This is a genomic window from Kitasatospora aureofaciens (genome assembly GCF_001188955.3).
Taxonomy (GTDB): Bacteria; Actinomycetota; Actinomycetes; order Streptomycetales; family Streptomycetaceae; genus Kitasatospora; species Kitasatospora aureofaciens.
In genome coordinates this window covers 224671-280584 of the sequence record NZ_JPRF03000054.1, presented here as the reverse complement: position 1 = coordinate 280584, position 55914 = coordinate 224671, and the positions used below count along the sequence as shown (strand labels likewise).

At 73.8% G+C, this 55914-nt stretch carries 52 protein-coding genes and 1 pseudogene (1 of these 53 only partly in view); 26 read left to right on the top strand and 27 right to left on the bottom strand.

The annotated features are described in order from the left end of the window. The 5 genes from HS99_RS43655 to HS99_RS31275 all read left to right on the top strand — a co-directional run. Positions 1-40, top strand: partial view of a hypothetical protein gene (locus HS99_RS43655; protein WP_050366483.1) — the 3' portion only. The gene continues 1949 nt to the left of window position 1, outside the view; 40 of the gene's 1989 nt are visible here — the last part of the coding sequence; the start codon falls outside the window, past its left edge; the stop codon is at positions 38-40. A gap of 57 nt (positions 41-97) precedes the next feature. After that, positions 98-1414, top strand: coding sequence for a sensor histidine kinase (locus HS99_RS31290; protein WP_232543096.1), 1317 nt, complete (start codon positions 98-100; stop codon positions 1412-1414). Further along, positions 1378-2034, top strand: coding sequence for a LuxR C-terminal-related transcriptional regulator (locus HS99_RS31285; protein ID WP_030289971.1), 657 nt, complete (start codon positions 1378-1380; stop codon positions 2032-2034). Before HS99_RS31290 ends, HS99_RS31285 begins: the two co-directional genes overlap by 37 nt. Positions 2035-2508: 474 nt before the next feature. Then, positions 2509-2943, top strand: coding sequence for an ArsR/SmtB family transcription factor (locus HS99_RS31280; protein WP_030551882.1), 435 nt, complete (start codon positions 2509-2511; stop codon positions 2941-2943). Between the two features lie 111 nt (positions 2944-3054). After that, entirely contained in the window at positions 3055-5262 is a 2208-nt protein-coding gene (locus HS99_RS31275; RefSeq protein WP_030289968.1) for a tetratricopeptide repeat protein, read from the top strand. A gap of 56 nt (positions 5263-5318) precedes the next feature. Here HS99_RS31275 and HS99_RS48230 read toward each other — a convergent pair whose 3' ends face one another. Then, entirely contained in the window at positions 5319-5771 is a 453-nt protein-coding gene (locus tag HS99_RS48230; protein WP_305953131.1) for a hypothetical protein, read from the bottom strand. 89 nt (positions 5772-5860) lie between these two features. Further along, entirely contained in the window at positions 5861-7039 is a 1179-nt protein-coding gene (locus HS99_RS48225) for a hypothetical protein (protein WP_305953130.1), read from the bottom strand. 614 nt (positions 7040-7653) lie between these two features. Here HS99_RS48225 and HS99_RS31265 point away from each other — a divergent pair. After that, positions 7654-8952, top strand: a complete 1299-nt coding sequence (locus HS99_RS31265) for a YhgE/Pip domain-containing protein (protein ID WP_030551874.1) — start codon at positions 7654-7656, stop codon at positions 8950-8952. Between the two features lie 83 nt (positions 8953-9035). Here HS99_RS31265 and fdhD read toward each other — a convergent pair whose 3' ends face one another. The 3 genes from fdhD to HS99_RS41805 form a co-directional block, all read right to left on the bottom strand. Continuing rightward, positions 9036-9890, bottom strand: coding sequence for a formate dehydrogenase accessory sulfurtransferase FdhD (gene fdhD / locus HS99_RS31260; RefSeq protein WP_030289964.1), 855 nt, complete (start codon positions 9888-9890; stop codon positions 9036-9038). 258 nt (positions 9891-10148) lie between these two features. Then, positions 10149-10616, bottom strand: coding sequence for a GreA/GreB family elongation factor (locus HS99_RS31255; protein ID WP_030289963.1), 468 nt, complete (start codon positions 10614-10616; stop codon positions 10149-10151). A gap of 431 nt (positions 10617-11047) precedes the next feature. Further along, the gene (locus tag HS99_RS41805) at positions 11048-11242 is read right to left on the bottom strand and encodes a DUF397 domain-containing protein (protein ID WP_030597462.1); all 195 of its coding nucleotides are present in this window, start codon (positions 11240-11242) and stop codon (positions 11048-11050) included. Positions 11243-11274: 32 nt separating this feature from the next. Between HS99_RS41805 and HS99_RS31245 the strand changes: the two genes are divergently transcribed. From HS99_RS31245 to HS99_RS45400, 3 genes are read left to right on the top strand one after another with little or no spacing between them, the layout of a single operon-like run. After that, entirely contained in the window at positions 11275-11556 is a 282-nt protein-coding gene (locus HS99_RS31245) for an ATP-binding protein (RefSeq protein WP_050366482.1), read from the top strand. Then, positions 11553-11792, top strand: a complete 240-nt coding sequence (locus HS99_RS31240; RefSeq protein ID WP_030551868.1) for a hypothetical protein — start codon at positions 11553-11555, stop codon at positions 11790-11792. Before HS99_RS31245 ends, HS99_RS31240 begins: the two co-directional genes overlap by 4 nt. Continuing rightward, positions 11789-11965 carry a hypothetical protein gene (locus tag HS99_RS45400; RefSeq protein ID WP_157846540.1) on the top strand — a complete coding sequence of 59 codons (177 nt, stop codon included), beginning with the start codon at positions 11789-11791 and terminating at the stop codon, positions 11963-11965. The genes HS99_RS31240 and HS99_RS45400 overlap by 4 nt, the downstream gene beginning before the upstream one ends. 29 nt (positions 11966-11994) lie before the next feature. On the opposite strand, the gene HS99_RS31235 is transcribed toward HS99_RS45400, so the two are convergent. After that, the gene (locus tag HS99_RS31235) at positions 11995-12390 is read right to left on the bottom strand and encodes a hypothetical protein (RefSeq protein WP_030551866.1); all 396 of its coding nucleotides are present in this window, start codon (positions 12388-12390) and stop codon (positions 11995-11997) included. Between the two features lie 448 nt (positions 12391-12838). Here HS99_RS31235 and HS99_RS31230 point away from each other — a divergent pair, with 448 nt between their 5' ends. Further along, entirely contained in the window at positions 12839-14281 is a 1443-nt protein-coding gene (locus HS99_RS31230; protein ID WP_030289960.1) for a glyceraldehyde-3-phosphate dehydrogenase, read from the top strand. A 420-nt stretch (positions 14282-14701) separates the two neighbouring features. After that, positions 14702-15244, top strand: coding sequence for a hypothetical protein (locus HS99_RS31225; protein ID WP_141763852.1), 543 nt, complete (start codon positions 14702-14704; stop codon positions 15242-15244). A gap of 9 nt (positions 15245-15253) precedes the next feature. On the opposite strand, the gene HS99_RS44285 is transcribed toward HS99_RS31225, so the two are convergent. The 5 genes from HS99_RS44285 to HS99_RS31200 all read right to left on the bottom strand — a co-directional run bounded on the left by HS99_RS44285 (position 15254) and on the right by HS99_RS31200 (position 20862). Continuing rightward, positions 15254-15580: a hypothetical protein gene (locus HS99_RS44285; RefSeq protein ID WP_030280034.1), complete on the bottom strand. Its 327-nt coding sequence runs from the start codon at positions 15578-15580 to the stop codon at positions 15254-15256. Between the two features lie 321 nt (positions 15581-15901). Next, the gene (locus HS99_RS31215; protein ID WP_078958638.1) at positions 15902-17215 is read right to left on the bottom strand and encodes a carbohydrate-binding protein; all 1314 of its coding nucleotides are present in this window, start codon (positions 17213-17215) and stop codon (positions 15902-15904) included. A gap of 193 nt (positions 17216-17408) precedes the next feature. Next, positions 17409-18455 carry an Lrp/AsnC family transcriptional regulator gene (locus HS99_RS31210; protein WP_030551859.1) on the bottom strand — a complete coding sequence of 349 codons (1047 nt, stop codon included), beginning with the start codon at positions 18453-18455 and terminating at the stop codon, positions 17409-17411. Next, entirely contained in the window at positions 18445-19851 is a 1407-nt protein-coding gene (locus HS99_RS31205) for an MFS transporter (RefSeq protein ID WP_046387245.1), read from the bottom strand. Before HS99_RS31205 ends, HS99_RS31210 begins: the two co-directional genes overlap by 11 nt. A 132-nt stretch (positions 19852-19983) precedes the next feature. Further along, positions 19984-20862, bottom strand: coding sequence for a LysR family transcriptional regulator (locus HS99_RS31200; protein ID WP_030280038.1), 879 nt, complete (start codon positions 20860-20862; stop codon positions 19984-19986). An 81-nt stretch (positions 20863-20943) separates the two neighbouring features. Here HS99_RS31200 and HS99_RS31195 point away from each other — a divergent pair, with 81 nt between their 5' ends. From HS99_RS31195 to HS99_RS31180, 5 genes and pseudogenes are all read left to right on the top strand, one after another. Continuing rightward, positions 20944-21879, top strand: coding sequence for a DMT family transporter (locus HS99_RS31195; protein WP_030551855.1), 936 nt, complete (start codon positions 20944-20946; stop codon positions 21877-21879). Between the two features lie 101 nt (positions 21880-21980). Next, entirely contained in the window at positions 21981-22940 is a 960-nt protein-coding gene (locus tag HS99_RS31190; protein ID WP_094742891.1) for a GNAT family N-acetyltransferase, read from the top strand. After that, positions 22933-23721, top strand: coding sequence for an aminotransferase class IV (locus HS99_RS31185; RefSeq protein ID WP_030280041.1), 789 nt, complete (start codon positions 22933-22935; stop codon positions 23719-23721). Before HS99_RS31190 ends, HS99_RS31185 begins: the two co-directional genes overlap by 8 nt. Positions 23722-23788: 67 nt before the next feature. Further along, a pseudogene (locus HS99_RS41800) lies at positions 23789-23965 on the top strand (multicopper oxidase domain-containing protein); the annotation flags it as partial. Positions 23966-24116: 151 nt separating this feature from the next. Continuing rightward, positions 24117-25475, top strand: coding sequence for a DUF2252 domain-containing protein (locus HS99_RS31180; protein ID WP_030280042.1), 1359 nt, complete (start codon positions 24117-24119; stop codon positions 25473-25475). On the opposite strand, the gene HS99_RS31175 is transcribed toward HS99_RS31180, so the two are convergent. Continuing rightward, complete coding sequence (locus HS99_RS31175) at positions 25453-26394, bottom strand: LLM class flavin-dependent oxidoreductase (RefSeq protein WP_030551851.1); 942 nt, start codon at positions 26392-26394, stop codon at positions 25453-25455. The two genes, HS99_RS31180 and HS99_RS31175, sit on opposite strands and share 23 nt — an antisense overlap. 86 nt (positions 26395-26480) lie before the next feature. Between HS99_RS31175 and HS99_RS31170 the strand changes: the two genes are divergently transcribed. Then, entirely contained in the window at positions 26481-27233 is a 753-nt protein-coding gene (locus tag HS99_RS31170) for a helix-turn-helix domain-containing protein (RefSeq protein ID WP_030280045.1), read from the top strand. Here the strand turns inward: HS99_RS31170 and HS99_RS31165 are convergent. From HS99_RS31165 to HS99_RS31150, 4 genes are all read right to left on the bottom strand, one after another. Beyond that, complete coding sequence (locus HS99_RS31165) at positions 27202-27621, bottom strand: hypothetical protein (RefSeq protein ID WP_030280046.1); 420 nt, start codon at positions 27619-27621, stop codon at positions 27202-27204. The genes HS99_RS31170 and HS99_RS31165 overlap by 32 nt on opposite strands. Positions 27622-27804: 183 nt before the next feature. Then, the gene (locus tag HS99_RS31160) at positions 27805-28161 is read right to left on the bottom strand and encodes a hypothetical protein (protein ID WP_050366481.1); all 357 of its coding nucleotides are present in this window, start codon (positions 28159-28161) and stop codon (positions 27805-27807) included. 14 nt (positions 28162-28175) lie between these two features. Continuing rightward, the gene (locus HS99_RS31155; RefSeq protein WP_030280050.1) at positions 28176-29084 is read right to left on the bottom strand and encodes a diacylglycerol kinase; all 909 of its coding nucleotides are present in this window, start codon (positions 29082-29084) and stop codon (positions 28176-28178) included. A gap of 150 nt (positions 29085-29234) precedes the next feature. Next, on the bottom strand, positions 29235-30860 hold the full coding sequence (locus HS99_RS31150; RefSeq protein WP_370863319.1) for an FAD-binding oxidoreductase: 1626 nt from the start codon (positions 30858-30860) through the stop codon (positions 29235-29237). A gap of 20 nt (positions 30861-30880) precedes the next feature. Here HS99_RS31150 and HS99_RS31145 point away from each other — a divergent pair, with 20 nt between their 5' ends. Further along, positions 30881-31471, top strand: a complete 591-nt coding sequence (locus HS99_RS31145) for a TetR/AcrR family transcriptional regulator (RefSeq protein WP_030280053.1) — start codon at positions 30881-30883, stop codon at positions 31469-31471. Beyond that, complete coding sequence (locus tag HS99_RS31140; RefSeq protein ID WP_030551845.1) at positions 31468-33024, top strand: glycerol-3-phosphate dehydrogenase/oxidase; 1557 nt, start codon at positions 31468-31470, stop codon at positions 33022-33024. The genes HS99_RS31145 and HS99_RS31140 overlap by 4 nt, the downstream gene beginning before the upstream one ends. 3 nt (positions 33025-33027) lie before the next feature. On the opposite strand, the gene HS99_RS31135 is transcribed toward HS99_RS31140, so the two are convergent. From HS99_RS31135 to HS99_RS31120, 4 genes are all read right to left on the bottom strand, one after another. After that, positions 33028-34521: an MFS transporter gene (locus tag HS99_RS31135; protein ID WP_050366480.1), complete on the bottom strand. Its 1494-nt coding sequence runs from the start codon at positions 34519-34521 to the stop codon at positions 33028-33030. Further along, a complete protein-coding gene (locus HS99_RS31130) occupies positions 34511-34888 on the bottom strand; it encodes a VOC family protein (RefSeq protein WP_030551843.1) in 378 nt (125 codons plus the stop codon). The genes HS99_RS31135 and HS99_RS31130 overlap by 11 nt, the downstream gene beginning before the upstream one ends. Before the next feature lies 1 nt (position 34889). Further along, complete coding sequence (locus HS99_RS31125; protein ID WP_030551842.1) at positions 34890-35081, bottom strand: ribbon-helix-helix protein, CopG family; 192 nt, start codon at positions 35079-35081, stop codon at positions 34890-34892. 72 nt (positions 35082-35153) lie between these two features. After that, positions 35154-35447 (bottom strand): hypothetical protein, encoded by a 294-nt coding sequence (locus HS99_RS31120; protein WP_046386596.1) that lies wholly within the window; start codon positions 35445-35447, stop codon positions 35154-35156. Positions 35448-35698: 251 nt separating this feature from the next. On the opposite strand from HS99_RS31120, the gene HS99_RS31115 reads away from it, so the two are divergent. Further along, complete coding sequence (locus tag HS99_RS31115; protein ID WP_030280061.1) at positions 35699-36274, top strand: TerD family protein; 576 nt, start codon at positions 35699-35701, stop codon at positions 36272-36274. 71 nt (positions 36275-36345) lie between these two features. Here the strand turns inward: HS99_RS31115 and HS99_RS31110 are convergent, their stop codons facing one another. Then, the gene (locus tag HS99_RS31110) at positions 36346-37641 is read right to left on the bottom strand and encodes an FAD binding domain-containing protein (RefSeq protein ID WP_141763851.1); all 1296 of its coding nucleotides are present in this window, start codon (positions 37639-37641) and stop codon (positions 36346-36348) included. A 225-nt stretch (positions 37642-37866) separates the two neighbouring features. Here HS99_RS31110 and HS99_RS31105 point away from each other — a divergent pair, with 225 nt between their 5' ends. Together HS99_RS31105 and HS99_RS31100 are read left to right on the top strand one after the other, a co-directional pair. Beyond that, positions 37867-39909 (top strand): oxidoreductase, encoded by a 2043-nt coding sequence (locus tag HS99_RS31105; RefSeq protein ID WP_030551839.1) that lies wholly within the window; start codon positions 37867-37869, stop codon positions 39907-39909. A 214-nt stretch (positions 39910-40123) separates the two neighbouring features. Further along, complete coding sequence (locus HS99_RS31100) at positions 40124-40876, top strand: hypothetical protein (RefSeq protein WP_030551838.1); 753 nt, start codon at positions 40124-40126, stop codon at positions 40874-40876. A gap of 72 nt (positions 40877-40948) precedes the next feature. On the opposite strand, the gene HS99_RS31095 is transcribed toward HS99_RS31100, so the two are convergent. Next, on the bottom strand, positions 40949-42187 hold the full coding sequence (locus tag HS99_RS31095; protein ID WP_030551836.1) for an alpha/beta hydrolase: 1239 nt from the start codon (positions 42185-42187) through the stop codon (positions 40949-40951). A gap of 322 nt (positions 42188-42509) precedes the next feature. Continuing rightward, positions 42510-42872, bottom strand: coding sequence for a hypothetical protein (locus tag HS99_RS31090; RefSeq protein ID WP_037828516.1), 363 nt, complete (start codon positions 42870-42872; stop codon positions 42510-42512). Between the two features lie 191 nt (positions 42873-43063). Here HS99_RS31090 and HS99_RS31085 point away from each other — a divergent pair, with 191 nt between their 5' ends. Then, on the top strand, positions 43064-44056 hold the full coding sequence (locus HS99_RS31085; protein ID WP_030551834.1) for a DUF4331 family protein: 993 nt from the start codon (positions 43064-43066) through the stop codon (positions 44054-44056). Between the two features lie 83 nt (positions 44057-44139). Here HS99_RS31085 and HS99_RS45970 read toward each other — a convergent pair whose 3' ends face one another. The 3 genes from HS99_RS45970 to HS99_RS47215 form a co-directional block, all read right to left on the bottom strand. Then, a complete protein-coding gene (locus HS99_RS45970; protein ID WP_050366479.1) occupies positions 44140-44811 on the bottom strand; it encodes an MFS transporter in 672 nt (223 codons plus the stop codon). A gap of 181 nt (positions 44812-44992) precedes the next feature. Further along, the gene (locus HS99_RS45395) at positions 44993-45151 is read right to left on the bottom strand and encodes a hypothetical protein (protein ID WP_157846542.1); all 159 of its coding nucleotides are present in this window, start codon (positions 45149-45151) and stop codon (positions 44993-44995) included. 204 nt (positions 45152-45355) lie between these two features. Continuing rightward, positions 45356-48568 (bottom strand): putative bifunctional diguanylate cyclase/phosphodiesterase, encoded by a 3213-nt coding sequence (locus tag HS99_RS47215; protein ID WP_141763850.1) that lies wholly within the window; start codon positions 48566-48568, stop codon positions 45356-45358. A 138-nt stretch (positions 48569-48706) separates the two neighbouring features. On the opposite strand from HS99_RS47215, the gene HS99_RS31070 reads away from it, so the two are divergent. The 3 genes from HS99_RS31070 (at position 48707) to HS99_RS31060 (ending at position 54588) form a co-directional block, all read left to right on the top strand. Further along, positions 48707-52096, top strand: coding sequence for an amino acid adenylation domain-containing protein (locus HS99_RS31070; protein WP_078938891.1), 3390 nt, complete (start codon positions 48707-48709; stop codon positions 52094-52096). After that, complete coding sequence (locus HS99_RS31065; protein WP_050366478.1) at positions 52093-52908, top strand: leucyl/phenylalanyl-tRNA--protein transferase; 816 nt, start codon at positions 52093-52095, stop codon at positions 52906-52908. Before HS99_RS31070 ends, HS99_RS31065 begins: the two co-directional genes overlap by 4 nt. Positions 52909-52986: 78 nt before the next feature. Then, positions 52987-54588 (top strand): hypothetical protein, encoded by a 1602-nt coding sequence (locus HS99_RS31060; RefSeq protein ID WP_050366477.1) that lies wholly within the window; start codon positions 52987-52989, stop codon positions 54586-54588. Between the two features lie 75 nt (positions 54589-54663). On the opposite strand, the gene HS99_RS31055 is transcribed toward HS99_RS31060, so the two are convergent. Continuing rightward, entirely contained in the window at positions 54664-55893 is a 1230-nt protein-coding gene (locus HS99_RS31055; RefSeq protein ID WP_030551824.1) for a serine hydrolase domain-containing protein, read from the bottom strand. Between the last annotated feature and the right edge of the window lie 21 nt (positions 55894-55914).

Below are 55914 nucleotides of genomic sequence, written 5' to 3'. Positions count from 1 at the left end.
CCGGCTGATCCGGGCCAAGCACGCCACCGCCCGTGAGTAGGCGCACGGGGCCCGCTGCCATCATGATCGTCCAGCATCTGACCCGTCCGGAGGCCCCGTGAGCACCCCGCAGTCCCGAGGCGCCGAGGCGCTGCGCACCGCCGTACGGGCGCTCGGGCGTCTCGCCGTCCTCACGCTCCTCGTCCCGGTCGGGGCGGTGCTGGCCGTGCTCTACCTGGTCTCGTTCCTGCTCTGGGGCTGCCTCGGGATGGTCCCGCTGTTCCCGGTGGCCACCAGGGTGGTCCGCTCCCTCACCGGCGCCGCCCGGTGGGCCTCCGGCCACTGGTCGCAGGTGCCCGTACCGGTGCCGTACGTGCCGCTCCCGCCGCTGGAACGCACCCTGCACGGCTGGTTCTGGACCGGCCACGACTACCACAAGAACCGCCGGTTCGCGTCCTTCGCCCGCACCCTGCGCTGGCTCTGGAACGACCCGGCGACCTGGCGCGACGCCGGCTGGCTGCTCGCCGACCCACTGGTCGGCGGCGCCGTCGCGGCCACGCCCCCGCTGCTGGCGGGCTACGGCCTGTACGGGCTGGCGCAGCCCGTCCTGCCCCAACCCGGCCTCGGCTACGGTCTGTTGCCGATGCCCGGCCTCCTCGGGCCGCTCCTCGGACTCGTTCTCGTTCCCGCCGGACTCGCCCTCGCCCGGCCCGCCCTGCACCTGCACGGCCGGTGGACCCGCAGCCTACTCGGCCCCACCGAACGCTCCCGGCTCGCCCAGCGGGTCGAGCAGCTCACCGAGATCCGGCTGGACGCCACCGAGGCCCAGGCCGCCGAACTGCGCCGGATCGAACGGGACCTGCACGACGGCGCACAGGCCCGGCTGGTCGCGGTCAGCCTGCGGCTCGGCGCGGTCGTGCCGCTGATCGACCGCGACCCGGAGAAGGCGAAGCAGGTGGTGACGGACGCCCAGGAGAACGTCACCCAGGCCCTGCAGGAACTGCGCGACCTGGTGCGCGGCATCCACCCGCCGGTGCTCGCCGAACGCGGCCTCGCCGAGGGGGTACGGGCGCTCGCACTGGACGTGCCGCTGAAGGTCGACGTCCGGGCCGAACTGCCCGGCCGGGCCGAGGCCCCGGTGGAGTCGGCGGTGTACTTCGCCGTCAGCGAGGCGCTCACCAACGCGGTCAAGCACGGCGATGCCAGGCACGCCACGGTGGAACTCAGCCACGCGGCCGGACTGCTGCGCGCCGAGGTCACCGACGACGGCCGGGGCGGCGCCGACCCCGCCGGCGGCAGCGGCCTGCGGGGCATCCAGCGCAGACTTTCGGTGTTCGACGGTACGCTCACGCTGACCAGCCCCCCGGGGGGCCCGACCAGGCTGATCATGGAGCTGCCGTGCGCGTTGTCCTCGCCGAGGACCTCGTCCTGCTGAGGGACGGACTGGAACTGCTGCTGAGCGCCCACGGCCACGACATCGTCGCCGCCGTGGAGAGCGGGCCCCAACTGGCCGCCGCCCTCGCCGAACACCGCCCCGACATCGCCGTGGTCGACGTCCGCCTGCCCCCCACCTACTCCGACGAGGGCCTCCAGGTCGCACTCGCCGCCCGCCGCGAACAGCCCGGCCTGCCCGTCCTGGTCCTCTCCCAGCACGTCGAGCAGCTCTACGCCCGCGAACTGATCGCCGACGGCGCCGGCGGCGTCGGCTACCTGCTCAAGGACCGGGTCTCCAAGGCCGACCAGTTCGTGGACGCCGTCCACACCGTCGCCGCCGGCGGCACCGTCATGGACCCCCAGGTCATCACCCGCCTCCTCGCCCGCAACGCCTACGACGAGCCCCTCGCCATGCTCACCCCGCGCGAACGCGACGTCCTCGCGATGATGGCCGAGGGCCGCTCCAACGCGGCCATCGCCCAACGCCTCCACTTCAGCGAGGGCGCGGTCAGCAAACACACCTCCAACATCTTCGCCAAACTCGGCCTCGGCGCCTCCGACGACGACAACCGCCGCGTCCTCGCCGTCCTCGCGTACCTCGACGGAACGCGCCAGCCGTAGACCCCTCCGGCCCAGGGCCGCCCTACCGCCACCCCGCCGCACAAAGCTGCCCGGCCCGCGCCCCCGCGCCGGGCTTTCCGGAGGCCCCTACCGCCGGCCCCCGGCCTTCCCGGGCGGGTGTTGGCCGGCGCAGGAAGTGGCCGGGCCGACTTCCTGCGCGGAGGTTCCGATGGCCAGCCCCCGCCGCCGGTTCTCCTGTCCTGCCTCGACGGCGCTCGTTTGCGCAGGAAGTCGGCCGGTCCGACTTTCTGCGCAGCGGTTTCCGGAGGTCCGCTCCTACCGCCTGTCCCTGGTCTGCCGGGGCGAGGTTGGCGTAGGAAGTCGGCCGGTTCGACTTCCTACGTCAGGGGGGGGTGGGGCTCGCTTGTCGGTCACGGGTGGGGCGCGGCGCGGGGCTGGTTGCGCGAGAAGTCGGCGGGGTCGGCTTCCTGTGCGGGGGCGGGGGCTTCCCGGGGGCGTCGGTACGATCGGGGTATGGGTGGTGCGGAGGATGAGGCCTGGGACGCCGAGGCGGCGGAGCGGGCGGTGGCGGTGCTGAAGGCGGTGGCGGATCCGTCGCGGTACCGGTTGCTGTGGGCGCTGAGCCGGCGGGAGCTGCCGGTCAGCGAGCTGGCCGAGCTGCTGGGTGCCCATGTGGCCGCGACCTCGCAGCACCTGGCGAAGCTACGCGCGGCGGGCCTGGTGGTGGCGCGCCGGGAGGGGACGCGGATCTTCTACCGGGCCGCCGAGGTGCGCGGCCTGTTGACCGAGGCCGCCGTGATCGCGAACGACCTGCCGGCGCGGGGCGCCGACCGCGGTGGGGACGGCGGCGCGGCCCCGGCCGCCGCGACGGTGGAGCAGCCGTTCGCCCGGGCCGCCCGGGCCGTCCGCGGAGTGCGGCGCCGACCGGTGACCGATCGACCCGCCTGACGAACCGTCATCCGGCCGGAGGCGGGCGGGCGAGACGCTACCGTTGGGCGGGTCAGGAGACGTAGGCGGAGGGCGGAGCCTGCCGCGCGTGGTGCTGGGGGTGGTGGGGGCATGGTCGATCCGCTGTCGATCTCGGCGGTCTCGGGTGTGTTGGGGGCGGTCAGTTCGTCGATGGCCGGGGAGGCCGGCAAGTGGGCGTGGGAGGCGTTCGGCGGCCTGGTGCAGCGGGCGACCGGGCGCCAGGTCCTGGCGCCCGCCGGGGCCACCGAGCGGGAGGCCGTCGCCCGGCTGCTGGTCGAGGGGGCCCGCAACGACCCGGCGCAGGCCCGTGCGCTGGCCGCCTGGATGAGCGGCGTATCTTCCGGCGTGCACTCCGGCATTCCGGGCGGCGTCCCGCCCGGCGGGGCGGGCGGCGCGAGCGGCCCGGGCGCGGTGCCGCGCCTGCTGCCCGCCTCCACCCGCTACTTCACCGACCGCAAGGGGCCGCTCGCCGCCCTCGACAAGGAGGGCGGCCGCAAGCCGGACGGCCGACCCCGGCAGGCCCTGCTGCACGGGCCGGACGGCATCGGCACCAGCGCCGTCGCGATCCACTGGGGCAGCCGCGAGGCCGCCCGCTTCCCGGACGGCCAGCTCTACGCCGACCTGCGCGCCGCCGGGCCGCAGGGCGCCGCCGACCCGGCGACCGTACTGCGCCGCTTCCTGCACCGCCTGGGCGTGCCCGCCGAGCACCTGCCGGCCACGGTGGAGGACCGCGCCGACCTGTTCGGGGCGCTGCTGGCCACCCGCCGGCTGCTGGTCGTGCTCGACCACGCCCACTCCGCCGCCCAGCTCCGGCCGCTGCTCACCTCCGCCGCCGGGGTGTTCACGGTGATCACCGCCCGCCGCCCGCTGGCCGGGCTGGACGCGGTCAACATCCCGGTGGGTCCGCTCGCCGACAAGGACGCCCGCCGACTGCTCACCGAGGTCGCGGGCAAGCACGCCGTCACCGCCGCTCGGGCCGCGCTGCCCGGCGTGCTGGAACGCTGCGCCGGCTACCCGTTCGCCCTGCGCGCCGCCGCCCCGGGCCTGGCCGAGGCCGCGCTCGCCGGACCGGCGTCCGCCGGGCGATCGGCCGCCACGACCGACCCGGCCGAGGCCGCCGCCGAGGACCGCTACCGGCAGCTCTCGCCGGACGCCGCCCTCGCCTACCGCCGCTGCGCCCTGCGCCCCTGGCCGGGACTGACCGCCCGGGTCGCCGCGGCGGCCACCGGCCTCGCCGAGCCGAGCGCGGCCACCGCGCTGGCCGAACTCGCCGAGGCGGGCCTGCTGGAGACCGCCGTCGACGGCCGCCACCACTTCCGCCCGCTGGTCCGCCGGCACGCCGAGGCCCTGGCCGTCCGCGAGGACGGCCTGGCCTCGTGTGCCGCCGCCGTCACCCGCACCGTGGACACGCTGCTACGCCTCGCCGTCGCCGCCGACTGCGCCGCGCTGCCGCAGCGTTGGCACCTCGGCCCGCTGTACGCCGTCCTCTGCCGGAACGGCTACCCGGAGGGCTCCCCGGACAGCTACCCGGACGAGGCGCAGGCGCTCGCCGCGCTCGGTGCCGAACTGCCCAACCTGGTCGAAGCCGTCCGTGCCGCCGAGGAGTTCGCGGCCCCCGAGCTGGTCTGCCAGCTCGTCGAGGCACTGTGGGCCGTCCAGCTCAAGGCGGGCCGGCACGACGAACTGCTGCCCGCCCTGCGCGCCGGTGCCCGGGCCGCCGCCGCGCCCGGGACGGCCCCGCGCTTCGCCGGCCGTATGCACGGCCAACTCGCCCTCGCCCTAGTTGAGTTGCAGGAGTACCCAGAGGCCGAACGGCAGCTGCTGCTGGCGGCGGAGGCCGAGGAGAGGGACGGGCACCTGCGCGGCCAGGCCACCGCCGTCGAATCGCTGGGACTGCTGCGGCTGCGGCAGTGGCGCTACACCGAGGCCCTGGACTGCTTCGACCGGGCCGTCGGCCTGCTCGACGGCATCGGTCCGGACGGCGACGGCAGTGCCGATCTGCCGCGCGCCCGGGCCTTGTTGAGCCGGCACCGGGGCCGGGCGCTGCGTGGCCTCGGGCGCTTCGACCGGGCGCGGGCCGCACTGGAGGAGGCGGTGGCGTTCTTCCGTGGCACCGGCGAGGGCTACAACACCGCCCGGGCGCTCACCGACCTCGCCCAGGCGCTGATCGAGCAGGGCCACGGCGCACAGGCGCTGCCGCTGCTGGACGAGGCCGGCACCCTGCTGGAGCGGCAGGGCGCGCGGTTCCACCTCGCGCCGCTGGGGGTGCTGCGCTCGCTGTGCGTCAACGGGACGTAACGGGACGGGCAGCGGGACAGGCAACGGGACGGGCGCCGGGCCGAGCGCCGGGACGGTCAACGGGACGGAGTGACCGCCACCCGGTGGACGGTGCCCCCACTTCGTACCGCCAACTCGGCGGGTTCCACTCCTCCGGAGTGTGCTGCCCGCCAGGCCAGCAGGGCGGAGGCGGCCGCGGCGGGATCGAGGCCGTGGCCGGTCAACTCCCAGGCGCGGCCGGTGCGGTCGACCGCCGTACAGCTGTCGGGGCCGGTGACCAGGGCGGCCAGGGCGCAGGAGCGGTGACGGTCCAGCACCTCGGCCGCCCACTGGCGGGGCGGTCCGAGCCGAGGGTCGTCGGGTCGGCCCGGCGGGGTGTGCTGGAGGATCAGGTCGGCCAGGTCCAGCGCGCCGGGGTCGAGGGTGTCCTCGTGCACGGCCAGGTGCCCGTCGCCGGGGCCGTCCGGCTCGTACCGGGCCGCGGCGAACCGGCGCAGCGACACCTCCCGGTGGCCCACCTCGGTGAGCACCCGCAGCGGCGCCGTGGCCCGGGCCGGCCGGTGGGCGGGCAGCGGAAGCGGATCCAGCAGCGCGGGCGCGGCCGGCTCCGGGATGCCGATCAGCCGGTAGAACAGCTCCCGCAGCGCCCGGCGGACTCGCCGGGGCAGGACGTGGTGAGGGCCGCCGGTCCGGGCGGGACGCGGCCGTCCGTGAGGACGGCGTCGAGCTGGGGGCGCAGCGGGGCGTACGGGTCCAGCCGGGGTGCCTCGCGGACGAACTCGGCGATCTGTGAGGCCTGTTCGATGACCGTGACGCCGGGCGCGGCGACCAGCACCGGGGTGCCGATCGCGGCGGCGTAGTAGCTGACCGAGCCGAAGTCGCCGACGACGGCGTCGGCGGCGATCAGCGCCTGCCGCCAGTCCGTCACCGGATCGACCAGGGTCAGGCCGGCCCGGGCGGCGCCGTCCAGCCACAACCTGATCTGCCCGGGGCCGTGGCCGTGCCAGACGTTGGGGTGCAGGACGGCGGCGATCCGGTACTCGTCCACGGGCAGCTCGGGCAGGTGTGACAGGAGGAGCGGCAGTACGTCCGACGGCGCGCCTTTCGACGCGTCCCGCACGCGCGCGTCATCGTCGCCGTCGTCGCCGCCGTCGCCGAACAGGGAGGTGGGGTTCCAGGTCGAGTTCAGCAGGACGAGGCGCTGGCCCGGGCGGACGCCCAACGCCCGGCGGAACGCCCTCCGGCGGGGGCGGGCGGCCAGGATCCGGTCGAAGCACGGGTCACCGCAGAGCACCGCCGTATCGGCCGCCTCCGGGCAGGACTCGCGCAGCCGGTCGAGCTGGGTGGGGTGGGAGAGCACCATGGCGTCGGCGACGGGTGCGCCGTCCTCGGCGAGCACCCACTCGGGCGACAGCCCGAAGACGGGGTCGGCGCCGGTGTCGGCACCGAGGGCAGAGGGCGCCCGGTGTCCGGTGTCCGGTGTCCGGTGTCCGGTGTCCGGTGTCCGGTGTCCGGTGTCCGGTGTGGCGAGCCTCTTATTGTAGCCAACGCCGTGCGAGAGCACTGCCAAACTCCCCTTGACCATGTGGAGTTGACCACCGAAGCTGGCCGAGACGGCCAGGTCCGCCCCGACGTCCAGCGCCTGCTCCCAGGGCAGCACGGGAACGCCGAGCGCCGCCAGCAGTTCGGACGTTCCGGAGCGGAAGGGCGACGTCCCCGGGCAGGTGGCCAGCAGTTGCACGCGCAGGTCGTCCCGGAACAGGCCGACCACGTCGAGCAGCCGGGTTGCCGAGGTCACGTTGTGCACGATCAGCAGCACCCGCCGGCACCCGCTCCGCGTCGCCCACCGGTCGGCGTCGGCGCCGACCGGCACCCTGATCCACCCGTCCCGCAAGCCGCCGCCCTCCCAGGTCGTCGCCCGTCGTTCCCCGCCCCGCCCGGGGAAGCTTAGCGATCAAGCGATCGCGGGCGTGCGCCGTACCGCCCGGAGGCCTCCTCGTCGCCGCCGTCGCGCAGGAGTTGAGAGTGGTGCCGGTGGTCATGGCGTTCCTCCCGTGGGCCCCGGGCGCGCGGGGCGGTTGGGGGTGTACGGCAGCAGCCCCTCCCTGCGTACGAGCACGGCGCATCGGCGCGCGGTGGTGCGCGCCCGTGCGGGCACGGCGGAGCCGCGTGCGTCGATGATGCGTGCGCCGTGCGGCGCTGACGCATCGTCAGTTGTGCGAGTGGGGAGAGTGGCATGGACCGGCCGGAGCGCGATACTTGCGCACTTGGTAGAATATTTACCTTTGGTGGGGGTGTGGAGGTGCCACCGCCCGGGTGACGCGGGTTTGACCGCCACGCGCCCACGGAACGACTTCCCGCCGTACCCGCAGCGGCACGGCACCCGCCCGTTGCCCGAAACCGAGGGGTGGCATGGCGACCACGGGTTCCCCGGGGGCTCCCCGGCAGGCGAGGGCGCTGGCACTCGCCCGGCGACCGAAACTGTGGCTCTTCCCGAGCGTCCTTTGCGCCCTGGTGGCCGTGCTGCTCTCGCTGCTCTACATGGGCGGCATCGTCAACCCGAACGGGAACCTGCACCGGCTGCCGATCGCCCTGGTGAACGCCGACCGGGGCGCCCCGCCGCCCGGCCGGGCGGTGAACTCCGGCACCGAGCTGACCCGGGCGGTGGTGGCCGGCACACCCGGCGAGACCGTCGACTGGAAGCAGACCGACGAGGCCGGCGCCCACGACCTGATCTCCTCCGGCAAGGTCTACGCCGCACTGCTCGTCCCCGCGGACTTCACCGCCGCCGTCACCGGGCTGGCCACCGGCGGGGCCACCGCGCGGCCCACCCTCACCGTCCTCACCAACCCGGCCCTGGGCAGCCTGGGTGCCTCGATGGCCTCGCAGATCGCCCAGGGCGCCGCCCACCAGGCCTCGCTCGCCACCGGCAGGCAGCTGCTCGCCGCCGTACCCGCCACCAAGTCCTCCGGACCGGACGGCGGCGCCACCGCCCGACTGCTGCTCGCCGACCCGTTCGCCGTCACCACCAAGGCCGGCCCGATCGGCAGCCACAGCGGGCTCGGCCTGAGCGCCTTCTACTACACCCTGCTGTCCGTCCTGAGCGGCTTCATCGGCGGCAACATCATCCACAACGGCGTCGACGGCGCGCTCGGCTACAGCGACAGCGAGATCGGCCCCTGGCACACCCGCCGCCCGACCGTACCGATCAGCCGCACCCAGACCCTGCTGCTCAAGATGGTGATGACCGCCGGGATCATGCTGCTCACCACCTCGCTGGTGCTGCTCTGCACCGTAGGCATCCTCGGCATGGACGCCCCGCACATGGCGATGCTCTGGCTCTTCGCCTACTGCGCCAGCCTGGCCGTCGGCCTCGGGGTGCAGGCGATCAACGCCGCGTTCGGCGGGATCGGGCAGCTGGTATCCATGTTCGTCTTCATCGCCCTGGCCCTGCCGTCCTCCGGGGCGACCGTCCCGCTGCAGGCGGTGCCCGCCTTCTACCGCTTCCTCGGCGCCTTCGAGCCGATGCGACAGCTGAGCGACGGCATCCGGGCGATCCTCTTCTTCGACGCGCGCTCCGACGCCGGACTGGCCCGCGGCTGGATCATGATCGCCGTCGGTGTGGTGCTGGCCCTGGCCTTCGGCTTCGGGATGACCCGCTACTACGACCGCAAGGGCCTGCACCGCTGGACGCCCCAGCCCTCCGACTGACCCGGGCCGGCCCGCTACGGCTACGGCCGGCCCGACCGGCTACGGCCACGGCCGGGCCGGCCCGCTACGGGCGGCCCGACCGGCTACTCGCCGTCCCGGGAGGCGTCTTCCGGGCCGGTGTCGATCCGGTCCGTGCGGGTGTAGACGTTCATCGAGTCGCCGCGCAGGAAGCCGACCAGCGTCAGCCCGCTCTCCTCGGCGAGGTCCGCCGCCAGCGAGGAGGGCGCGGAGACGGCGGCGAGCATCGGGATGCCGGCCATCACGGCCTTCTGGACCAGCTCGAAGGAGGCCCGGCCGCTGACCATCAGCACCGTGCCGCGCGCCGGGAGCAGGCCCTCGCGCAGCGCGTGGCCGACCACCTTGTCCACCGCGTTGTGCCGGCCCACGTCCTCGCGCAGGCAGAGCAGCCGGCCCCCGGCGTCGAACAGTCCGGCCGCGTGCAGGCCGCCGGTGCTGTCGAAGACCTTCTGGGCGGCGCGCAGCCGGTCGGGCAGTGCGGAGAGCAGCTCGGGGGTGACCCGCAGCCCGTCCTCGGCGACGCTCCACGGCGCGGTGGTGCGCACCGCGTCCAGGCTGGCCTTGCCGCACAGGCCGCAGGAGGAGGTGGTGTAGAAGTTGCGCTCCAGCGAGGCGTCCGGGGCGGGCACACCGGCGGCGAGCACCACGTCCACCACGTTGTAGGTGTTGCCGCCGTCGGCGGTGGCGCCGGCGCAGTAGCGGATCCCGGCCAGGTGGTCGGCGGCGTGCAGCACGCCCTCGCTCACCAGGAAGCCGGCCGCGAGGTCGAAGTCGCTGCCGGGGGTGCGCATGGTCACCGTCAGCGGGCGGCCGCCGACCCGGATCTCCATCGGCTCCTCGGCGGCGAGGGTGTCGGGGCGGTGCGAGGGGGTGCCCTGGCGCAGTCGCAGTATCCTGCGCGGAACGGTCACTCGGCCCATCGTCGTCGGCTCCTCGGGGTTCGATCCGGTCGGTACGGATGAATCCTCCCTCCTGCCGGCGGTGCGCGGTTCGGGCAGGTGGCGGCGGCTGGGGGCGGCGGCTGGGGGCGGCGGCGACCGCCAGGCTGAGGACGCCCACCGCGGCCACGCCGTGGTTCATCGCCCCGGGGCGTCGAAGAGGTGGTTCCCGTGAAGCCGACGAGCCGCGCCCGTCGGAGGCCGGGCGAGCACCCCCCGACCGGGAATTCCGCCCTTGGCCTACCGGCCGTTCCCCACCGCCAGCACGACCGCGCTCGCCGCGCCGCCCGGCGTCTCGTAGTTCACCGTCTCCCCGGCCCGGCGGCCCAACAGCGCCTTCCCCAACGGGCTGTCGTAGGTCACCAGGGTCATTTCCCGCTCCTCCGCCAGCTCCGAGATCTCGACGGTCTCCTCCTCGCCGTCCGAGAACCGCACGGTGACGGTCGAACCCACCCCGATCACCTCGGTCGACGGTGCCCCGGCCACCTCGGCCTCCCGCAGCCGCCCCTCCAGCTCGGCGATCCGCCGGTCCAGCCGCGTCACGTCGGAGGCCCGCTGAAGTTCGTCGGCGGCATCCGCGGAATCACCCGCCGGACCATCCCCCCGAAGCGTCGCGGCCACCTCCCCCCGCTCCACCCGCAGCTGTGCCAACTCCTCGCGCACCGCGCGCAGCCCCTCGGCACTGATCGGTTCCGGCCCACCGCTCATCACAAGCTCCCGGGTCTCTCACGGGACGTTGAAACACCGGCCGTCTCTCATTACCCCACCCCGCCGCGCCCCCGGCAAATCCTCCGCGAAGTCGCCCCGGTTTCGGTGAACCGGTTCGCGCAGATACGGCCGTCCGGCACGATGGCGGCCATGACCGGCGGCGACGATCCGAGTTCGAGCCCGCGGGACGGCGTCCCGGACCGAGCCGGCGAGAGGTACCGGCCTTTCGCGCATCTCACCACGGAGAGTTGTGAGCTCTGCCGACGGGTGATGGGGGTGTTCGTCCGGGCCGAGCAGGAGTTCACCGTTCATCTGCGCCCCGAGGACGTCCACCTGGGTCTTGCGCCGGAGGGCCGGCCGCCGCTGGAAGCGGTCGCCGTCGCACCGGAACGGCTGGTCATCCATTCCACGGAGCGAGGGACCACCGGCGGTCAGTTGACGTGGTGGTCGAACTCGCCTGCCTTGGCGGCTCGGAGGAACTCGGCGAACCTGGCCGGGGCGGTGCGGACTATGACTTCGCCGTCGTCGGACTCGCGTAGCTCGACCACCCCGTCGGCGGTACGCACCTCGACGCAGTTGTCATTCGCGGCGGAGTAGCTGGACTTTTGCCAGGCGGAACTAACCATGCTTGCTTTCCAGTTCGTCTTTGAGGGACCGAATGAGGGCGTGTGACTCTCCTTCGGAGAGGGCACTTGAGCTGATCGCCAACGCCTGGGGGCACGGCCGGACCCCCGCCCCTGTCGTCTACTTCTCCCTCACCCGCACCCTCCGCGTCTGCGTCGCGGACGAGAGCGACGCCCTTCCCGCGCCGCGCACCCCCAGCCGCCTCGCCGAGTCCGGGCGCGGCCTCCAGCTCGTCGAGGGGCTCACCCACCGCTGGGGCGTCGACCCCCAGAAGCGTGGCAAGACGGTCTGGTACGAGCTGGACTTCCCCGCGTGAGCCGCCACCGCATCCCCGTCGCGCCGACCGACCCCGGGATGCACGACTACACCGCGCCGCAGACCACCACCCTCCTCGGCGAGTTGCACCGGCGCGGGCTCCCGTACGGTCTCCTCCGGGGTTCCGCCGCCCCCGGCGAGACGACCCTCGACGGCCGGACCCTGGTCGACTTCGGCCACGCGCCCGTGAGCACGCTGCTCAACCTCCGCGACCTCGAAGGAGATGAGCACGGGTGAGAGCCGGCACCGCCGCCTTCCTGATCGGCGCCGCCTTCGCTGTTCTCCTCTCGCTCGCGTTCGCCACCGTCGCCCTCGGCGTCATCACCGCCCTCCGGATGCTCACGCCCGACGACGAGCGCACCGACCTCGAAAGCCAGAACCAGCCCCCGTCCCGGCGCATACCCGTCTGACAACGCCGCGCGCCGCCGAGCCGAATTCTTCAACTCGGCTCGGCAGCACAGCAATCCGGCTCAGGTGCGCTGCGCGAGCTCCAGCAACGCGCAGACCTCCTCCGGGTGGTCGGCGAACACCTGGAGCGGGAGGGACGGGCGGAGGTCCAGTTGGCCTCCGCCAGCTCGATGCCGTCGATCTCGTCGAACCGTCGCAGCAGCTCCCGCCCAATCTCGGCGTCATCGAACGGGCTGCGGTCCTTCAGACACTGGAAGACCACCTCGGTCGCCCCCGTAACGGGGTAGAGCGCGAGCGGCCACAGCAGGTGCGGCTGGGAGGGAGTACCGGTGTCGAGCATCGGGAAGCGACTGGTCTCGTCGGCGCGGCCACCCTGCTGCTCCCAGACCCCGACGTCGCGGTAAGAGGTCCAGGTGCCGCTGGGCACCGCGACGGGCGCCCCGCGCAGGCCGCAGGAACCCGTGGCCGCCGCACTTGTGTCGGAGCGGTTCCGACGTGCCCTCGACGTGCCGACGGCGGCGCGGCCGACCCCGGCGATGCGAGACCTCCGCGAGGGTCACCCGGACGACCGGTTCGGCGGCTGCGGCGGAGTCTCCGGAAGGTGTTGGGTCGGCCCGACTACTCGGTCCGACGTCCCGTGCCGGCGTGCCGGGATGCACCGTGACAACTTGACTTGGTCCACAAGAACAGGCGGCGTGTTCTACCCGGGTAGACCTGTGTCCGTCGGGTGGCGGTGATCACCTTTGCGGACGGGGGTGCGGAGGAAAGCGCAGGTGGGAGGCTCGGGCGGGGCGGGGAAGGAGGGGACCGCCCGTTGGGCCGGAGGCGGGCGAAGCTACCATGTGGGCAACACCCTCAGCTCGAAAGATGGACTTGTGACTGTCAACGACGACGTGTTCACGGACTGGAAGAACCGCGAGGAGATCGCGGAGTCGATGATCCCGATCATCGGGCGGCTGCACCGGGAGAAGGACGTGACCGTCCTGCTCCACAGCCGTTCCCTGGTGAACAAGTCGGTGGTCAGCATCCTCAAGACGCACCGCTTCGCCCGGCAGATCGCGGGCGAGGAGCTCTCGGTCACCGAGACGATGCCGTTCCTGCAGGCGCTGACCACCCTGGACCTCGGCCCCTCGCAGATCGACCTCGGGATGCTCGCCTCGACCTACCGGGCGGACGACCACGGCCTGTCGGTGGAGGAGTTCACCGCCCGCGCCGTCGCCGGTGCCACCGGTGAGAACAAGCTGGAGCGCCGGTCCGCGCAGGACGTCGTGCTGTACGGGTTCGGCCGCATCGGCCGGCTGGTCGCCCGTCTGCTGATCGAGAAGGCCTCCGGCAACGGCCTGCGGCTGAAGGCCATCGTCGTGCGCAACGGCGGCGGCGACGACCTGGTCAAGCGCGCGTCGCTGCTGCGCCGGGACTCGATCCACGGCCAGTTCCAGGGCACCATCACCGTCGACGAGGCGAACAACAAGATCGTCGTCAACGGCAACGAGATCACGGTGATCTACTCCAACGACCCGAGCGAGGTCGACTACACGGAGTACGGGATCAAGGACGCGATCCTGATCGACAACACCGGCAAGTGGCGTGACCGCGAGGGCCTGTCCAAGCACCTGCGCCCCGGCATCGCCAAGGTCGTGCTGACCGCCCCGGGCAAGGGCGACGTGCCGAACATCGTGCACGGTGTCAACCACGACATGATCAAGCCGGACGAGCAGATCATCTCCTGCGCCTCCTGCACCACCAACGCCATCGTCCCGCCGCTGAAGGCGATGGAGGACGAGTACGGCGTCGTGCGCGGCCACGTGGAGACCGTCCACTCGTTCACCAACGACCAGAACCTGCTGGACAACTACCACAAGGCCGACCGCCGCGGCCGCTCCGCGCCGCTGAACATGGTGATCACCGAGACCGGTGCCGCCTCGGCCGTCGCCAAGGCCCTGCCGGACCTCAAGGCGAAGATCACCGGCAGCTCGATCCGCGTGCCGGTGCCGGACGTGTCCATCGCGATCCTCAACCTGCAGCTGAAGCGGGAGGCCGACCGCGAGGAGGTCCTCGACTACCTGCGGAACATCTCGCTGACCTCGCCGCTGAAGCGCCAGATCGACTTCATCGACTCGCCCGACGCGGTCTCCAGCGACTTCATCGGCTCGCGCCACGCCTCGATCGTGGACGCCGGGGCGACCAAGGTCGACGGCGACAACGCGATCCTCTACCTGTGGTACGACAACGAGTTCGGCTACTCGTGCCAGGTCGTGCGGGTCGTGCAGTACATCTCGGGTGTCGAGTACCCGACGTTCCCGGTTCCGGCGGTCTGACCGTTCGGTCGGGATGTCCGGTGGGGCGGTGGCCGTGGAGGCCGCCGCCCCTTCGGCGTTCCCGGGGCGGGCGGTTCGTGTGCGGGGGACCCGACGCGGGTGAGGGGTGGGGTGGTCGCTATCTTGAGGGGTCACGGACAGCCGTAAAGGGAGCGGGCAATGGGGATGGGTGGACGGCGGATGGTCGCCGTGGTGGCGGGCGGGGTGCTGGCGGGGGTGCTGGTGGGGTGTTCGTCCGGGGGGTCGGGGGACGGCAAGGGGGCTGTGGGGGCCGGGAGTTCGGCTGGTTCGGGGAGTCCGGCGGCCTCGGCGGTGACGAGTGCTGCTGCTGCGGTGCCGACGGGCGCCGGGGGCTCGGCGTCCGCTGTGGCCTCCGCGTCGCCGGGTGGGGCATCGGGCGCCGGCGGGAGCGCGACGCCGGTGCCGGCGGTCGCGGCGCCGAGCGCGGATCTGGAGGGGACGCTGCTGGACGACAAGGTGGTCGGGCAGGTGTTGCCGGACGCCAAGGTGATGGCTGGATGGGACGAGGAGAAGCGCAAGGTCGACACCGCCGACCACTCCGTGACCTGTTCGGCGTCGGCGCCGTGTACGGGCAAGCCGTTGAGCGGGTCGGTGCGGTTCTCCTCGGGGGATCTGGTGACCCGGTTCCTGGTGGAGACGTTGCCCAGCCGGGACGCGGCCAGGAACCGGTTGAAGGAGACGTACGCGTCGTATCCCGTCGGGCCGTTCCACAAGGTGGACGCTCCGGCGCTGGGCAGCGAGAGCCAGGTGTTCGTCGGGCCGCTGTCGGCGGGGGACGGGGTGAGCACCGTGGTGCGTTCGGGCACCGTGGTGGCGAGCGTGACGACGGAGGGCGGGCCGGTGGACCTGCCGGCCGCGCGGCGGTTCGCCGTGATGCTGGTCAAGCGGATCGAGCAGGCGCAGGCGGGGAAGACGCCGGACGCCGGGCTCGGTGCGGCCTGAGGGTTCAGGTCACGGGCAGGCCGGGAGTTCGTGCAGGCCGAGGGCCAGCAGGGTGTCCAGGGCGCAGTGCGGTACGTCCCAGTGGGGCAGGGGGCCGGTCGGGCCGGTGAGGGTGGCGCAGGCGGCGGCGAGGGCGGCCTCGGCGGCGAGCAGGTTGTCGGCGAGGACGAAGGCGACCCCGTCGACCGTGCCGGGGCCGGTCAGGATCCGGGCGTGCTCGATCCGGGCCGGGGCGGGCAGGCCGCGGGCCAGGCCGTCGTGGACGGCCCCGGGGGTCGAGGTCGGGGGGCCGTCGGGGCGGTCCGGGGCGCGCAGGTGGAAGCGAATGGCGTGCACGGTAACCACACTGACTGATCGTCGGCGCCGACGGTGGCGTGCGCGGTGTCAGAAAGCTGTCAGGCAGCAAGATGCCACCGGTGACCGGGCGGCGGCGCTTTCGGGTTCGGACTGGACTGTCGGAGAGCCCGGGCGGCCGAGCCGGGGCTCGATCCGACCTTCGGGGACGAGTCCGTCCGCCAGGCGCTGGGGCAGGCCGCCGCCGGGGACCGGACGGCGCTGCGCCCGGCGCTGGCCGAGCTGCGGACGCGGATGACCGCCAACTGACCGGGAAAGGGCGGGCGTTGTGAGCGCCCGCCCCTCGTTCGTCCGGTGCCGCGGTCAGCAGGGGCCGTCGTCGGCCCAGACGCCCCACTGGCCGCTGGCGCTCGGCACCTCGTTCAGCGTCCACCACTTGGCGTGGTAGTTGTGCCCGTTGTACGAGACCTTCGCGCCCGCGGTGTACGTGGTGCTCGCGCTCCACGCCGGGGCGGTGCAGACGCCCGGGTTGCCGGTCGGGGTGCCGCTCGGCGTGCCCGGGCCGGTCGGCGGGGTGGACGGCGGCGTGGTCGGCGGGGTGGTGGGCGGCGTCGCCCCGGCGAACTTCACCGTGTACTTGGTGAAGTCCCAGTCGTTCTGCGCCACGCTGGAGCAGGAGCCGGACAGCCCCGGGTCGACGTTGCCCGCGCACTGGCGGTCCCGGTTCACCGACCAGTAGGTGTAGCGGGCCAGGCCGTGCGCGGTGGCGAAGTCCAGGACGGCCTGGAAGTCGGCCTGGCGGAAGTACTCGGCGGCGTCGGTGCGGCCGTTCATCATCGAGACGCCCTCGTGGGCGTACGCGGTGGCCTCGTTCCAGCCGAAGGTGGTCTGCAGGATCTGGTTGAACTTCACCAGCGCGTCGGTCTGTGCGGCGGCGCCGTTGAAGCCGCCGTCGAACGGCATGATCGAGAAGTTGTTCGGCGTGAAGCCCTGCGACTTGGCCTCGTTGAGCATCTGGGTGCCGAACCAGCCGGTGCCGGCGGTCGTCCCGGCGGTGGTGATCGAGACGTACAGGCCGGGGTTGTTCTGCTGGAGGATGCGGGCGGCGCCGATCTCGTTGTGGATCGCGGCGGTGTTCTCGTACTCCGGCTCCTCCAGGTCGAAGTCGATCGCCTTGAGGTTGTACTTGGTGATCACCCGCTGGTAGCCCGCGGCGGTCGCCTCGGGCGTGCCGCAGACCTGGCCCAGCTTGGTGCCGCCGTACCCGCCGACCGACACCGAGACGTCCCCGCCCTTGCCGCGGACGGTCTGGATGACGGCGGGCATGGTGGTGTCGGAGTCGATCGAGGAGGTGCCGCCCCAGGCGGGCGAACAGCTGTTGCCCTGGGCGAGGATGAAGGCCAGTTGGAAGGCCCGCTGCCCGGCCGCGTCCATCACGGCGGCGGCGTCCGGCGGGCTGTTGTCCTCGGGCATCAGGTACGGCGCCGAGGCGTACCAGTTGCTGCCCAGGCCGGTGCCCGCGTCGGTGGTGGCGGCCGAGGCGGCGCCGGTGGCGGTCAGCGCGGCGACCCCGCCGGCGACCAGGCCGAGCACGCCGGCCACGGCGAGCGCGGCCCGGCCGGTGCGGCGTCTGCGGGGAGTGGCGGGGGCGGGGTGTGGGGGAAGAACGCGTTCCATCGGAAGCCTTTCCAGGAAGCGGCGACGGGGGAGGGCGGGCCTGGTCGCGCCGGGTGTGGGGGCGGCGCGGATCAGGCCGAACGGACCCTCGGCGGTGGGTGGTTGCCGAAAGGTCATCACTGGTATAGACCTGTTGGGGAGCGGTGGTCAACCCCCAAGCGGTCAAGCCGCCCGGAGGGCGCCCCGCCCTCGGTCATCCGCCGGAGGAGCGGTCCGCGCGCCCCGCCGTCGGGACCGGCCCCGCCGCCTTGAGCGTCCGCAGGACCGGCGCCGACTCCAGGGCGGTGATCCCCGCGACCTCCCCCAGCCGCCGGGTCAGATAGCGGTGCAGGTCGGCCGGATCGGTGCACAGGGCGAGGGCCGCGAGATTGCTGGGGCCGGTCGTGGCGGCGACGAAGGCGAGCTCGCGGTGGGTGGCCAGGGCGCGGCCGACCCGGTCGACGTGGGCGGGGGTGATGCTCAGCCACAGCAGCGCCTGCATGCCGGCCCCCAGCAGCCGGGGGTCCAGCTCCACGTCCAGGAAGACCGTTCCGTCGGCGCGCAGTTCACCGAGCCGGCGGGCGGCGGTGGCCGGGGTGCGCCCGGTGGCGGCGGCGAGTTCGCCGAGCGGCGTGCGGCCGTCGACGTGCAGGGCACCGAGCAGGGCCAGGTCGGAGGCGTCCAGGCCGGGCGGCCGACCGCCCGGCGCACCCGGACTTCCCGGCGCATTCGGGCCGCCCAGCGTGCTCGGGCTGTTCGGCGCGCCGAGGTCGCCCGGCCGGAGCGCGGCCTGCTGCTGCTCGGTGAGCGCCTCGGTGCTCACCGGCCAGGCGGTCGGGCCGCCCCGGTAGGTGTGCAGCAGGCAGTGGGCGGAGACGGCGGTGACGGCCGCGGTGCGTGGGATGTCGCGCAGCAGCAGGGTGTGGCCGTCCGGGCCGGGGTCGGTCTCCACGATCGCGGTGATCTCGGTGCCGCCGGAGGTGAGTTTGACCCAGGCGGTGTCGCCGCGCCGGACCAGTGCCTGGGCGAGCCCTTGCGCGGTGTGCGGCCCGGCCGTCAGCCGCAGGAGCCACTGCACCCGTCCGGCCCGGTGGGGATCGGCCAGCCCGACCACGCGCAGCCCGGCCTCGGACCGCAGCCGCCGGTAGCGGCGGGCGACGGTCTGCGGCGAGACGTCGAGCACGGATGCGATCCGGCTGAACGGCGCGCGCCCGTCGACCCGCAGGGCGTGGACGAGGGCGCGGTCGAGCTCATCGAGCATGCGTGGCTTCCTGGTGGTCGGAGGTGCGGCCGTCCGATTGTGCCGCCCCGGCCGGTCCGGGGGCGGTCATCCACCTGGTCGCAGCCGCGACGGCCGCGAGTGCCGCCACCGCCGCCCAGCAGGCCCGCTGCGCCCCGGCGGCGTCGGGGGAGGCCAGGTAGACCCGCCCGAGCAGGGCCACGCCCACGGTGGCGCCGAGCTGTTGGACGGCGTTGAGCAGACCCGCCGCCGAGCCGGTCTCCTGCGGCCGCAGCGGTCGCAGGGCGGTGCCGAAGAAGGCCGGGGTGAACAGGCCCTGCCCGAGGCCGACCACCGCGAGCGCGTACGGCAGCGACCCCGACCGCTCCCCGGTGCGGTAGGCGGCGGCGGTGGCCAGCAGTCCCACCGCCAGGACGGCGAGCCCGGCGGGCATCACCCGCGCCCCGTACCGCCGGACCAGCTGACCGCCCGCCCACAGCGAGCCGGCCGCGAGCCCCGCCGACATCGGCAGCAGGGTCAGCCCGCAGGACAACGCATCAGCCCCGGAGACGAGTTGGAGTTGGAGCACGACGACCAGGGTGAGTCCGGTGGTGACCGCGAAGGCCAGCGCCAGTGCGAGCAGTGCGGCCGGGAAGCGCGCCGAGCGGAACAGGCTCGGCTCCACCAGGGTGTCCGCGCCGCGCCGGGCGGCGTGCCGCTGGTGGGCGGCGAAGGCGAGCGCGAGAGCAGCCCCGGCGGCCGTCAGCGGCCAGCGAGATCCGTCCAGCAGCGGCAGCACCAGCAGTCCGGCCGCCGTCGCTGCGAGCGCGCCGCCGACCGGGTCGAGACCGGGGCGGCGCGGGGCGCGGTCCTCGGGGAGCAGCGGGGCGAGTGCCAGGACGGCGAGCGAGAGCGGCAGATTGACCAGGAAGACAGCGCGCCAGGAGGAGCCGAGCAGGTCGGCGTGGGTGAGCAGCCCGCCGAGCACCGGCCCGGTCACCGCCGCGAGTCCCATCACCGGTCCGATCGCGCCGAGCGCCCGGGCCGTCTCATCGCCCGGGAACATGGCCTTGATCAGGCCGATGGTCTGCGGCACGATCAGGGCGGCCGCGGCGCCCTGGACGGCGCGGACGGCGATCAGCACGCCCAGGGCGGGGGCGCAGGCGCAGACCAGCGAGGCGAGCAGGAAGGCGGTGACGCCGGTCCGGAAAATCCGGCGCCGTCCGAACCGGTCGCCGAGGCGGCCGCCGGTGAGCAGCAGGACGGCGAACGGCAGGGTGTAGGCGGAGGTCAGCCAGGGCACGGCGGTCACCGGGCCGCCCAGTTGAGCGCGCATCAGCGGTGCGGCGACCTGGACCACGGTCGCGTCCAGCAGGTTCATCGCCTCGGCGGTGAGCAGTGCGCAGAGCGCGAGCCGGCGGCGCGGGTGGATGGGCAAGGGGTGCTCCGTGGTCGGGCGGGCGGTCGGGACGCCGCCACCCTCGGTCCGGACGGCCTCCTCCGCCAGTCGCGTCCGCTCGGAACGGTGAAAAGCTCCATCGGCCCTGCCCGTGGCGTCGAAAAGCGCCGCTCAGACCGGGACGGTCGTCCCCACCCCGGCGAGCAGGCCGGTGACCGCCGGGGACCAGGGCCGGTGGCTCGGCCCGGTGAGGGTCAGGGTCCGGTGGACGGCGGGCCGGATCGGGACCAGCACGCAGTCCGGCGGCAGCATGGTCAGCGCCAGCGCGGGCATCACCGAGACCCCGACGCCCGCGTGCACCATGCCGATCAGCGTGTTGAGGTCGCGGATGCGGTGCCGGGGCGCGAAGCGGGCGCCCGCCCGGCGGTACGCCTCGCGGATGTGGCGTTCGCAGCCGCCCTCGGAGAGCAGGAAGTCGTCGTCCTCCAACTCACCGACGTGGACGGTCTCCTGGCCGGCGAGCGGGTGGTCGCGGCGCAGCAGCGCGTGCATCGAGTCGGCGCCGAGCGCCACCGCCCCCGGCGGCGGCCGGTCGGCGTCGACCAGGACGGCGGCGTCCACCGTGCCGGCTTCCAGCCAGGTGGCCAGCTCGGCGTCCTCGCCCTCGAAGACCCGTACGGTGACCTGCGGGTACGCCGCCTTCCAGTCCCGCAGCAGCCCGGGCAGCAGCGCCTGGCAGACGGTGGTCGGCGCCGCCAGGCGTACGGTGCCGGTCGGGCCGCCGGAGTGCCTGGTGGCGATGGTGCGCACCGCGGCGGCGGAGGCGACGGCGGTACGGGCGTGCGGCAGGACCTGCTCGCCGAGCGGGGTCGGCCGGCAGGGCGTGCCGCGCCGCAGCACGGGCGCGCCGAGCGAGCGCTCCAGCGCGGCGACGGCGTGCGAGACGGCGGACTGGCTGATGCCCAGTTCGTCGGCGGCCGCGCCGAATCCGCCGGTGTCGGCGACCGCGACCAGCGCCCTGAGCTGGGCCAGGTTGACCTCCGATGCCATGAGAGTTCCTCATCCTTCCCGCACTGCCACTTGTTGGACTCATGTTCCGCCGCCGCGCCACGCTCTGTCCAGGACAACGGGTTGGACGGGGAGGTGGTCGGGGTGCGGCGCTGGTTGCCGGGCTTCGTGGCACTGTCGGCGATCTGGGGCGCCAGCTTCGCCCTGATCAAGGTGGCCGTCGACGCGGGCGTGCCGCCCGTGTGGGTGGCGCTGTGGCGCAGTGCGCTGGGCGCCACCACGCTGTGGGCGGTCCTGCTGCTGCGCGGCGAGCGGCTCCCGCGGGACCGGGCGCTGTGGGGGCACTCGGCGGTGGTCGCGGTGCTGCTCAACACCGTGCCGTTCACCCTGTTCCCGTTCGGCGAGACCAGGGTCAGTTCGGTGCTCGCCGGGGTGATGAACGCGACCACACCGCTGTTCACCATGCTGTTCGCGGTGCTGACCGTCCCCGAGGAGCGCCGCCCCGGCGCCCGCCGGCTCTCCGGCCTCGCCCTGGGCTTCGTCGGCGTGCTCACCGTGCTCGGGGTCTGGCACGGCCTCGGCTCCGGCGTGACCGTCGGCGCCCTCGCCTGCCTGTCCGCCGCCTGCTGCTACGGCGCGGGCTTCGCCTACCTGCGCCGCTTCCTGGCCGGCCGCCCGCAGACGGTCACCACCCTCTCCACGCTCCAGACCACCTGCGCCACGGCGGAGTTGGCCCTGTTCGCCCCGGCCGCCGCAGGCCTCCCGCACTGGCCCGGCGTCCCGGCCGCCGCCGCCCTGCTGGTGCTCGGCGCCCTCGGCACGGGCCTGGCCTACCTGCTCAACCTCGGCCTGGTCCGTACGGCCGGCACCGCCGTGGCCTCCGCCGTCACCTACGTCATGCCCCTGTGGTCCACCGTGCTCGGCGCGGCCCTGCTCGCCGAGCCGGTCGGCTGGAACGCCCTGGCCGGCGGCGCCTTGGTCGTCGCCGCCGTGGCCCTCACCCGCCCCCGCGGCACCCCGGCCGCCGCCACCCCGGGGGTGCGCCAGCCGGTCGGCTAGGGAAGGACCGGGGCCGGTCGGCACAGGGCCGGACCACACGGTCTGACGTTCGGTGCCCGATGGATTACGAGTCGTGCCCGGAGGGCCGCTAGGGTGGCACCGTGGTGAGGTCGTGGGATGCGGCGGTCGGGCGGGCGCAGGACCGGTTGGCGGCTGGGGTGCGCCTGCGGGCGGTCGTCGAGGGGGAGGAACGGCGCTTCGCCCTCTGGGACCTGGCCTCCCTGGTGGAGGGCGGGCTGGGCGAGGTGGTGGACCCGGACGCGCTGACGCCGCGGGCCGAGCGGGGCTGGCGGGAGCAGCTGGGGGAGAGCGGCCGGGAGTGGCCCGGTGGGGAGCTGTACCGGCGCCGGTACTGGATCCTCGGCGAGCGCGACGCGGTCGCCGGGACGGTCGCGGTGGACAACTGGACCAAGGGCCCGAGCCAGCTCGCCGTGTCCTCCCTCTACCTGCGGCCGCACGCGCGCGGCCGGGGGCTGGCGGCGGCCGCGCTGGACGAGGTGTACGCGGCGGCCACCGCCGAGGGCCTGCCCGGCTTCCGGCTGGAGGCCCACTGGAGCTGGCAGCCGGCCGTCCGCTACTACCTGCGCCGCGGGCTGTGGGTGGTCGGCTGGAAGCGGTCGCTGTCGTTCGCCCGGATGCCCCAACTCCCGCTCCACCGGGTGCGCGAGGAGGACGGGCGGCTGCTCCTGCTGGTCGCCGACCGGCAGCGCGGCTGGGTGCCGATACTGGCCGCCGGGCAGGAGGGCCGCTGGCTGCGGCTGGACGAGACGGCGGACTACCGGGGCTGCGACGGCTGGGTGCACGAGTACGCGCGCTCGACGCTGGCGCTGTACCTGGCGCTGGCCGGCCGTCCGCTGGTGCGCGGGCCGCAGTGGTGGGCGGAGGCGTGGCGCTGGGCGGACGCGGGCGAGCCGGAGGGGCTGGCGGCCAGGATCGAGGAGTTCGAGCGGGCCGCCCGGAGCAGGGCGGGCCGTACGGTCGTCAGCCCGTACCGGCCGGTGATGCTGCCCGAACCGGCACCTCCGGCGTTCCCGCAGCTGGCAGACTCGGGGGATGGCTGAAATCGAGATCGACGGCGCGCCCGCCGACCCGGCGCGGCTCGCCGCCCTGGGGCTGCTCAACTACGGGCACTTCACCACTCTGCGGGTCGAGGCGGGCGGCGTCCGCGGCCTGGCGCTGCACCTGGACCGGCTGGTCCGGGACTGCCGGGTGCTGTTCGCCGCCGAGCTGGACCGGGGGGCGGTCAGGGAGCGGATCCGCGCGGTGCTGCCCGCAGACGGCGCGCCGGTGATCGTCCGGGTCACCGTGTACGACCCGGCGCTCGGCCTGGAGCGCCCCGCCGCCCCTGCCACCCCCGCCCTGCTGGTGACCACCCGCCCGGCCGCGACGGTCGAGCCCGCCCCGCTGCGGGTGCGGACGGTGACTTACCGGCGTGAGCTGCCCGAGGTGAAGCACGTCGGCCTGTTCGGCCTGGTCCACCACCGCCGCGTCGCCCAACTCGCCGGATACGACGACGTGTTGCTCGTCGACGACGACGGCCTGGTGGCCGAGGGCGCGACCTGGAACGTCGGCTTCCTGGCCGGGGACCGGCTGGTGCGGCCCGATGGCCCCAGCCTGCCCGGCGTCACCGAGGCGCTGCTCGCCGGGGCGTACGGCGGCCCGCAGGTCCGCGAGCCGGTCCGCACCGCTGACCTGGCGCGCTTCGACGCGGCCTTCGCGCTCAACGCGGGCGGCGGCCTGCGCCCGCTGGCCGCCGTCGACGGCACCGCCTTCGACCCCGCCCACCCGCTGCTCGCCGAGCTGCGCGCCGCCTACCTCCGGATCGCCGCCGACCCGGTGTAACGGCGGCGACCCGGGGAACCCGGGCGCTCTCGCCCGCCCGCCCCGCCGAAGCAGAGAGCAGCCCCCCGACATGAGCCGCCCCCCTGCCGCAGACACCGGCTGGAAGGACACCGTCGACCTGCGCCCGGCCGAGGCGGTGGAGGTGCTGGTGTGCCCCACCGACTACGCGGGGACGTGCCTGATGCACTGCCACAACCTGGAACACGAGTCCATGGCGATGATGGCCGACTTCACGGTCGGGTGAGCCGGCTCACCCGGACGGCCGTACGGCGGAGGGCGCTCGCCGCGCCCTCCGGCACTCTTGTCCCAGCGCTGCGCAGAGCTGGCACCCCTGTCCCGGCGCCGCGCAGAGGTGTAGTCGTTGAAGGTCGCCTGGTGACGGACGGAGCCGCCGCATGACCACCCCCGCCGAACGCCGCCGAACCGGGCGGACCGCCCGGGAGCGCGTCTCCCGGTCCGAGCACGGCCGGTGGATCCCCGCCGCGGACCGGCCCGACCCGCTCGGCGTACTGGAGGCGCAGGGCGCGGACCGGGTCGCCCGGCTGCTGCCGATCCGGTACGGGCGGATGGCCGACAGTGCGTTCAGCTACCTGCGCGGCGCCGCGGCCGTGATGGCCGCCGACCTCGCGGCCGTCCCGGACACCGGGCTGACCGTCCAACTCTGCGGTGACGCCCACCTGGTGAACTTCGGGGTGTACGCCTCGCCGGAGCGCGCGCTGCTCTTCGACGTCAACGACTTCGACGAGACCCACCCCGGGCCCTTCGAGTGGGACGTCAAACGCCTCGCCGCCAGCGTCGCGGTCGCCGCCCGCGACGCCGGCCAGGACGACCGGTGTGCCCGGCGCGCCGCCCGGGCCGCCGTCCAAGGCTACGCGACCGCGATGCGCCGGCTGGCCGGGCTCGGCGAACTCGACGTCTGGTACAGCCGGATCGACACCGCTGACCTGCTGCCGCTGATCCGGAAGAAGGGGCGGCGCAAGGCCGTCGAGGAGGGGCTCGCACACGCCCGGCGGCGCACCAGCCTGCAGGCCCTCGGCAAGCTCACCGAGGAACGGGACGGGCGGCGGAGGATCATCAGCTCGCCGCCGCTGGTCGAGGAACTGTCCAAGAGCGAACTGCGCAGCCTGGGACTGGTGTTCAGCGACTACCGGGCCAGCCTCGCCGAGGACCGGCGGGTCCTGCTCGGCCGCTACCGCTTCGTCGACGCGGCGATGAAGGTGGTCGGCGTCGGCAGCGTCGGGACCCGCTGCTACATCGTCCTGCTGGAGGGCCGGGACAGCAGCGACCCGCTGTTCCTGCAGCTCAAGGAGGCCGGCCGGTCGGTCCTGGAGGACCACCTGCCGCGCACCCGGGTGGACGCCGAGGTCGCCGTCCACCACGGCGGACGCCGGGTGGTCACCGGGCAGCACCTGATGCAGGCGGCGAGCGACATCTTCCTCGGCTGGACCATCGGCCCAGCCGGGCGCCACTTCTACGGCCGCCAACTGCGCGACATGAAGGGCGCGGTGGAGGTCGGTGCGCTGACCCCATCCGGCCTGCGCGCCTACGCCGACCTGTGCGGACGCACCCTCGCCCGCGCCCACGCCCGCACCGGCGACCGCCTCGCCGTCGCCGGCTACCTGGGCGCCGCCGACACCTTCGCCGAGGCCGTCGCCGACTTCGCGCTGCGCTACGCGGACCGTACGGCGGCCGACCACCGGGAGCTGGTCGAGGCGATCGAGTCCGGGCGGATCACCGCCGCCCGGGGCGTGTGAGTTCCGCCAGCCGCTCCAACTGCTCGTACTGGCCATCGAGATCGAGCGCGCCGAGCCGGGCGACCACGTGTTCGGCGCCTGCCTCGGTGTAGCCGCGCAGGGTGGCGGCGACCTGCGCGGGGGTGCCCATGGCGATCGCCTGGATCCGTGCCACCTCCTCCAGCGGCAGGCCGTAGTTGGACCGGGCGTAGGCATCCATGGTGCGGCGGGCCGCCTCCGGGTCCTCGTCGATCCGGACGTTGACGAACAGCGCAGGGGTGACGGCCTCCGGGGCGCGCCCGGCCCCGTGGGCGGCCCGGCGGACGGCGGCGAGGCCGGTGGCGTAGTCGGCCGGATCCGGCGGGTAGGGCAGCCAGCCGTCGTAGTGGCGACCGGTTCGGGCCAGCGCCGCCGGGGTCGCCCCGCCCAGCCAGACCGGCGGGCCCGGCAGCGCGAACGGCCGGGTGGTGGAAGGGAGTTCGGGGAAGTCGTGGAACTCGCCGTGGAACTCCGTCGCGCCGGCCCACAGCTCCCGCCAGAGGGCGACCGTCTCGTCCAGCCGGGCGAAGCGGCGCTCCCACGGCACCTGGGACAGCTCGTGCAGCGGCTGCCCGAAGCGCCCCGGGAAGCCCGCACCGACCGCGACCGTCAGCCGTCCGCCGGAGAGCAGGTCCACCGAGGCGAGCGCCTGCGCGGCCTGCACCGGGCGGCGCAGCACCGGCAGCAGGGCGCCGGTGCCCAGCCGGATCCGCTCCGTCACCGGGGCGACGGCCGCCAGCATGGTGAGCGGCTCGATCCTCGGGGTGAGCAGGGAATCGTTGACGAACAGCGAGGCGAAGCCCAACTGCTCCGCCCTGCGGGCGAAACCGATCAGGTCGCGGGGATCGCCGGCGGGCTGCCACTGGGACTGGCCGGTGGGAAGGAAAACTCCGATGTCCATGCCGTCGATCCTTCGCCGTGGTGCGGCATGGGCTCAATTCCCGAGGGGGAATGGCAGGATGTGCGGCGGCCGGGTAGAAGTGGGAGATGGACTTCCCCCGGGCGCTGCGCGGGCGCCGCACCGACCGCCGGCTCAGCCAACTCGACCTCGCCACCCGGGCCGGCACCACCCAACGGCACCTGAGCTTCATCGAGTCCGGCCGCTCCACCCCCGGCCGGGGCATGGTGGTGCGGCTCGCCGAGTCGCTCGACCTGCCACTGCGCGAGCGCAACGAGCTGCTGCTGGCGGCCGGTTACGCCCCCGCCTACCCGGAGAGCCCACTGGACGGGCCGCGGCTGGCACCCGTCCGGGCGGCGATCGACCACCTGCTGGCCGGGCACCTGCCCTACCCCGCGCTGGTGGTGGACCGCCGAGGCGACGTGGTGGCGGCGAACGAGGCGCTGGACGTGATCACGGCGGGCGCCGACCCGAGCCTGGTCGGGCCCGGGACCAACGCCTACCGGCTCGCCCTGCACCCGGACGGGCTGGCGCCGCGCATCCTCAACTTCGCCGCCTGGGCACGGCACATCGTCGAAGGCACCCGCCATCTGGGCGAGCTGCACGAGGAGTTGAGCGCCTACGTGCCCGAAGTGGCGGTGGGTGACCAGCACCTGGGATTCGCCGTACCACTGGAACTGCGGACCAGTCTCGGCGAACTGCACCTGATGACGACGGTGACCACCTTCGCCACCGCCGTCGACGTCACCCTCGCCGAACTGAAGCTGGAGGCCTTCCTGCCCGCCGACGCCCGGACCGCCGAGCTGCTGCTCAGAGCCCGGGGAACTGGTAGTCGGCGGTGATCCGCCCGTCGGCGTCCAGGACGACGAACTCCACGCCGCCGCCCGCGAGTTCCCCCGTCCCGACGGAGACCATCTCCCAGCTGAACCGGACGACGTCGCGCAGCCGCACGGCGTCCTCCCGAGCCCGGAAGGTGAACTCCCCGGGGGCCACGAACTCCTGGTACGCCCGGGCGACGCGGAACTCCAGCTCCCGGTAGCCGCGGGCCTCCAGCACCGGTTCGGGGAAGCCGACCCGAACGGCCTCGGCCCGGATCTCCTCCGGCGGGTGCACCAGGTGCACGCCGTCCTCGGCCCACAGCCGCTCGATCGCCTTCCGGCGCGCTCCGGCGTCCCGCTCGGTCCACAAGGCGGCGTAGCGGTCGGCGAGTTGCTGGGCACTGGTGGTCATGCTCGGCTCCTTCACGGATTCGGTCGGTCACTGTGTGCCCATCATCGGAGCGGCGCTTCGGCCGGACAATTCCCGACGGGGAATGGGCGTTCCCGCCCGTTTCCGCCCGTCCCCGCCCGTCCCCGCCCGGGACGGCTTCCGCGACGACCCGGCCGTGCCGAGCAGGCGGAGGAGTGCGGCGGATCAGGGCGCATCCGTGAGGACGGCGCGGACGATCAGCTCGCCGCCGTAGCTCTCGCAGCGGACGGTGCCGGAAGGGAAGTCCAGCTCCAGCGCCATCCGTCCGGTCATCTGCTCGCACTCGTCGCGGATGGCGAGCACGGGCTCGCCGAGGTGCGCGTCGAAGGCGCTCCCGGTGTCGGCCGGGAGCACCTCGATGCGGCCCCAATCGCCCATGTCGTAGCCCTCGTAAGGCGGTTCGGCGTCGACCATGAGGCACCGGTCCGTCCCGCTGGCGAGCCGGACGGACCGGCGGCCGACCAGTGCGGCGCAGTCCAGACCGGGGCCGTGCGCGCGGCAGGAGGGGAGCGGAAGCGTCACCCCGGGACCGTGTCTCAGGGCACCAGCAGTCGCAGGGCCTCCCGCCGTAGCGTCACCTCGACCGGGAGGGTGTTGATGAACTCGCCGTCGGCGTAGGCGGTGATGCCCGGGGACTCCATCCGCAGGGATTCGGTGCGCAGAGTGGTGACCTCGGGGTGGTCGATGTGGGTGCCCTTGAACAGGGTGGGGAAGAAGCGGGCGATCCGCAGGCGGGGCATGGCGTCGACCAGGGTGAGGTCGAGCAGGCCGTCGTCGGGCCGGGCGGAGGGGCAGATCAGCATGCCGCCGCCGTAGCTGCGGGTGTTGCCGACGGCGGCGAGGGTGAGGTCGCGTTCGATGACGGTGCCGTCGGCGAGAGTGATCCGGAACGGCAGGGGCCGCAGGTTGGCGAACTCGGCGAGGATGGCGAGGTTGTAGCGCATCCGGCCGCGGGGCCAGCGCAGTCGGTTGGCGCGGTCGCTGACCAGGGAGTCGAAGCCGGTGGCGAGGACCGAGCCGTACCAGCGGACGGCGCCGTCCGGGCCGGTGATCCGGCCGAGGTCGACGCTGCGGGTGCGTCCGGCTGCGATGACGTCGGCGGCGGCCTCGGGGTCGCCGAGCGGCAGGCCGTACTCGCGGGCGTGGTCGTTGCCGGTGCCGGCGGGTACGAGGCCGAGCGGGACGGTGCCGTCGGCGAGGGCCTGGAGGGCGAGGTTGATCATGCCGTCGCCGCCGACCACCACCACCGCGTCCACCCTGCCGGCCGCCGCCTCGCGGGCGAGGCGGACGGTGTCGTCGGCGGAGCGCCCGGCCTGCGGTTCGACCTCGACGCCGAGGGCGCGCAGCCGGGCGACGGCCCGGTGGGCGGCGGGTTCGGCGTGGCCGGTGCCCGCCGCCGGGTTGGTGAGAACGGCGACCCTGCGGACAGCGGTTCTCCGACTCATGCGCCCGCCTCGCTCCGCTCGCCAGGGGCATTCGCCCGTCCGCCCCTTCGGATGACTCGCTCGCTGCGCTCGCTCATGTGCCCGCCTCGCTCCGCTCGCCAGGGGCATTCGCCCGTCCGCCCCTTCGGATGACTCGCTCGCTGCGCTCGCTCATGAAGGGATCAGCTTGCCGGGGTTGAGGATGCCTGCCGGGTCGAGTTCGGCCTTGACGGCGCGCAGGATGCGTACGCCGAGGTCGCCGATCTCGTCGGTCATCCAGGGCCGGTGGTCGGCGCCGACCGCGTGGTGGTGGGTGATGGTTCCGCCCGCGCCGATGATGGCGTCGCCGGCGGCCCGCTTGGCGGCGCCCCACCGGGTGAGCGGGTCCTCGCCGAGGGCGGCGACGACGGTGAAGTAGAGCGAGGCGCCGGTCGGGTAGACGTGCGAGATGTGGCACAGGACGAGCGCGCCGGGCAGGGCGCCGGTCAGCGCCTCGGTGACGGCCGTGCGGAGCCGGGGCAGGTCGCTCCAGCCGGCGGCCGTCTCCAGGGTTTCGCACAGCGCGCCGGCGTTGAGCAGCGAGTCGCGCAGGTAGGGGGCGTTGAACCGGCCGTGCTCCCAGGCCCGGGCGGGCGCCTCGCCGAGCGAGGTGCCGCCGGCCGCGAGCAGTGCCTCGCGGGTGAGGTCGTGCCGGGCGGCGACCTGCTCGGCGTCGCCCTCGAAGACGGTGACGGCGAGGCAGCCGCTGACCGCCGGGGAGCCGCCGATCTGCTCGGTCATGGCGAGGTTGACCATGGTCTCGGCCTCGTCGGAGAGCCGGATGACGGTCGGGCCGGTGCCCTGCTGCTCGACGGCGCGCAGCGCCGCCGTCCCGCTGGCGAAGTCGGGGAAGCTCCACGCCTCGTAGGCCTTGACGGCGGGCAGCGGGTGGATCCGCAGGCGGACGGCGGTGATCACGCCGAGGGTGCCCTCGGAGCCGAGGAAGAGCTGGCGCAGGTCGGGACCGGCGGCGGAGGCGGGGCCGCGGCCGAGTTCGAGCGTGCCGGCGGGGGTGACCACGCGCAGGCCGCGGACCATCTCGTCGAAGCGGCCGTAGCCGGCGGAGTCCTGACCGGAGGAGCGGGTGGCCGCGAAGCCGCCGATGGTGGCGAAGCGGAAGCTCTGCGGGTAGTGGCCGAGTTCCCAGCCGCGTTCGGCGAGCAGCGCCTCCGCCGCGGGGCCGGTGAGTCCGGCGCCGAGGACGGCCTCGCCGGAGGTCTCGTCGAGGGCGTGGAGGCGGTCGAGGCGGCGCAGGTCGAGCGAGACGACGGCCTCGAACGAGCCGCGCTCGGGGTCCAGGCCGCCGACGACGCTGGTGCCGCCGCCGAACGGGACGACGGCGATCCGGTGTTCGGCGCACACGGCGAGGACGGCGGCGATCTGAGCCTCGTCGCCGGGTACGACCACGGCGTCGGGGGCGTCCTGCGGCTCGCGGCTGCGGCGGCGCAGCAGGTCGGGGGTGGACTTGCCGCCGGCCCGGGGCAGGCGGTCGGCGTCGGCGGCGCTGACGTGCGCCTCGCCGACGGCGGCGGCCAGCGCCTCGAGGGCGTCGGCGGTGATCCGGGAGGGACGCAGCACGACCTCGGCGGCGCTCGGCCCGGGGGCGGCGTCGCCGGTGACACCGAGGGCGGCGGCGAGCAGCCCCTTGATGTCGGCGGACAGCTCCTTGGCGAGGGCCGGGTCGCCCCAGGCGTCCCACTTCATAGGGGGGAGCGGCAGCGCGGCGCCGGCTGCCCCTGCTTGCGTCTCAGGTGCCATGCGTTACAGTTTCACACATCATGTCAAGTAGTAACGCCACGGCCGGAGCGCCGCGAAGCACCGACGACGCGATCCTGGACGCCGCCGCCGACCTGATCGTCCACCTCGGCGTGCGCCGCACCCAGCTGGCGGAGATCGCGCGCCGCGCCGGGGTCAGCCGCCCGACCGTCTACCGGCGCTGGCCGGACGTCCAGGCGGTGATCGGCGCGCTGCTCACCCGCGAGATCCTGGCCACCCTGGAGGGCACCTCGCTGGAGGTGCACGACCGGGAGACCTTCGTGGACCGGGTCGTCGAGGTCGCCGTACGGCTGCGCGACCACCCGGTGCTCGGCGCGCTGCTCCACTCCGACGACTCCGACCTGCTGCTCCGGTACGTGGTCGAGCGGCTCGGCGCCAGCCAGCGCGGCCTGCTCGAGGCGCTGCGCACCGGCATCGAGCAGGGCCAGGCCGTGGGCTCGATCCGGGCCGGCGAGCCGACCGAGCTGGCCGCGATGGTCCTGCTGATCACCCAGTCCACCGTCCAGTCGCACCGCATGGTCGCCTCCCTGCTGCCCGAGGCGGCCTGGCGGCGCGAACTGGCCAGAGCACTGAACGGATACCTCGCGCCATGACGCCCACCGCAGGCCCGTACGCCGGTACCGCCCGACTCGACGCCCGGCGCCGAACGCTCGAGCTCGACGCCCTCGCCGACGACCCGCGGATCGACCTCCTGGTGATCGGCGGCGGCGTCACCGGCGCCGGGGTGGCGCTGGACGCCGCCGCGCGCGGCCTGCGGACCGTCCTGGTGGAGGCCCGCGACCTCGCCTTCGGCACCAGCCGCTGGAGCTCCAAGCTGGTGCACGGCGGCCTGCGCTACCTGGCCTCCGGGCGGGTCAAGGTGGCCCGGGAGAGCGCCGTCGAGCGCGACGTGCTGATGACCCGCACCGCCCCGCACCTGATCCGCGCGCTGCCCCAACTGGTGCCGCTGCTCCCGGACTTGCTGCGCCCCGGGCAGGCCGCGCTGATCCGCGCGGGCTTCCACGCCGGGGACGCGCTGCGACTGAGCGCGGGTACGCCGGGCGCGTTGCTGCCCAGGGTGCGCCGGATCGACGCGGCCCGGACGCGGCAGCTGGTCCCGGCCGTGCGGACGGACGGGCTGCGCGGGGCGCTGGTCGCCCACGACGGCCAACTCGTCGACGACGCCCGGCTGGTGGTGGCCCTGGCGCGCACCGCCGCGCAGTACGGGGCGAGCGTGCTGACCCGGGTGCGGGCGCAGGAGGTGACCGGCACCTCCGCCCGGCTGGTGGACACGCTGAGCGGCCAGGCGCTGACCGTCACCGCGGGCGCGGTCGTCAACGCCACCGGGGTGTGGGCGGGCGAGGTGGACTCCTCGATCAAGCTGCGGCCGAGCCGCGGCACCCACCTGCTGGTGGACGCCGCGACCCTCGGGTACCCGGTGGCCGCGCTCACCGTGCCCGTGCCCGGCTCCACCAGCCGCTTCGTCTTCGCGCTGCCGCAGCAACTCGGCCGGGTGGCGATCGGCTTGACCGACGAGGACGCCCCGGGCCCGGTCCCGGACGAGCCGCAGCCCACCGAGGCCGAGCTGACCTTCCTCCTGGACACCGTCAACGCCGCCCTCGCCACCGCGCTGACCAGGGCGGACGTTCGCGGCGCCCACGCCGGACTGCGTCCGCTGATCGACACCGGGGGCGGCAGCACCGCCGACATCTCCCGCGAGCACGCGGTGCTGGAGTCCCCGTCCGGGATGATCACCGTGGTCGGCGGCAAGCTCACCACCTACCGACGGATGGCCGAGGACGCGGTGGACGCCGCCGTCCGGCTGCGCGGCCTGCCCGCCCGGACCTGCTGGACGGCCCGGCTGCCGCTGGTCGGCGCCCCGGGCCACCGCGACAGCCGTCCGGCCCCCGCCGGCGGGGTGCCCGTCGCGCTGCTCGCCCGGTACGGCGGGGCGGCTCACGAGGTGCTGGCAGCGGGGGAGATGACGCCGCTGGCGGAGGGCCTGGACGTGACCCGCGCGGAGGTCGCCTACGCGGTCACCCACGAAGGCGCGCTGGACGCCGCCGACGTCCTCGACCGCCGCACCAGGATCGGCCTGGTGGCGGAGGACGCCGAACGGGCCCGGCAGGCGGTCGAGGAGGTGATAGCCGGCGCCGTTGGTGCCTGAGCGTCAACTCGACGGCGTCGTGCGGCGCACGGCATCCGGTCGGCCGCGGACCGCGGAGAGCGCGGCGGCGAGCACCATGATGCCCGTCAGGGTGTAGAAGGCCGTGCTCAGACCGCTGGTGAACGCCTCGGCGTCCGCCCCGTGCAGGCTGGTGGTGCCGACGAAGACGGCGAAGGCCGTGCTGCGCGGCACCGCGTGCGCGGCGACCAGGATCGCGACGGTGAAGGAGAACACCATGCCGAGGCTGGCGAAGGTCCGCAGCACGCCGGAGGCGATCCCCAGCCGTTCGGGTGGGGCGGCCTTCATCACCGCCGAGCTGTTGGCCGCGTAGAAGAAGCTCCCACCGATCATGATCACCGCGTTGCCGACCGCCGGCAGCCACAGCCCGCTGCCGGTGGTCATCTGCGCGAACAGCAGCAGGGCGACGACCGAGATGCCCAGCCCCGCGGTCGCCGGCACCACCGGCCCCAGCCGGTCGGCGATCCGCCCGGTGTAGGGGCCGACCAGCGCACCGACCAGGTAGCCCGGCACCAGCAGCAGCGAGGCGCTGATCGGGCTCAGCCCGCGCGGCCCCTGGAGGTACATGATCACCAGGAACAGCACGGCGAAGCTGCCGAGGCTCTGCAGCAGGGAGGCCACCAGTGATGGTGTCATCCCGGGAATCCGGAACAGTGACAGGTCCAGGGTCGGTTCCGGGTGCCGCAGCTCGACGAGCACGAACACCCCGAGCAGCGCCGCGCCCCCGGCCAGGGCGCCGATCTGCGCGGCATCCGGCGGTTCGACGGCCAGTCGGGTCATCGCCCAGCTGATGCCGAACACGCCCAGCCCGAGGGTGGCCATGCCCAGCGGGTCCAGCCGCCGGCGCACCCGCTCGCCCCGGTCCCGCAGAACCCGGGCGGCCAGGACCAGCGCGACCAGGCCGACCGGCAGGTTGATCCAGAAGATCCACCGCCAGGACACGTACGTCACGATGACGCCGCCGAGCAGCACGCCGAGCACCGAGCCCAGGGAGAACACCAGGGCGTTGAGTCCGTAGGCGCGGCCGCGTTCCTGCGGCGGGTACAGCTCGGAGATGACGGCGCCGCTGTTGGCGGCGATCAGTGCGGCGCCGAGCCCCTGGACCACCCGGAAGCCGATCATGGACGGGGCGTTCCAGGCGAGCGCGCAGAGCACCGAGCCGACCGTGAAGACGACGAACCCGGCCTCGTACATCCGCACCCGGCCGTACATGTCGCCGAGCCGGCCCACCTGGGTGGCCAGCACGGTGACCACCAGGAGGTAGGCCACCACCACCCAGGTGACCGCGGTCAGCGAGACGTCCAGGTCGTGCTGGATCTCCGGGAGGGCGAGCACGACGATGGTGCTGTCGATCGCGGCGATCAGCACCCCGATCATCACCACCAGCATGCCCAGGCCGCGGCGCGGCGGGGCCTGCGCCGGGGCGGGCGCGCGCAGTAACGCGTCGTCCCCGCCCCGGCCGATCGTGCTACTGGACATGGTCGGGCCGCTCCGGGGCGGACTGGCCCCTGGCCGGTGCCTGGAGGCTCCAGAGCCGGCCGTCGGGGTCGCGGACGGTCGCCAGCCTGGTCCCGAAGTGGGTGTCCTCGAACGGGGTCACCACCTCCACGCCGTCGCCTGCCTCGAACGCGTCGGCGTCGGCCACCTTCAGTACCAGCTGAAGCGGCGTCTCCCGGTCCGCGGGGACCTCGGCGATGAAGATGGTGGGGCCGGAGCCGTTGCGCAGCTGGCCGGAGTTGTGGTCGGTCTCGAACTCCAGCTCGTAGCCCAGACTCTGGAAGAACTTGGCGGCCTTGCCCCAGTTGTGGGTCTCCATGAACACGGCTTCGATGCCTTGGGTCGTCATCTCAGTCCTCCTCGGTCGATTCAGCGGATTCGTCGGACGGCTGCTCGGGGGCGGGGGCGGCGAGGTAGGCGCGCAGCGCGTCGGCGACCAGCGCCGAGAGCGACTGCTCCTCCTCGATGGCACGGAACTTGACCTGCTTGATCAGCTCGATCGGCAGGTACACGTTGAACTGCTTCACATCCTCGTTTCCCACACCAGGGATGCTAGCAGCTTAGCTTGCTAGCAAGGTAGCCCTGGATGGGGGCCGCAGGTCAGGAGTGGCGTGTCAGCGCGCGGTGCTTTCCGGCATCGGGTGCTCGGCGCCCGCGAGTTCCAGCACGCAGGTCAGCGGGTGCTCCGGCAGGCCCGTGCGGTCCAGCCGTACGGACAGCGGGCACGGCGGTTCCTCGGCGAACTGCCCGGACAGCGTCAGCGGGTAGCTGCCGTGGCCGTGGACTCGGTGGAAGGCGCACTCCTTGCCGTCCACCAGCAGCTCGGTCTCGGTGATCCAGCCGGAGCGGACGTTCACGGTGACCGAGTGCCCGCTCCGGTCGAGGTGGAAGCTGTACCGCTGGCGCATGGGAACCTCCCGCGAAGCCTCGGGACGGGACGGCCAGGGGATCCACCGCCAGTCTAGGGCGGCCTTACCGGCGCGGCGCCCCGGCGGTACGGTGATCGGCGGGCACCGGGATCCGGGATCCGGGCCGGGGGCGACCGGTTCCCTTTCCCGTCCCTGAGAAATCCCCGGGGCGGGCCCCGCCCGCAGGCGGATTCTCGTGATCTCTACAGTGCTGTAGATTCGTCCGCAGGGAGAGATCCGAGGAGGGCATTGTGGGAGTTTCGCTGGCCAAGGGCGGCAACGTCTCGCTGAGCAAGGAGGCGCCCGGACTGAGCGCCGTGATCGTGGGTCTCGGCTGGGACGTGCGCACCACCACCGGGGCCGACTACGACCTGGACGCCAGTGCGCTGCTGTGCAACGCGCTCGGCAAGGTGGTCTCGGACCAGCACTTCGTCTTCTTCAACAACCTCCGCAGCCCCGAGGGTTCGGTCGAGCACAGCGGCGACAACCTGACCGGCGGCGGCGACGGCGACGACGAGCAGATCAAGGTCGACCTGGCCCGGGTGCCGGCCGACGTCGCCAAGGTGGTCTTCCCGGTGTCGATCTACGACGCCGACGCCCGGCTGCAGAACTTCGGCCAGGTCCGCAACGCCTTCATCCGGATCGTCAACCAGGCCAACGGGCAGGAGATCGCCCGCTACGACCTGAGCGAGGACGCCTCGACCGAGACCGCGATGGTCTTCGGCGAGCTGTACCGCAACGGCGGTGAGTGGAAGTTCCGTGCCATAGGCCAGGGTTACGCCTCCGGCCTGCGCGGCATCGCCACCGACTACGGCGTGAACGTCTGATCCACCCGGCTCGACGGGCGGGCCGGCTCAGCCGGTCCGCCCGAGTGCGTCCTGATCGGCAGATCGGCAGATCAGCCGGTCCGCCGGAGTGCGTGCCCGCCGAAGCCCCCGCTGCCGGTGAGCTGTTCGCGCCACCAGGCGGCCATCGACGCCTCGTCCATGACCGACCAGTCCGGTGCCCCGGTGACCTGCGCCCGGCCGAGCGTGCGGCCAAGGTTCACCAACTCCAGCCCGGCGGCGGTCCGTTCACGGTCGTACGCGGCCAGCAGGGGCGACCACGAGCCTCCGCCGAGCCGCCGTCCGGCCTGCTCGAAGGCGTGTGCGTCCTGGAGGGCCTTCACCGCGCCGCTGGTGTTGTGCGGCCGGACGACGGTCGCCGCGTCGCCGCCGATGAGCAACCGCCCGGCGGTGCGGTGCGGGGTCGCCAGGTCGTAGACGGGCTGCAGCAGGGTCCGTTCGCGCGGGGTCAGGGCGATCACGCCCGCCCAGTACGACGGCAGCTGCCGCTCGGCGAACTCCCGCATGCCGTCGAGCTGTTGATCGCTGAGGGCGCCGGCGGCGACGGCGGTCGGGCCGTCCAGACGTAGCCAGTCCGGGGTGGGGGCGTAGAAGACCCAGTTCACCTGGGTGGTGCCGGGGGTGAGCCCGGGGATGCGGTAGATCACCACCTGTCCGCCGCGGTAGCAGACGGTGATGCACTCCTCCTCCGGCCAGACCCCGGCCCCGCCGGGCAGTTCGGCCAGCAGTGCGGAGTCGAAGCTGCCGCGCCAGCACACGTACCCGGCGTACTCGGGCACGGCCTGCGGGCAGACGGCCGCGCGGACCACCGACCGGTAGCCGTCCGCGCCGATCACCAGGTCGTACGGGGTGCGGGTGCCGTCGGCCTCCTCGATCCAGGCGCCGGCGCTCGCGCCGCTCTCGTTCCCTCCGCCCTCGTTCCCTCCAGCCTCGCTCGCTCCGCCCTCGTCGCCGACGGCCGTGACCGTGCTGCCCAGCCGGTACTCCACCGCCGCGGGCGCGCTCTCGCGCAGGGCCTGCCAGAGCACCGCCCAGTGGTGGGAGTGGAAGGGGAAGGGCTGGGCCCAGAGCAGCCGTCCGCGCCCCCGGGTGCCGCCGTCACCGTCGCCGCGGCCGGCGGGCGCCCGGGTGACCCAGCTGCGCACGGTGAGCCGGTGGCGGCGGGTGTCGGGCGCCAGATGGCCGGCGTCGACGAGTTCGGCGAAGCGGTCGTTGTGGGTGCAGATGCCCAGGCCGCGGTCCTCCAGCCGGCCCGGGCTGCGTTCCAGCACCACGACCCGCTCCGCGCCGAGCCGGGCCGCCGCGCCGGCGAACGCGCTTCCGGCGATGCTGCCCCCGACCACGGCCACCGCGCCACCCCGCACGGCCGCCCCCTCTCCCGAGCCCGTGATGCCGGCGCCGCCGGCGCTGCCCGGACACGACGATACGCCGCCGGGCCCGCCCGCGGAGCCCGTACGGGCATCCTCGCCCGGCGGAGCCTATGCAACTAGTTGCATAGCCTGGCGGACGTCCCCTACCCTGCGGTAACAAACCGGGAGACACCTCCCACCGGCCACCCCCTTCAGGAGACGTCGATGAGTGCGACCCCCGGCAGCAGCCGCTACCCGCACCTGCTCAGCCCGCTCGACCTCGGCTTCACCACCCTGCCCAACCGGGTGGTCATGGGCTCGATGCACGTCGGCCTGGAGGAGGCCCCCGGCGGCTACGAGCGGATGGCCGCCTTCTACGCCGAGCGCGCCCGCGGCGGCGTCGGCCTGATCGTCACCGGCGGCATCGCCCCCAACGAGGCCGGGCGCCCCTGGGAGGGCGGCGCGATGCTGACCACCGAGGAGGAGGCCGACGAGCACCGGGTGGTCACCGACGCCGTGCACGCGGCCGGCGGGAAGATCGCCCTGCAGATCCTGCACTTCGGCCGCTACGCCTACCACCGCGACCTTGTCGCCCCCAGTGCCATCCAGGCCCCGATCAGCCCCTTCGTACCCAACGAGCTCACCGCCGAGCAGGTCGAGCAGACCGTCGAGGACTTCGCCCGCTGCGCCGAACTCGCCCGCCGGGCCGGCTACGACGGCGTCGAGATCATGGGCTCCGAGGGCTACCTGATCAACGAGTTCGTCGTCGCCGCGACCAACCGCCGCGAGGACGAGTGGGGCGGGCCGTACGAGCGGCGGATGCGCTTCCCGGTGGAGATCGTCCGCCGGGTCCGCGAGCGGGTCGGCGAGGACTTCATCATCGTCTACCGGCTCTCCATGCTCGACCTGGTCCCCGGCGGCTCCACCCTGGACGAGGTCGTGCAACTCGCGCAGGCCATCGAGGCCGCCGGCGCCAGCATCATCAACACCGGCATCGGCTGGCACGAGGCCCGCATCCCCACCATCGCCACCTCCGTGCCGCGCGGCGCCTTCGCCTGGGTCACCAAGCGCGTGATGGGCAAGGTCGGCATCCCGCTGGTCACAACCAACCGCATCAACACCCCGGAGGTCGCGGAGCAGTTGCTCGCCGAGGGCAACGCCGACCTGGTCTCGATGGCCCGCCCGCTGCTCGCCGACGCCGACTTCGTCGCCAAGGCGCGCGAGGACCGCGCCGACTCGATCAACACCTGCATCGGCTGCAACCAGGCCTGCCTGGACCACACCTTCAACCTCCAGATCACCTCCTGCCTGGTCAATCCGCGCGCCTGCCACGAGACCGAACTCGTCCTGGCGCCGACCAAGTTGCGCAAGAGCATCGGCGTCGTCGGTGCCGGACCGGCCGGCTTGTCCTTCGCCGTCTCCGCCGCCGAACGCGGCCACGCCGTCACCCTGTACGACGCCGCCGAGAGCGTCGGCGGGCAGCTGAACATCGCCCGGCGCATCCCCGGCAAGGAGGAGTTCAACGAGACGCTGCGCTACTTCCGCACCCGGCTGGCCGAGTTGGACGTCACGCTGCGGCTCGGCGCCCTGGTGACCGCCGGGCAGCTCGCCGGGGAGGGGCACGACGAGATCGTCCTCGCGACCGGCGTCACGCCCCGAACTCCCGCCGACATCCCGGGAATCGACCACCCCAGCGTGCTCGGCTACCTGGACGTGCTGCGCGACGGCGCACCCGTCGGCGAGCGGGTCGCCATCCTCGGCGCGGGCGGGATCGGCTTCGACGTGGCCGAGTTCCTCACCGACCAGGGCGACGAGGCGAGCCTCAACCCGCCGGTCTTCCAGGCGAAGTGGGGCATCGACCCGGAGTACCGCGAGCGCGGCGGCCTGCGCACGCCGGAGCGGCCGAAGCCCCCGCGCAGCGTCCACCTGCTGCAGCGCAGGACCAGCAAGGTCGGCGCCGGACTCGGCAAGACCACCGGCTGGATCCACCGCACCGAGCTCAAGCACCGCGGCGTCACCATGGTCGCCGGTGCGACGTACGACCTGATCGACGACGCCGGGCTGCACTTCACCGTCGACGGCGAGCGCCAACTCCTGCCGGTGGACACCGTGGTGCTCTGCACCGGGCAGGAGCCGCGCCGCGACCTCGACGAGGCGCTGCGCGAGCGCGGCCTGTCCGTGCACGTGATCGGCGGCGCGGACGTGGCGGCCGAACTGGACGCCAAGCGGGCCATCAAGCAGGGCACGGAACTCGCCGCGACCATCTGACGTCGGGTAGCCGGGGGGCTACCCGACGCACCGGGGCCCGCAGCCGCGCGCTGCGGGCCCCGGCCGCTGCCGCCTCGCGCACCGTCCGTCTTTCCGCCTGCTTCGTTCGCATCATCGCCGCTGACCTGCGACGGCTCCCGCCCGCGCGCCCCGTGCGCCCCCCGGTGGGAGACTGGTGCCCTGTCCCTGCCCGAACTCTCGACCGGGGGCCAGCATGTCCCTCCCGAGGCCTCTCCACGCCCTCACCGCCGCGGTCCTGGTCGCGGTGGCCACCCTGGGCCCGGCAGGCGCCGCCGGCGCCGATCCGGCTCCGGCGCTGCCCTCCGCCGACCAGCTGAAGTCGGCGCTGCTCGGCGTGGACGACCTCGGCCCGGACTACACCGAGGCGCCGACCCCTGACAGTCCCAGTCCCAGTCCCAGTCCCAGTCCCAGCCCGAGCGCCGACCCGACCCCGGTCACCGGCTGCGACGCGCTCAGCGCCCTGATCACCATGCACGCCACCGCGCCCGGCCCCGTGACCCCGCAGGCCGAGACCGAACTCGACGGCCAGGACGGCAGCCCGATGGTGACCGAGTCCCTGACGGCCGTGGACCCGGGCAGGCTCACCACGGACTTCAACACCGCCACCGACGCGTTCAAGACCTGCCACACCATCACCTTCAACGCCGGCACCGAGGACTCGGTGACCTTCACCGTCACTCCCGTCACCCTCGGCGACCGCCAGGACGCCCCCGCCGTCCGGCTCGACGGCACCCTCGCCGGCGTCCAGCTCAACGCCTTCGTCGGCATCGAACGCTTCGGCACCGTCGGCATGGTCTACGGCTTCTTCCAGCGCGAGTCCTCCGACGCCCAGACCGCCTCGATGCAGTACCGCACCGCCGTCGCCAAGGTCGAACGCACCCTCGGCACCACCGCCGGCAGCACCACCCCACCCACCGCCTCCGCCGTCCAGGGCATGTCCGTCTGACGCCGCCGGCCTCGGGCACGCAGGAGGACGGACGGGCGGCCGCACCCCCGTGGCGGCCGCCCGTTGCGGGGGTCACGGCAGGAACTTGACGTCCGGGAAGCGCGGCGACGGGCCGTCGAGGAGGGAGCCACGGCGGTGGCGGAGGTGGAGGTCGAAGAAGGCGAGCGGGTAGGCCTGCTGGATGCGCACCGAGCTGTCGGCGGGGAGGGTGCCGACCATCTGCTGGACCTGTTGCGCGGGAAGCCCCAGGAGCTCGGCGACCTGCGGCATCAGCGGCGCCGCGTCGCTGTACGAGCTGTGGCGGACGCCGTCGGCCTGGATGTTGCGCCGCCAGCCGCGCAGGTGGTTCCAGAAGGTGACCGCGTCCGGGTTCTGGTCGCGGCCGAACTCGGCGGTCAGCATCAGGAAGGGGCGGTCGAGGTCGGTGACGGTGATCGCCTGCATCGGTCCGTCGATGCTGAGGCCGGCCCGGACACGGCGGTCGGCCATGGTGACGGCGGCGGTGGCCGAGCCGCCCTTGGACCAGCCGAACATGCCGACGTCCAGCGGGTCGGGGGCGCCGAGCAGGCCGTCGGGGAGCGGCTTGCCGTCCATGTCGGGATTGCGTCCGGCGGCGATCTCCTCGACGCAGTCCAGCACGAAGCGGGCGTCGGCGGCGTAGTCCCGGGGGCCCAGCCTGGGCGCGCCGTCGATCCACGGGGTGAGGACGCGGCCGTCGGGGAACTCGGTGAAGGCGTCCCAGGTGTGGTCGACGGTGACCACGACGTAGCCGTGGCTGGCGAGTTCCTGGACGGTGACGGTGTTGATCGCCCGGTGGGAGTGGGCGCCGTGCGAGTAGACGACGACGGGCAGCCGGTGACCGGTGCGGTGGCCGGTACGGTGGACGGGCGCGCCCAGGTGGCCCGCGGTGAGCGGGGTGGCGGAGAGCGGGAGCTTGAAGCCGAAGTCGTCCAGGTAGGCCCTCATGGCGCCGTCGGTCATCCAGGGGGCGAGCGGCAGCTCGTCGGCGCGCTCGGCGGGGTACCAGACGCTCGCCATCAGCTCGCGGTAGCGGCCGGGGCCGGCGAAGGGGTCCGGCCGGGAGGTGTCGCGCAGGTGGAGGGCGGCCGTGCCGACGCGGTGCGGGCCGGTGGGCCCGGGCAGGGTGAGCCGCCCGGCCGCGGGCCCGGGGGTGCTGCTCGGGGGAGTGGGGGCCTCCGCCCGGGCGGTGGAGGCCAGGCCGAGCGGGGCGGCGGCACCCAGAGCCAGGGCGGCGCCCAGCATGCGACGGCGGGTCGGTCCGTTGGGGCTGGTGAACGGCGTGGTGTCCATGCGCCGAACGCTGTCACGCGACGCCGGGGACCAGCATCGGCCCACCGATTGATCTCCCGCCCGCACGCATTGGCCCACGGGTTTACATCCCCGGGTTGATGCGCGCCCGGCGGAAGCGAGGCGCGCGCGAGCGGCGCGTGCGGCCGTGAGGCGTGGGACGGCGAGGCGCGCGACAGCGACGCGTGCGGCCGTGAGGCGTGGGACAGCGAGGCGCGCGACAGCGACGCGTGCGGGAGTGAAGCGCGCGGAAGCCCGGGTGCGCGCTGGGTTCCGCGGCCCCGGGCTTCGGTTGCCGGCGGGTTCTCCGGCCTTGTCCCTCAGGTCAGTTGAAGACCAGGACGTCGGTGCGCATCGGCAGCGAGCTGCCCCAGTCGATGTTGATCTTGAACGTCACCTCGCCGTTGCCGGGGGCGATGCTCGACACCTGGAAGGCGGCGGCGCCCACGAAACGGTTCCCGTTGGAGTCGATCTCGGAGGCGGTGATGACGACGGTCGAGTTGATCCCGATGACGTTCCACGGGAGCCGGAGGTTGAAGATCCCGTGCGCCGGGGTCCAGGTCCACCAGGCCCGCCACACGGCACCGACGTTGCCGCCGACGTCCGCGAGGTTCTCGCTGTGGATGGTGGGCTGGGAGTGGTCCGCGATCTGCGGGATCTCGGAGGCGGAGGATTCGGTTGCGGTCATGGCGGCAACTCCTTACGCCGGGAGAGCCTCAAGAGCTCTCCGAATACTCCGAGTGTCGGTCAGTATGCGGAGCGTCGCAATCACTCGTGCGGGTGAAGCTGCGGCGCGCCGCCGGGTCCTACCGGGTCCGGTGAGGCGGTGTCCGGGTGTGTCGAGGGGGCCGGGTGCGGTCCGACTGCTACCAAAACCCCATGTCCCACCACCTCAGCGGCCCCAACCTCCGCTCCCCGCGCGGCGACGCCCGCCTCGACATGACCGACCTGTTCGCCTTCCCGGCCGCCGACACACCCGGCCGCACCGTCCTGATCCTCAACGTCAACCCGTACGCGCCCACCCAGGCCGCCGAGTTCCACCCCGACGCCGTCTACCGGATCAACGTCGACAACGACGGCGACCACCGCGCCGACGTCGCCTACTCGTTCACCTTCTCCGCACCGGAGAGCGGCACCGGCGCGCAGCGCGTCACCGTCCACCGGTCCACCGGCGCCGCGGCCCGGAAGCACGAACCCACCGGCGACGTGCTCTTCTCCGAGGCTCCGGTGGCGTTCGGCGACGCGCCCGACGTGATCGAGGCGAACGGCTACAAGCTGTCCGTCGGCCTGCGCAGCGACCCGTTCTTCGCCGACCTCGAAGGCATCGTCGACAACTTCACCTGGACCGGCAAGGACGCGATGGCCGACGCCAACGTCTTCGGAATCGCCCTCGAAGCCCCGGACGCCGACCTCGGCCCGGACCCGACCATCGGCATCTGGGGCCGGGTGAGCCTGCGTCAGAACGGCCAGTTGGTCTCCGTCGACCGGGGCGCCCACCCGTCGCTCACCGCGTACTTCAACGCCGAGGAGGTCAAGGACGCGTACAACGCGGGCGAGCCCGCCGACGACTGGGAGACCTACCACGAGGCCTGGACGGTTGTCCTCCAGCACACCGGCGACTACACCACCGCGGCCGCCACCGAGACGCTGAAACTCGTCCTGCCGGACATCCTCCGCTACGACCGCTCCCGCCCGGCCGGCTACCCCAACGGCCGCACGCTGGTGGACGACGTGACCTCGGCCCGGCTCACCATGGTCTCCGGCGGCAAGATCCCCACCGACCACATCGGCCCGCACACCGACCTGCTCCCGGCCTTTCCGCACCTCGGGCACCCGCACCCCGTCAAGTGGCTCCAATCCGAACCGAGTTGACCGGCGCGCCGCGATGCCCCGCGGCGGGCCGGTCGCATCCGCTCAGTCAGCGGGCCTGCGCCCGGCGCGCAGCAGTACCGCGATCAGCGCGGCCAGCACCAGGCCGACGGCCGCCAGGCCCCAGAGCACGGAGCGGAAGGCGGAGTCGTAGGCGCGGGTGAGGAACTCGGCGAAGCCCGTACGGTCGGCCGCGTCCGAGAGCCCGGCGGCGCCGACGAGGTCGCCCCCGGCCGCCTGGTCGGCGACCGTGCGGCGTCGGCGGCCCCCGGGTACCCGTCGATGCCGTCGCCGACCCGCCGCCCGAGCGCGGTGGCCAGCGCCGAACCGTACACCGCGACGGCCACTGCCTCGCTGCCCAGGCGCAGGGTGTTGAGGAAGCCCGCCGCCATGCCCGCCTTGGCCGGGTCGACCAGCGCCAGCGCCTGGCCGTCGACCAACCCGGCGGACAGGCCCATCCCCGCACCGGTGACCAGCATCGGGCCGGCGAGGACCGGCGCCCCGACCGAGGAGGAGAGCACGGTGAGCGCCAGGTCACCGAGGACCAGGCAGGCCAGGCTCAGGAAGACCAGGGTGAGCGGGCGGACGCCCCGGCCGACCAGCCTGGCGGCGAGCATCGGACAGACCAGTACCGGGGCTGTCAGCAGCAGCATGAGCAGACCGGCGGTGCCGGTGTCCCGGCCGTTGACGGCGGTCAGGTAGCTCGGGAGATAGGTGAGCAGGGTGACGAAGCCGTGGAGACCGCGGTCAGCGCGCACACGAGGCCGATCAGGAAGTAGACGATCGCCCACGGACTGCGCCGCTTCTGCATGGTATTACCACAGTCACGTTGTGCGCCGGGCGCCGTCCGGAGATCGGACGGCGCCCCGGCAGGTTGATTCAGCGGATCAATGCCCACTGATCGGACAATCTAGAAGTTGAACGGCTTGAAGAAGAAATTCAGCGGGAAAGGACGGGGAAGTCCGCGTGGCGGAGTCCCATGGCGATGTCCATCAGCACGTCGTCCTCGTCTCCGAAGGATTCGGTGACCGTCCTCAGAAGGGCCTCCCAGCTTGTCAGATCGGGAAGTTCGGAATGCCGGAAGACATCCAGTCCCATGGTGAGCTCCAGCTTCCTGGCAGAACGGATGGGCAGTGATTACCCTGCCATGGCGCGCAACCACTTTGATGCGCGTCTTTCGCGCTTCGTTCGGACTGTGACCGACCGTCTTGTTGACGAAGTCGTGGACGTGGATGTGGCCCGGCGTGCGTTGGTGTTCGCGTGGGCCGGAGCCTTCTTGATGGCCGTCCCCGGGGAACGCTGTCAGGCGGGTTCGTACGTTGCCCGGCGGACCAGGGCCTGGGCGCGGGGGCCGTCCATCGGGCGGGCGAAGAGGTAGCCCTGGCCGAGGGGGCAGCCCATGGCGGCGAGCAGGTCGCGCTGGTCGGGGTGTTCGATGCCCTCGGCGATGACCTGGACGCCGAGGGTGTCGGCGATCCGGGTGATGCCCTCGACCAGGGCGTGCTGCTGGGGGGAGAGGCCGAGTCCGTCGATGAAGGACTTGTCGATCTTCAGCAGGGAGATCGGGAACTCGCGCAGGTAGGACAGCGAGGAGTAGCCGGTGCCGAAGTCGTCGATGGCGAGGCCGATGCCGAGGTCGCCGAGGGTGGCCATGTCGGTGCGCAGCCGGTCGTCGCGGCGCATCAGGACGGATTCGGTGAGTTCCAGGACGAGGGTGCTTGGGTCGATGCCGGAGGAGTCCAGGGCGTGGCGGACCACGTCGACGAAGCCGGCGTCGCGGAACTGGCGGGCGGAGACGTTGACGTTGACCCGCAACGGGGGCCGCCCGGCAGCGGCGCGGGCTGCGGAGCTGGCGGCGTGCCAGGCGGCGGCCTCCTCGGCGGCGCGTTCCAGGACCCAGGCGCCGAGCGGCACGATCTGGCCGCTCTCCTCGGCGAGGGCGATGAACTCGTCGGGCAGCACCATGCCGCGCCGGTCGTGCGGCCAGCGGACCAGGGCCTCGAAGGCCACCAGGTCGCCCGTGTGCAGGTCGACGATCGGCTGGTAGTACAGCTGGAAGGCCGATTCCGCGATGGCGGAGTCCAGGTTCTCGTTCAGCTCGTGGCGTTCCACCAGCCCCGCCTGCAGGGCCGGCCGGTAGTGGCACCACTGTCGGCGGCCGGCCGCCTTCGCGGAGTAGAGGGCGAGGTCGGCGTGGGTGAGCAGTTCGGCGGCGTCCACGCTGTCCTCGGTGGTCGCCACGCCGATGCTGGCGTTGACCCGGACGGCGCCGGCGCTGAGCTTGAACGGTTCTGCGAACACCGCGAGCACCACGCCCGCGATGGTGTCCACGTCGGTCGGGCACAGCGCGTCCTCGACCAGGACGGCGAACTCGTCGCCGCCGAGCCGGGCGGCGGTGTCCGAGCTGCGCAGCGCGGTGGAGATCCGCAGTGAGACGGCGACCAGCAGTTCGTCGCCCACCGCGTGGCCCTGGGTGTCGTTGACCACCTTGAAGTCGTCCAGGTCGATGAACAGCACCCCGGTGACGGCCCCGCTGCGCTCGCCGCGGGCGAGTGCGTGGCCGACCCGGTCCTGGAACAGCACCCGGTTGGCGAGACCGGTCAGCGAGTCGTGGAAGGCCCGGTGGGTCAGCTCACGCTCCATCTGGCGCTGCTCGGTCACGTCGCGCAGGGTGAGCACCAGGCCGCCGACCGTCGGGTCGTCGTGCAGGTCGGTGTAGCGGACCTCGGCCTCGATCGGGGTGCGGTCCTGGCGCAGCAGCCGCCAGTGCTCGCGCGGTTGGTCGCCCCGGGGCGGGTCGGCGGGGCCGCGCATCCGGGCCAGCGCCTTGCCGACCTCCCGGCTGTCCTCGGGCGGGACGAGGTCGGTGAACCGGGTGCCGTCCAGGTCGGCGCGGCCGAGCACGCGTTCGGCGGAGGAGGAGGCGTAGCGGATGCCGTCGTCGGCGTCGAGGATCAGGATGACGTCGCTGGCGTTCTGCACCAGGGTGCGGAAGTACAGCTCGCTGTTGCGCCGGGCGACCTCCTGGCTCAGCACCAGGCGTTCGACGGCCAGGGCCGCCTGGGCGGCGAGTATCTCCAGCGAGCCCCAGAGGCTGGTCAGTTCCTGTTCGGTGCCGGTGACCACGAGCGCGCCGATCAGCGGGTTGCCGGAGGGGCGTTCGGCCAGCACGAGGGGGCAGACCAGGGCGGCGGGCATGCCGCCGAGGTGGGCGGGCAGGTCGACGGAGCCGACGGGCAGCAGTCGGGTCTCGCGGTGGGCGGCGAGGCGGGTGAGCACCTCGTCCTCCCGGGGCGGGCCGGTGCCGCCGTCCGGGCCGGTGCCGCCGTCCGGGCCTGAGTCGCCGTCCGGGCCGGGGCCTCCTCCTGAACCGGGGTCCTCGCCGCCCTTGCCGTTCCCGGCCCGCCGGACGTGCAGCACCCCGTACTCGGTGACCCCGAGCAGCGCGACGTGCCCGCGCTCGGCGGGCATCAGGGTCGAGACGGCGGACTGCACGGCGTCCGCGACCTCCGCCACCGTGACGGCCGCGGTCAGCCGGGCGCCCGCCTCGCGCAGCGTCCGCTCGCGGGCCACCGCCTGGCGGCGGGCGACCACCACGACCGCCAGCCGGGCGAGCACCAGCAGGTAGAGGAGGGCGGAGAAGGCGCCGATCACGCCCGCGTTGTGGGTGTTCCCGGCCAGCGACTCGATGATCAGGATGGCGGGCGCGATCAGCGAGGCCATGGTCAACAGGGCGAGCCGGGTGGCCGAGAGGTCGGGCTGCTGGGTGGGGACGGGCCTGGTCAGCTCGACCATCGAGGGGTGCAGCGCGGCCGCGCCCCAGGCGGTGTAGAAGGCGGCCCAGCCGAGTTCGACGCCGGTGCCGATGCGCCAGGTGCCGTGCAGCTGGATCAGCCCGTAGAGGACGTCGGCGGTGAGCAGGCCGAGGGCACCGACGGTGAGCAGCTGCAGGGAGCGGGAGTTGCCGCCGCGTGGGGTCAACAGCCGTAGCAGCAGGGCGAGCACGATCACGTCGCCGAGCGGGTAGGCGATCGAGACGGCCTTCTGGAACCAGGTGAGGGCCGGGTTCAGGGCGTACGGGAGGATCAGGTAGATCCAGACGAGCAGGGCCAGGCCGAGTGTGATGATCAGGGCGTCGAGCAGTCCGGCGCAGTCCTGACGGGCCGTTCGCCATCGGATGAAGCCGAGCAGGCCGACGGCGTACAGCACGAACTCGGCGAGGTAGAAGCCGTCGGCGACGGACGGGAACGGGTTGTTCAGGTGCAGGATGTCGAGTTGGAGGGCCTGCACGGCCTCGCCGGTGGTGAAGCTGAGGTTGGCCAGCGCCAGCAGGTACCAGAACAGCGGGTGCCGGGGGCGGTTGAGCCGGACGCCGGCCACGACGGCGGCGACGCCACCGAGGCCCATGCCCGTCCACCAGATGATCCGCAGCCCGGGATCGGCGAAGTAGATGCCGGTGAACAGCACCATCCAGCACAGGTAGCACACCATCAGGCGTTGTCGCCGGAAAGTCAAAGAGGCTCCCTCCTCCGCGGCGCCACCCCGCCGCGGGGGCGGGGGAGTTCGGGCGAGGACGGGTCTGTCGGGGCCGATCCACCCACGACCCGGCGACGTCCGGCGGGCTGTGCGACGGACGTTGTCGGGGTGCCGTGAGTGCGTATAGTCGGAAATGTCGCACCTCCCAGCATTCTGCCGCTTCAGCAAGAGGTCAAGCCGGTGGACGACGCAGCCCACAGCGCAAGGGGCGTACGCACGGATGTGAACCCCGGGCGTCACGCCGTGGTACGGAACGACGACGGTCAGCACGCGATCTGGCCGGGGGACTTGCCCCTGCCGGCCGGCTGGCGGCAGGTGTACGGGCCGACCGGGCGGGCCCAGTGCCGGGCCTGGGTGGAACGGAACTGGCGGCAGGAGCCGGTCCGCGGTGCCCGCGCCGGTTTCGCGGAGACGGTGCACGGACTGTTCCGGGCCCGGGCCGCGCACGATCCGGCGGCGGTCGCGGTGGAGGGGGAGGGTGCCACGCTGAGCTACCGCGAGTTGGACGGGCGCAGCGACCGGCTGGCCGCGGCGCTGCGGGCCCGGGGGGTGGGGCCGGAGCAGGTGGTGCCGGTGTGCCTGCGGCGCGGGGTGGAGCTGGTGGTGGCCTGGCTGGCGGTGCTGAAGGCGGGCGCGGCCTTCCTGCCGCTCGACCCGGAGCATCCGCCGCGGCGGCTCGCGGGGCTGGTGGCGGACTGCGGGGCGTGGGTGGCGGTCACGGACGGCGCCGGGTTCGACGGGGTGGAGGTGGTGGCGCCGTCGGAAGGGGTTTCGGCGGGCCTGTCGGAGTACGGATCCGCGCCCGATGACGGCTCCGCGCCCGAGGACGGATCCGCGCCCGGGGTCGGCTCCGCGCCCGACGATCTCGCGTACCTGATCTACACCTCCGGCACCACCGGCCGCCCCAAGGGCGTGCCGGTCACCCACCGTTCACTGGTGTTCACCCTCGACCGGGTCGTCCGTGCCTACGGCCTCGCCCCCGGCGAGCGGGTGCTCCAGCTGGCCGCGCTCGGCGCGGACACCGCGCTGGAGCAGGTGTTCTCCGCACTGCTCGCGGGTGCGACCGTCGTGCTCGGCGGCCGGGACACCTGGGCGCCCACCGAACTGGTCCGGCGACTGCCCCGGCTCGGTCTGACGGTCGCCGACTTCACGCCCGCGTACTGGCACCACGTGCTCGACCTGCTGCCGCGCGGCGGGCCCGCCCCGGCGGGGCTGCGGATGGTGGTGGTCGGCGGGGACGTGCTGCACGCCGACGACTGCCGGGCCTGCCGGGAGCGGCTGCCGGGGGTGCGGCTGCTCAACGCGTACGGGGTGACCGAGGCGGCCGTCACCTCCCTCCGCTGCGAGGTCACCCCGGAGCTGCTGGACGCCCCCACCGCGCCGGTGCCGATCGGCCGACCGCTGCCGGGGGTGCGGGTGCACGTGCTGAACGAGCGGCTGCGGCCGGTGCGGCCCGGCGAGCGGGGCGAGATCCACCTCGGCGGGCCGGGCCTGGCCCGCGGCTACTGGCGGCAGCCCGGGCTCACCGCCGAATCGTTCCTGCCCGACCCGTACGCACCGCTGCCCGGCGAGCGGATGTACCGCACCGGCGACGCCGGGCGCTGGCGGGCGGACGGACAGCTGGAGATCCTCGGGCGCTTCGACGACCAGGTGAAGGTGCGCGGGCACCGGGTCGACCCGGCGGAGGTCGAGGCGGTGCTGGCCGACCACCCGGCGGTGCGGCAGGCCCGGGTCGCGGCCGACGGCAGCGCGCCGGACGGCAGCCGGGTGCTCACCGCCTACTACACGCTCGGGGACGACGCCGTCGTGCGGCCCGAGCTGCTGCGCGCCTTCCTGGCGGAACGGCTGCCGGAGTACCTCGTCCCGGCGGAGTTCGTGCCGCTGGAGGCCATGCCGCTCACCGCGGCCGGGAAGATCGACCGACGGTCCCTGCCGCGCGCCCCGGTGCGGACGGCCCCGGTGCGGACGGCCCCCGTGCGAACGTCCCTTGCCGTCAGCGCCCTCGGATCCGGCGCCCTCGGATCCGGCGCCGTCGAGCCCGATGCCGTCGGACCCAGCGCCGTGGAGGCGGCCGTCGGCCACCTCTGGGCGGAGCTCCTCGGCGCCGAACACGTCGGCCCCGACGACGACTTCTTCGCCCTCGCTGGCACCTCACTGCTCGCCATGGAGATGCTCGCCCGGGCCCGGATGATGTTCGGCCTGGACATCGGCCACGTCCGAACCCTCACCCGGGCGCTGCTGCGCTCGCCCGTGCTGCGCGACTTCACCACCGCGCTGCAGGCCGCCCGCACCGGGGTCGCCCAGGGCGAGGCCGCCGTCGACTGGCATGCCGAGGCCCAACTCACCCACGCTGTGGGCCAGTCCTGGAGCCCGGCACCGTCCCGGGCCGAGCCCGCCGAGATCCTGCTCACCGGCGCCACCGGCTTCTGCGGCGCGCACCTGCTGGACGTCCTGCTCGCCACCACCCGGGCACGGATCCACTGCCTGGTCCGGGCGCCCGACCAGGAACACGCGCTGGAACGGCTGCGCGCGAGCCGACAGCGCTTCCTGCGGCGGGACCTGGCGGACGCCCGGGTGGTGCCCCTGGTCGGGGACCTCGCCGCCGAGCGACTTGGGCTGACTGGGCATCAGTTCGAGTGGCTGGCCGAGCACCTGGACGCCGTGTACCACCTCGGCGGGCAGGTCAACTTCCTCTACCCGTACCACCAGTTGCGCGCACCCAACGTCGGCGGCACCCGGGAGGTGGTCCGGCTCGCGGGGTACAGCCGGGGCTTACCGGTGCACTACCTCTCCACCCTCGCCGTGCTCGCCGGGTTCGGCGCGGCCGGCGTCCGCGAGGTCACCGAGCGCACGCCGCTGGCCCACCCCGAGCGGCTCGGCGTCGGCTACGTCGAGAGCAAGTGGGTCGCCGAGCAGTTGCTGCACAACGCGGCGGCGGGCGGACTGCCGGTCACCGTGCTGCGCACCAACGACGTCACCGGGGACCTCGTGACCGGGGTGATGAACACCGGCACCGAACTCTGTGCGCTGATCAAGTACTTCGCCGACAGCGGCACCTGTCCGGACGTGCAGCTGCCGCTGGACTTCGTCCCGGCCGACCGGTTCACCCGCGCGGTCGCGCACATCGCCGCGCACGCGCCCGCCGACGGCGAGGTCTACCACCTCACCTCGCCGAACCCGGCCGGGCTCCCTGACCTGGCCGACCGGCTCCGGGCGCGCGGCCGCCGGATCGCCGAACTCCCGTACCGGGAATGGGTGCAGCGGCTGGTGCGGTTCGCCGCCGGGCACCCGACGCACCCGATCACACCCTTCGTCCCGCTGTTCGTCGACCGGGCGCCGGGAGCGGACCTGTCCATCAGCGAGCTGTACTTCCAGCCGGTGTTCCCGCGCTTCGACCGGCTCAACGCGGAGGCGGCGCTTCAGGGCAGCGGGATCGAACTGCCGGAGGTGGACGGTGCGTTGCTGGACCACTACCTGGCGCGGCTGGCTGACGAGGGGTTCCTGTGACCGTGACCGGTTTCGGCGCACTGGACCTCCAGCCGGCCGACGGTGAAGGACCGGTGGCCTTCGGCGGGGTGCTCGGACCGGAGCAGCTGCTGACAGCGTACCGGTACGGGCTGTTCCCGCTGCCCGCGGCGGACGAGTACGCGAGCGCCTACAACGAGGCGGTGTACGGCGAGGCGGTCGAGGCCGGGGAAGTGGTCCTGCTGCCGGGCGCGGAGGACCCGTACGCGCTCGCATGGTGGTCCCCCGACCCGCGGCCGGTGCTGCGCCCCGGCTCGGTTCGGCTGCCCCGCAGGCTCGCCCGGCGGCTGCGGGGCCGGTCGAGGGCAGCGGGCGCAGCGGAGGTAGCGGATGCAGCAGGGGCGGCGGGCGCGGCCGAGTGGTTCACGACCGCCGACGCCGCCTTCGGGGCGGTGCTCACGGCCTGCGCCGAAGGGCGCCAACCGGCTTGGCTCACCGAGGAGTTACGAGCGGCGCTGATGGAGCTGAACGCGCGCGGCGCGGCGCACAGCGTGGAGGTGTGGGAGGGCGAGGAACTGGTCGGCGGAGTGTTCGGGGTGGCCGTCTGGCCGGTGCTGAGCCTGGACTCCATGTTCCACCGGCGGCCGGACGCCGCCCGGGTCGCCGTCGCCGACCTCGGCGCGCGGTTCGGCGCCGCGGGCGGGCGGCTGCTCGACGCCCAGTGGGACGGGCCGTACGTGCGCAGCCTCGGTGCGGTGTCGATGGAGCGCTCCCGCTACCTCGCCGAACTGGCCGGGGCCCCCGGCGCGGGCATCCTGCCGACGGACCGGCTGCCGGTCGCGCGGCTGGTCTGACCTGCGGTTCCCGCTCGTTCCGGCCCCGCCTCGGCCTGCCTTAGACAAACTTATTCCTCGTCAGTAACATGACGCTGCGTGTTCAAGCCCTCGATAGGCCGGGCCGCGCCCGCAGCCCTGCTCACCCTCATCCTCGCCGGGACGGCCGCGTGCGGGCCCACCAGCCCCGGCAGCACCTCCCGGGCCGCCGGCGAACCCGCCGCCGCCACCAGCACCGCCGACACGGCCGCGACCACCGCCGGGGGCAGCCCGGCGGACGCCGCGAGCGCCTCCGGCGCCCCGCACGCCCGGGCCGGCACCCCGGCCTCCGGCCGTCCGACGCCGACCGGCACCAATGTCACGGCCGCGCCGGCCGGGGACAAGCAGGCCGTCATCGGCGCCCCGGGCAAGGACGGTGGCGCGGTCACGGCCGAGAACAAGGCCCTCCAACTCACCTCTTACGACCCGGGGAAGGGCACCGCGGTGCTCACCGGCGGCGGTGCGACGGCTTCGCCGACCGCGACCCCGTCGGTCTCGGCGTCAGCCCCGGCGGCCCCGTCAGCCTCGGCGACCCCGTCGGCCCCGTCAGCTTCGGCGACCCCGTCGGTCTCGGCGTCGGCCTCGGCGTCCGTCAACGCCCCGGCCGCGGCCGTCCAGCCCGGCCAGCTGATCGCCAGCCCGCCCACCCCCGCCGCGCCGCAGGGCGCGCTGGTCGCCGTCACCGGCGTCAACCCCGGCGCGGGCAACACCCTCAACCTCACCACCCGCCCGGCCACCCTGTCCGAACTCCTCGGCGGCACCGAGGCGGACGGCCAGGTGCCGATCGACGTGCACGGCATCCAGGTGACCCCGCTGGTCAAGGACGTCAAGGCGACCGTCGGCGCCGACCTGGGCGGGGTGAAGGCCGACGCCTCCGGCACCCTGGAGGTCGACGTCAAGGCCCCCGTGCCGCTGCCCGGCGGCGCCAGCCTGGACGCCTCCGGCTCCCTCCAGCTCCACCCGGCCGTCCACTTCGCCTACCACGGCGCAGGCGCCGCGGCCCCGCGCACCGCCTCCGTCGGCTTCGACCTCGGCGCCCACGCGAACTGGAAGGTCACCGGTGACGTCGCCCGCAACACCGGCGCGGCGCCGATCCGGGTGCCCTTCGCCAAGCTGCAGGCCAGCCCGGTGCTGACCGTCGCCGGTCTGCCGGTGGTCGTCAACCTCGGCCTCACCTGCTACTTGGAGGTCGGCGCCGACGGCCAGGTCCACCTGGAGGCCCAGCAGGACGCCACCGGCACCTGGGCGGTGCGCGCCGACTACACCGGCGGCAAGGGCTGGACCTCGACCACCAGCGCCGACACCAAGGTCTCCCCGGTGCACGTCCGCCTCGACGGCAAGGCCTCCGTCCGCGCCGCCCTCGGAGCCGAGGTCAGCCTCGGCCTCTACGACACCGTCGGCGTCGAGACCACCGTCGCCCCCTACCTGGCCGCCAAGGCGGACGGCTCCCTCGCCGTCGACGTGCCCGGCAAGACGCCGCAGCTGCAGGGGAGCTGGTCGCTGGTCGGCGGTGTCGACCTGAGCGGCGCACTGACCGCCCACCTGAAGGTCTTCGGCACCCCGATCATCGAGGGCAAGCTCCCGTTCCCGCCCTTCCACCGCGAGTGGCCCCTCCTCACCGGCTCGGCCACCCTCCCGGCCCCGCGTCCGAGCAGCACCTGATCGATCACAGCTGAGAGAGGAGTGGGAAGTCGGCCGGTCCGACTTCCCACTCCTCTTGCGTTGTGCGGGCCGGTGTCAGTCCTCGATCGCCTGGTAGACCGTGGTCCAGAAGTCGTGGATCAGCCGCGCCGAGTGCGGCACGGACATCCCGACCTGGGTGAGCACGATGCCGACGAGCCCGTTCTCCGGGTCGGCGTACGTCGAGGTGCCGCTGCCGCCGTCCCAGCCGAACTGGCCGACCGGCGCGTAGTCGCCGCGGTAGGTGCGCACCGCCATGCCGAAGCCCCAACCGCCGTGCTGCCCCTGGCCGTACGAGATATGGACGTTGTCGGCGGCCAGGGCGCGGCGGACGGCGGTCTGTTCGGGCGTCATGCGGTTGGTGGTCATCAGCCGGACGGCGGGGCGGGACAGGATCCGCTCGCCCTCGTGCACGCCGTGGTCGAGCAGCATCCGGAAGTAGGCGTGGTAGTCGTCGACGGTGGACACCAGCCCGCCACCGCCGCCGGGGAACGCCGGGGGCTTGCTCCAGCGTCCGTCGGCGGGTTCGTCCCACACGGTGAACGCCCCGGTCCGCGGGTCGGGGGCGTAGAGGGGCGGCAGCCGGTCGATCTTGCCGGCGGGAACGTGGAAGCCGGTGTCCTCCATGCCCAGCGGGTCGAAGATTCGTTCGTGGAGGAAGGACTCGAAGGGCTGGCCCGTGACCCGGGCGACGAGCACGCCGAGGAGGTCGCTGGCGATGTGGTACTGCCACTGCTCTCCGGGCTGGTGCATCAGTGGAAGCGTGCCGAGGCGGCGGATCCACTCGTCCGGCTCGGGCATCGGCGTCGGCAGGTCGGGGGTGAGCCCCTGCTCGAAGACCGAGTTCATGATCGGGGTGCCCAGCGAGGTCAGATCCATGCCGAGACCGAAGGTGCTGGTCAGGACGTCCCGCACGGTGATCGGCCGCTTGGCCGGGACGGTGTCGTCCAGCGGTCCGTCGATCCGCTTCAGTACCCGCCGGTCGGCGAGCTCCGGTAGCCACTGCTCCACCAGGTCGTCCAGCCGCAGCCGGCACTCGTCCAGCAGGACCATCGCGGCCGCCACCGAGACCGGCTTGGACGTCGAGGCCATCCGGAAGATCGTGTCCCGGCGCATCGGGGCGCCGCCGTCGTGGCCCATCGTGCCCAGTGCCTCGACGTACGTCTCGTCGCCCCGGCTGACCAGGGCGACGACCCCGGGGATCCGCCCGGAGTCGACGTGTCGCGTCAGCACGTCGCGCATCCTGCGCAGCCCTGTCTCCGAGAAGCCGCCGTTGGTCTTTCCCATCATGGATCTCCCCCTGACTGA

What these genes read in the sequence shown, in the direction of transcription:
- HS99_RS31175 (WP_030551851.1), bottom strand. Translation starts at nt 26,394, where the DNA reads ATGGACATCGGAGTTTTCCTTCCCACCGGCCAGTCCCAGTGGCAGCCC.
- HS99_RS31170 (WP_030280045.1), top strand. Translation starts at nt 26,481, where the DNA reads ATGGACTTCCCCCGGGCGCTGCGCGGGCGCCGCACCGACCGCCGGCTC.
- HS99_RS45395 (WP_157846542.1), bottom strand. Translation starts at nt 45,151, where the DNA reads ATGGGACTGGATGTCTTCCGGCATTCCGAACTTCCCGATCTGACAAGC.
- HS99_RS31145 (WP_030280053.1), top strand. Translation starts at nt 30,881, where the DNA reads ATGTCAAGTAGTAACGCCACGGCCGGAGCGCCGCGAAGCACCGACGAC.
- HS99_RS31135 (WP_050366480.1), bottom strand. Translation starts at nt 34,521, where the DNA reads ATGTCCAGTAGCACGATCGGCCGGGGCGGGGACGACGCGTTACTGCGC.
- HS99_RS31105 (WP_030551839.1), top strand. Translation starts at nt 37,867, where the DNA reads ATGAGTGCGACCCCCGGCAGCAGCCGCTACCCGCACCTGCTCAGCCCG.
- HS99_RS31140 (WP_030551845.1), top strand. Translation starts at nt 31,468, where the DNA reads ATGACGCCCACCGCAGGCCCGTACGCCGGTACCGCCCGACTCGACGCC.
- HS99_RS31245 (WP_050366482.1), top strand. Translation starts at nt 11,275, where the DNA reads ATGAGGGCGTGTGACTCTCCTTCGGAGAGGGCACTTGAGCTGATCGCC.
- HS99_RS31090 (WP_037828516.1), bottom strand. Translation starts at nt 42,872, where the DNA reads ATGACCGCAACCGAATCCTCCGCCTCCGAGATCCCGCAGATCGCGGAC.
- HS99_RS31150 (WP_370863319.1), bottom strand. Translation starts at nt 30,860, where the DNA reads ATGGCACCTGAGACGCAAGCAGGGGCAGCCGGCGCCGCGCTGCCGCTC.
- HS99_RS31215 (WP_078958638.1), bottom strand. Translation starts at nt 17,215, where the DNA reads ATGGAACGCGTTCTTCCCCCACACCCCGCCCCCGCCACTCCCCGCAGA.
- HS99_RS31280 (WP_030551882.1), top strand. Translation starts at nt 2,509, where the DNA reads ATGGGTGGTGCGGAGGATGAGGCCTGGGACGCCGAGGCGGCGGAGCGG.
- HS99_RS31095 (WP_030551836.1), bottom strand. Translation starts at nt 42,187, where the DNA reads ATGGACACCACGCCGTTCACCAGCCCCAACGGACCGACCCGCCGTCGC.
- HS99_RS31180 (WP_030280042.1), top strand. Translation starts at nt 24,117, where the DNA reads ATGACCACCCCCGCCGAACGCCGCCGAACCGGGCGGACCGCCCGGGAG.
- fdhD (WP_030289964.1), bottom strand. Translation starts at nt 9,890, where the DNA reads ATGGGCCGAGTGACCGTTCCGCGCAGGATACTGCGACTGCGCCAGGGC.
- HS99_RS31120 (WP_046386596.1), bottom strand. Translation starts at nt 35,447, where the DNA reads ATGCGCCAGCGGTACAGCTTCCACCTCGACCGGAGCGGGCACTCGGTC.
- HS99_RS31200 (WP_030280038.1), bottom strand. Translation starts at nt 20,862, where the DNA reads ATGGCATCGGAGGTCAACCTGGCCCAGCTCAGGGCGCTGGTCGCGGTC.
- HS99_RS31165 (WP_030280046.1), bottom strand. Translation starts at nt 27,621, where the DNA reads ATGACCACCAGTGCCCAGCAACTCGCCGACCGCTACGCCGCCTTGTGG.
- HS99_RS31255 (WP_030289963.1), bottom strand. Translation starts at nt 10,616, where the DNA reads ATGAGCGGTGGGCCGGAACCGATCAGTGCCGAGGGGCTGCGCGCGGTG.
- HS99_RS41805 (WP_030597462.1), bottom strand. Translation starts at nt 11,242, where the DNA reads ATGGTTAGTTCCGCCTGGCAAAAGTCCAGCTACTCCGCCGCGAATGAC.
- HS99_RS31210 (WP_030551859.1), bottom strand. Translation starts at nt 18,455, where the DNA reads ATGCTCGATGAGCTCGACCGCGCCCTCGTCCACGCCCTGCGGGTCGAC.
- HS99_RS31275 (WP_030289968.1), top strand. Translation starts at nt 3,055, where the DNA reads ATGGTCGATCCGCTGTCGATCTCGGCGGTCTCGGGTGTGTTGGGGGCG.
- HS99_RS31085 (WP_030551834.1), top strand. Translation starts at nt 43,064, where the DNA reads ATGTCCCACCACCTCAGCGGCCCCAACCTCCGCTCCCCGCGCGGCGAC.
- HS99_RS31055 (WP_030551824.1), bottom strand. Translation starts at nt 55,893, where the DNA reads ATGGGAAAGACCAACGGCGGCTTCTCGGAGACAGGGCTGCGCAGGATG.
- HS99_RS31185 (WP_030280041.1), top strand. Translation starts at nt 22,933, where the DNA reads ATGGCTGAAATCGAGATCGACGGCGCGCCCGCCGACCCGGCGCGGCTC.
- HS99_RS31130 (WP_030551843.1), bottom strand. Translation starts at nt 34,888, where the DNA reads ATGACGACCCAAGGCATCGAAGCCGTGTTCATGGAGACCCACAACTGG.
- HS99_RS31100 (WP_030551838.1), top strand. Translation starts at nt 40,124, where the DNA reads ATGTCCCTCCCGAGGCCTCTCCACGCCCTCACCGCCGCGGTCCTGGTC.
- HS99_RS31155 (WP_030280050.1), bottom strand. Translation starts at nt 29,084, where the DNA reads ATGAGTCGGAGAACCGCTGTCCGCAGGGTCGCCGTTCTCACCAACCCG.
- HS99_RS31265 (WP_030551874.1), top strand. Translation starts at nt 7,654, where the DNA reads ATGGCGACCACGGGTTCCCCGGGGGCTCCCCGGCAGGCGAGGGCGCTG.